This is a genomic window from Methylobacterium sp. SyP6R, assembly GCF_019216885.1.
In the GTDB taxonomy this organism is placed as follows: domain Bacteria; phylum Pseudomonadota; class Alphaproteobacteria; order Rhizobiales; family Beijerinckiaceae; genus Methylobacterium.
On record NZ_JAAQRC020000001.1, the window covers coordinates 6,040,778 to 6,098,448 of the forward strand.

The 57,671-nt window shown below is 69.8% G+C and carries 43 protein-coding genes (2 of these 43 running past the window's edge); 19 read left to right on the plus strand and 24 right to left on the minus strand.

Annotated elements, in window-relative coordinates:
• The 6 genes from deoA to HBB12_RS27785 all read left to right on the plus strand — a co-directional run.
• A protein-coding gene (gene deoA, locus HBB12_RS27760) for a thymidine phosphorylase (RefSeq protein ID WP_236992318.1) crosses the window boundary here: on the plus strand, positions 1 to 86 show its end. The gene continues 1,228 nt to the left of window position 1, outside the view; 86 of the gene's 1,314 nt are visible here — the last part of the coding sequence; its start codon lies off the left edge, out of view; its stop codon occupies positions 84 to 86.
• A gap of 301 nt (positions 87 to 387) precedes the next feature.
• The gene (locus HBB12_RS27765; RefSeq protein ID WP_236992319.1) at positions 388 to 1,017 is read left to right on the plus strand and encodes an SGNH/GDSL hydrolase family protein; all 630 of its coding nucleotides are present in this window, start codon (positions 388 to 390) and stop codon (positions 1,015 to 1,017) included.
• Between the two features lie 86 nt (positions 1,018 to 1,103).
• On the plus strand, positions 1,104 to 3,449 hold the full coding sequence (locus HBB12_RS27770; RefSeq protein ID WP_236992320.1) for an Orn/Lys/Arg family decarboxylase: 2,346 nt from the start codon (positions 1,104 to 1,106) through the stop codon (positions 3,447 to 3,449).
• Entirely contained in the window at positions 3,449 to 4,054 is a 606-nt protein-coding gene (locus HBB12_RS27775) for a GNAT family N-acetyltransferase (RefSeq protein WP_236992321.1), read from the plus strand. Before HBB12_RS27770 ends, HBB12_RS27775 begins: the two co-directional genes overlap by 1 nt.
• A 145-nt stretch (positions 4,055 to 4,199) precedes the next feature.
• The gene (locus HBB12_RS27780) at positions 4,200 to 5,792 is read left to right on the plus strand and encodes an acyl-CoA synthetase (protein ID WP_236992922.1); all 1,593 of its coding nucleotides are present in this window, start codon (positions 4,200 to 4,202) and stop codon (positions 5,790 to 5,792) included.
• A gap of 3 nt (positions 5,793 to 5,795) precedes the next feature.
• Positions 5,796 to 6,650, plus strand: coding sequence for a PCC domain-containing protein (locus tag HBB12_RS27785; RefSeq protein WP_236992322.1), 855 nt, complete (start codon positions 5,796 to 5,798; stop codon positions 6,648 to 6,650).
• On the opposite strand, the gene HBB12_RS27790 is transcribed toward HBB12_RS27785, so the two are convergent.
• Positions 6,637 to 7,188, minus strand: coding sequence for a GNAT family N-acetyltransferase (locus HBB12_RS27790; protein ID WP_236992323.1), 552 nt, complete (start codon positions 7,186 to 7,188; stop codon positions 6,637 to 6,639). The genes HBB12_RS27785 and HBB12_RS27790 overlap by 14 nt on opposite strands.
• Before the next feature lie 156 nt (positions 7,189 to 7,344).
• A complete protein-coding gene (locus HBB12_RS27795) occupies positions 7,345 to 8,457 on the minus strand; it encodes a PA0069 family radical SAM protein (RefSeq protein WP_236992324.1) in 1,113 nt (370 codons plus the stop codon).
• A gap of 118 nt (positions 8,458 to 8,575) precedes the next feature.
• On the opposite strand from HBB12_RS27795, the gene HBB12_RS27800 reads away from it, so the two are divergent.
• Positions 8,576 to 9,091 carry a hypothetical protein gene (locus tag HBB12_RS27800; protein WP_236992325.1) on the plus strand — a complete coding sequence of 172 codons (516 nt, stop codon included), beginning with the start codon at positions 8,576 to 8,578 and terminating at the stop codon, positions 9,089 to 9,091.
• Positions 9,092 to 9,152: 61 nt separating this feature from the next.
• Here the strand turns inward: HBB12_RS27800 and moaB are convergent, their stop codons facing one another.
• The 3 genes from moaB to HBB12_RS27815 form a co-directional block, all read right to left on the minus strand.
• On the minus strand, positions 9,153 to 9,752 hold the full coding sequence (gene moaB / locus HBB12_RS27805) for a molybdenum cofactor biosynthesis protein B (RefSeq protein WP_236992326.1): 600 nt from the start codon (positions 9,750 to 9,752) through the stop codon (positions 9,153 to 9,155).
• Positions 9,752 to 10,663: a KPN_02809 family neutral zinc metallopeptidase gene (ypfJ, locus tag HBB12_RS27810; protein WP_236992327.1), complete on the minus strand. Its 912-nt coding sequence runs from the start codon at positions 10,661 to 10,663 to the stop codon at positions 9,752 to 9,754. Before ypfJ ends, moaB begins: the two co-directional genes overlap by 1 nt.
• Before the next feature lie 117 nt (positions 10,664 to 10,780).
• Complete coding sequence (locus HBB12_RS27815; protein ID WP_236992328.1) at positions 10,781 to 11,725, minus strand: uracil-DNA glycosylase; 945 nt, start codon at positions 11,723 to 11,725, stop codon at positions 10,781 to 10,783.
• 195 nt (positions 11,726 to 11,920) lie between these two features.
• Here HBB12_RS27815 and HBB12_RS27820 point away from each other — a divergent pair, with 195 nt between their 5' ends.
• Positions 11,921 to 13,585 carry an electron transfer flavoprotein-ubiquinone oxidoreductase gene (locus HBB12_RS27820; protein ID WP_236992329.1) on the plus strand — a complete coding sequence of 555 codons (1,665 nt, stop codon included), beginning with the start codon at positions 11,921 to 11,923 and terminating at the stop codon, positions 13,583 to 13,585.
• Positions 13,586 to 13,820: 235 nt separating this feature from the next.
• Here HBB12_RS27820 and HBB12_RS27825 read toward each other — a convergent pair whose 3' ends face one another.
• The gene (locus tag HBB12_RS27825; protein ID WP_236992330.1) at positions 13,821 to 15,878 is read right to left on the minus strand and encodes a methyl-accepting chemotaxis protein; all 2,058 of its coding nucleotides are present in this window, start codon (positions 15,876 to 15,878) and stop codon (positions 13,821 to 13,823) included.
• Positions 15,879 to 16,130: 252 nt separating this feature from the next.
• Here HBB12_RS27825 and HBB12_RS27830 point away from each other — a divergent pair, with 252 nt between their 5' ends.
• Entirely contained in the window at positions 16,131 to 17,996 is a 1,866-nt protein-coding gene (locus HBB12_RS27830) for a tetratricopeptide repeat protein (RefSeq protein ID WP_236992331.1), read from the plus strand.
• A gap of 88 nt (positions 17,997 to 18,084) precedes the next feature.
• Entirely contained in the window at positions 18,085 to 18,972 is an 888-nt protein-coding gene (locus HBB12_RS27835) for a 4-(cytidine 5'-diphospho)-2-C-methyl-D-erythritol kinase (protein ID WP_236992332.1), read from the plus strand.
• A 44-nt stretch (positions 18,973 to 19,016) separates the two neighbouring features.
• On the opposite strand, the gene tgt is transcribed toward HBB12_RS27835, so the two are convergent.
• A complete protein-coding gene (gene tgt / locus HBB12_RS27840) occupies positions 19,017 to 20,150 on the minus strand; it encodes a tRNA guanosine(34) transglycosylase Tgt (protein ID WP_236992333.1) in 1,134 nt (377 codons plus the stop codon).
• The gene (queA, locus tag HBB12_RS27845; protein WP_236992334.1) at positions 20,147 to 21,232 is read right to left on the minus strand and encodes a tRNA preQ1(34) S-adenosylmethionine ribosyltransferase-isomerase QueA; all 1,086 of its coding nucleotides are present in this window, start codon (positions 21,230 to 21,232) and stop codon (positions 20,147 to 20,149) included. The genes tgt and queA overlap by 4 nt, the downstream gene beginning before the upstream one ends.
• 123 nt (positions 21,233 to 21,355) lie before the next feature.
• On the opposite strand from queA, the gene HBB12_RS27850 reads away from it, so the two are divergent.
• The 3 genes from HBB12_RS27850 to HBB12_RS27860 all read left to right on the plus strand — a co-directional run bounded on the left by HBB12_RS27850 (position 21,356) and on the right by HBB12_RS27860 (position 22,958).
• Positions 21,356 to 21,562 (plus strand): hypothetical protein, encoded by a 207-nt coding sequence (locus tag HBB12_RS27850; RefSeq protein ID WP_236992335.1) that lies wholly within the window; start codon positions 21,356 to 21,358, stop codon positions 21,560 to 21,562.
• A 144-nt stretch (positions 21,563 to 21,706) separates the two neighbouring features.
• Positions 21,707 to 22,594: a cation diffusion facilitator family transporter gene (locus tag HBB12_RS27855; RefSeq protein ID WP_236992336.1), complete on the plus strand. Its 888-nt coding sequence runs from the start codon at positions 21,707 to 21,709 to the stop codon at positions 22,592 to 22,594.
• 67 nt (positions 22,595 to 22,661) lie between these two features.
• Complete coding sequence (locus tag HBB12_RS27860; RefSeq protein WP_236992337.1) at positions 22,662 to 22,958, plus strand: alkylphosphonate utilization protein; 297 nt, start codon at positions 22,662 to 22,664, stop codon at positions 22,956 to 22,958.
• Between the two features lie 235 nt (positions 22,959 to 23,193).
• Here the strand turns inward: HBB12_RS27860 and HBB12_RS27865 are convergent, their stop codons facing one another.
• From HBB12_RS27865 to HBB12_RS27900, 8 genes are all read right to left on the minus strand, one after another.
• A complete protein-coding gene (locus HBB12_RS27865) occupies positions 23,194 to 24,402 on the minus strand; it encodes a pyridoxal phosphate-dependent aminotransferase (protein WP_236992338.1) in 1,209 nt (402 codons plus the stop codon).
• 77 nt (positions 24,403 to 24,479) lie between these two features.
• On the minus strand, positions 24,480 to 25,250 hold the full coding sequence (locus tag HBB12_RS27870; protein ID WP_236992339.1) for an FkbM family methyltransferase: 771 nt from the start codon (positions 25,248 to 25,250) through the stop codon (positions 24,480 to 24,482).
• A 485-nt stretch (positions 25,251 to 25,735) separates the two neighbouring features.
• Positions 25,736 to 28,000: a 1,4-alpha-glucan branching protein GlgB gene (glgB, locus tag HBB12_RS27875; RefSeq protein WP_442919380.1), complete on the minus strand. Its 2,265-nt coding sequence runs from the start codon at positions 27,998 to 28,000 to the stop codon at positions 25,736 to 25,738.
• 267 nt (positions 28,001 to 28,267) lie between these two features.
• Positions 28,268 to 31,531, minus strand: a complete 3,264-nt coding sequence (gene treS / locus HBB12_RS27880; protein WP_236992340.1) for a maltose alpha-D-glucosyltransferase — start codon at positions 31,529 to 31,531, stop codon at positions 28,268 to 28,270.
• 150 nt (positions 31,532 to 31,681) lie between these two features.
• A complete protein-coding gene (locus HBB12_RS27885; RefSeq protein WP_236992341.1) occupies positions 31,682 to 35,089 on the minus strand; it encodes a maltotransferase domain-containing protein in 3,408 nt (1,135 codons plus the stop codon).
• 64 nt (positions 35,090 to 35,153) lie between these two features.
• A complete protein-coding gene (locus tag HBB12_RS27890; RefSeq protein WP_236992342.1) occupies positions 35,154 to 40,076 on the minus strand; it encodes a malto-oligosyltrehalose synthase in 4,923 nt (1,640 codons plus the stop codon).
• Position 40,077: 1 nt separating this feature from the next.
• Entirely contained in the window at positions 40,078 to 41,898 is a 1,821-nt protein-coding gene (gene treZ, locus HBB12_RS27895) for a malto-oligosyltrehalose trehalohydrolase (RefSeq protein ID WP_236992343.1), read from the minus strand.
• Positions 41,899 to 42,110: 212 nt separating this feature from the next.
• On the minus strand, positions 42,111 to 42,299 hold the full coding sequence (locus HBB12_RS27900) for a hypothetical protein (protein ID WP_236992344.1): 189 nt from the start codon (positions 42,297 to 42,299) through the stop codon (positions 42,111 to 42,113).
• Positions 42,300 to 42,603: 304 nt separating this feature from the next.
• On the opposite strand from HBB12_RS27900, the gene parE reads away from it, so the two are divergent.
• The gene (gene parE / locus HBB12_RS27905; RefSeq protein WP_236992345.1) at positions 42,604 to 44,688 is read left to right on the plus strand and encodes a DNA topoisomerase IV subunit B; all 2,085 of its coding nucleotides are present in this window, start codon (positions 42,604 to 42,606) and stop codon (positions 44,686 to 44,688) included.
• A 183-nt stretch (positions 44,689 to 44,871) separates the two neighbouring features.
• Here parE and HBB12_RS27910 read toward each other — a convergent pair whose 3' ends face one another.
• Positions 44,872 to 45,735, minus strand: coding sequence for an outer membrane protein (locus HBB12_RS27910; RefSeq protein WP_236992346.1), 864 nt, complete (start codon positions 45,733 to 45,735; stop codon positions 44,872 to 44,874).
• Between the two features lie 221 nt (positions 45,736 to 45,956).
• Between HBB12_RS27910 and HBB12_RS27915 the strand changes: the two genes are divergently transcribed.
• The 3 genes from HBB12_RS27915 to HBB12_RS27925 all read left to right on the plus strand — a co-directional run bounded on the left by HBB12_RS27915 (position 45,957) and on the right by HBB12_RS27925 (position 49,300).
• A complete protein-coding gene (locus HBB12_RS27915) occupies positions 45,957 to 46,223 on the plus strand; it encodes a hypothetical protein (RefSeq protein WP_236992347.1) in 267 nt (88 codons plus the stop codon).
• 296 nt (positions 46,224 to 46,519) lie between these two features.
• Positions 46,520 to 48,112: a DEAD/DEAH box helicase gene (locus tag HBB12_RS27920; RefSeq protein ID WP_236992348.1), complete on the plus strand. Its 1,593-nt coding sequence runs from the start codon at positions 46,520 to 46,522 to the stop codon at positions 48,110 to 48,112.
• Between the two features lie 123 nt (positions 48,113 to 48,235).
• Positions 48,236 to 49,300, plus strand: a complete 1,065-nt coding sequence (locus HBB12_RS27925) for a GGDEF domain-containing protein (RefSeq protein WP_236992349.1) — start codon at positions 48,236 to 48,238, stop codon at positions 49,298 to 49,300.
• A gap of 94 nt (positions 49,301 to 49,394) precedes the next feature.
• Here the strand turns inward: HBB12_RS27925 and sufA are convergent, their stop codons facing one another.
• A complete protein-coding gene (gene sufA / locus HBB12_RS27930) occupies positions 49,395 to 49,775 on the minus strand; it encodes a Fe-S cluster assembly scaffold SufA (RefSeq protein WP_236992350.1) in 381 nt (126 codons plus the stop codon).
• 123 nt (positions 49,776 to 49,898) lie between these two features.
• On the opposite strand from sufA, the gene HBB12_RS27935 reads away from it, so the two are divergent.
• Positions 49,899 to 50,504, plus strand: a complete 606-nt coding sequence (locus tag HBB12_RS27935) for a Uma2 family endonuclease (RefSeq protein ID WP_236992351.1) — start codon at positions 49,899 to 49,901, stop codon at positions 50,502 to 50,504.
• 6 nt (positions 50,505 to 50,510) lie between these two features.
• On the opposite strand, the gene HBB12_RS27940 is transcribed toward HBB12_RS27935, so the two are convergent.
• From HBB12_RS27940 to HBB12_RS27965, 6 genes are all read right to left on the minus strand, one after another.
• A complete protein-coding gene (locus tag HBB12_RS27940; RefSeq protein WP_442919329.1) occupies positions 50,511 to 50,900 on the minus strand; it encodes an SUF system Fe-S cluster assembly protein in 390 nt (129 codons plus the stop codon).
• A gap of 7 nt (positions 50,901 to 50,907) precedes the next feature.
• Complete coding sequence (locus tag HBB12_RS27945) at positions 50,908 to 52,152, minus strand: cysteine desulfurase (RefSeq protein ID WP_236992352.1); 1,245 nt, start codon at positions 52,150 to 52,152, stop codon at positions 50,908 to 50,910.
• Positions 52,153 to 52,211: 59 nt separating this feature from the next.
• On the minus strand, positions 52,212 to 53,531 hold the full coding sequence (locus HBB12_RS27950; protein ID WP_236992353.1) for a SufB/SufD family protein: 1,320 nt from the start codon (positions 53,529 to 53,531) through the stop codon (positions 52,212 to 52,214).
• Between the two features lie 2 nt (positions 53,532 to 53,533).
• On the minus strand, positions 53,534 to 54,286 hold the full coding sequence (gene sufC, locus HBB12_RS27955; RefSeq protein WP_236992354.1) for a Fe-S cluster assembly ATPase SufC: 753 nt from the start codon (positions 54,284 to 54,286) through the stop codon (positions 53,534 to 53,536).
• Between the two features lie 106 nt (positions 54,287 to 54,392).
• Entirely contained in the window at positions 54,393 to 55,862 is a 1,470-nt protein-coding gene (gene sufB / locus HBB12_RS27960; RefSeq protein ID WP_203154856.1) for a Fe-S cluster assembly protein SufB, read from the minus strand.
• Between the two features lie 69 nt (positions 55,863 to 55,931).
• Complete coding sequence (locus HBB12_RS27965; protein ID WP_236992355.1) at positions 55,932 to 57,107, minus strand: cysteine desulfurase family protein; 1,176 nt, start codon at positions 57,105 to 57,107, stop codon at positions 55,932 to 55,934.
• Between the two features lie 255 nt (positions 57,108 to 57,362).
• Between HBB12_RS27965 and HBB12_RS27970 the strand changes: the two genes are divergently transcribed.
• Positions 57,363 to 57,671: the 5' end (the start) of an alpha/beta hydrolase gene (locus HBB12_RS27970; protein ID WP_236992356.1), read on the plus strand. The gene runs 348 nt beyond the window's last position; only the first 309 of its 657 coding nucleotides appear in the window; the start codon lies at positions 57,363 to 57,365; its stop codon lies off the right edge, out of view.

The following is a 57,671-nucleotide window of genomic DNA, read 5'->3' on the forward strand; positions in this document are numbered from 1 at the left end:
GGGCCGCGGCCGACATCGTGGCGGCGTACCGGATCGGCCCGGAGGCGGTGGCGGAGCGAGATGTCGTCTTGGAGCGGATCGGGTGATGGGGCACTCAGGCGCACGAGTCGTGGGGCGGTGCGGGCAAAGGAGGAGCGCGGGAATTTCTCCTCTCCCCGCGGGCGGGGAGAGGGCCGTGTTCCTGTCCAGGGAACACGGCAAGCGAAGGCGCAGCCGAAGCGGGGGTGAGGGGGTGGTTCCGGAGGAGTCTCATCCGGAACCACCCCCTCACCCCCGCCCTTCGGGCTCGCTGCATCCCCTGAACGGGGACGCAGCCCTCTCCCCGCCCGCGGGGAGAGGAAGACGCCCGCGCGTCTCGGTTTCCCCGGCCAGCCCTGAACACATCGGGTGAGCGACGCCCGCCCCCCTGCCCCGCCGGCCAAGGCCTCCGGCCTGCGCCGCCACCGCGCCCTGATGGCGCGCCTCGCCGCCGGACCGGCGCCGGAGGCGGTGATCCTCGGCGACTCGCTCGCCGCCGGCTGGCCCGGGCGGGATCTCGATTGGGCCACCGGCCACCCCACGCTCAATCTCGGCCTGCCCGGCGACCGGGTGCAGACCACACGCTGGCGCCTCGCCGCGATGGCGGCCTTCGCGATCAGACCCCGCCTCGCGGTGGTGATGGTCGGCACCAACAGCTTCGCGGATGGCGTTTCCCCTGAGGCCATCGTTGCCGGGCTCGGTGCCCTGGTGGTGCTCCTGAGGGCCGCCTGGGCCCCGCCGTTGATCGTGCTCGCCACCGTGCCGTGGCGCGAGCCCTCCTTCGGGCGGAGCGAGGCCGGCCGTCTCGCGCTCAACGCCGCGATCGGCGAGTTGGCCCGAATCGACGCCCTGGCCCTCCTCGCCTGCGACGCGGCGCTTGGTCCCGATCCGGCCACTAGCCTGGAGGCCGACCGGCTCCATCTCAATCCCCGCGGATACGCCGCGCTCGGCGCCGCCCTCGCGTCCCTTGTGCGTCCTTGCCTGCCGCGTCCCGGCTAATTCGGTCGCCGGCCCCGCGACTGTCATCGGAACGTCACGAGCGCGGCCGACACGCACGCCATTCCCAAAGGACAGGACCAAGCCCGATGGATTTCCACCGCCGCTTCACCGTGCTGATGTGCACGCCGGCCTTCGATCCGGACGACCTGGAGGGCGTGCGCGTCAACCAGATCGTGGCGGCGGTCGAGCATCGCGGCTTCGAGGTGGTGCGGGCCCGGCGCGTCGAGGACGCGGCGATCGCGGTACAGACCGATGCGGCGGTCGGCTGCCTGGTGGTGGATTGGGGCAAGCGCGGCCTCGACGGCAAGGCGGCGGCGCTCATCGACATGATGCGCAAGCGCGGCCTCGAGATGCCGATCGTCATCATGGTCCGGCGCAAGCGCCTGGAGGACATCCCCGTCGAGCTGCTCGACTTCATCGACGGCTACATCTTCCTCGCCGAGGAAACCCCCGAATTCATCGCCCGCGGCCTCGTCAGCCGGGTGACGCAATATGCCGAGACCCTGAAGACCCCGTTCTTCGGGGCGCTGGTCGATTACGCCGAGAAGGGCAACCAGCTCTGGACCTGCCCCGGCCACAACGGCGGCATCTTCTACAACCGCTCGCCGATCGGCCGCATCTTCGTCGAGCATCTGGGCGAGGCGATCTTTCGCGACGACCTCGACAACTCGGTCCTCGATCTCGGCGACCTCCTGACCCACGAGGGCCCGGCGCTCAAGGCGCAGAAGGAGGCGGCCCAGATCTTCGGGGCCGAAAAGACCTACTTCGTGCTCAACGGCACCTCGGCCTCGAACAAGATCGTGCTGTCCTCGCTGGTGGCCGAGGACGATCTGGTTCTGTTCGACCGCAACAACCACAAGGCGGCGCATCACGGCGCGCTGTTCCTCGGCGGCGGCATCCCGATCTTCCTGGAGACCGACCGCAACGCCTACGGGCTGATCGGCCCGATCTTCCACGAGGCGCTGGACGAGGACAAGATCCGCCGGAAGATCCGCGACAACCCGCTGGTCAAGGACAAGGAGGCCTGGCGGCGCGAGCGGCCGTTCCGCGTCGCGGTCATCGAGCAATGCACCTATGACGGCACGATCTACGACGCCCGCGAGATCGTCGCCAGGATCGGGCACCTCTGCGACTACATCCTGTTCGACGAGGCCTGGGCCGGCTTCATGAAGTTCCATCCGCTGTTCCAGGGCCGCTACGCCATGGGGCTGACGGGGCTGGACGAGACCTCGCCCGGCATCATCGCCACGCAATCGACCCACAAGCAGCTCGCGAGCTTCTCCCAGGCCTCGCAGATCCACACCAAGGACGGCCACATCCGCGGCCAGACGAGGCGGGTGGAGCATCGGCGGCTGAACGAAAGCTTCCTCGTCCACGCCTCGACCTCGCCGTTCTACCCCCTCTTCGCCTCCCTCGACGTCGGCGCCCAGATGATGAAGGGGCGATCCGGCATGATCCTGTGGGACGATACGATCCGGCTGGGCATCGAGTGGCGCAAGAAGGTGCGGGCGATCCGCAAGGAATTCGAGGAGAACGAGCGCGACCCCAAGCGCCGCTGGTTCTTCGATCCCTTCGTGCCCGACCTGGCGACGGGCGCGGGCGGCGCCGAGGTGCCGTGGGAGAGCCTGCCGACCGACGAGCTCGCCTCCGACGCGCGCCACTGGGAGCTGAAGCCCGGGGCCGGCTGGCACGGCTTCACCCATGTCGCGCCGGGCTATGCCATCACCGATCCGAACAAGCTGACGGTGCTCACCCCCGGCTTCGACCGTCGGACGGGTGAATATACCGAGCACGGCGTGCCGGCCCCGATCGTCGCCCAGTACCTGCGCGAGAACCGCATCGTCCCGGAGAAGAACGACCTCAACTCGCTGCTCTTCCTGCTGACACCGGGCGTCGAATCGTCGAAGGCCGGCACGCTGATCTCGGGCCTGGTGGCGTTCAAGCGCCTGCACGACGACAACGTGCTGCTCGAAGAGGCGATGCCGGAATTCGTCCGGCGCCGGCCGCAACGCTATGGCGGCGTGCGCCTGCGCGACCTCTGCGCCGATTACCACGCCTTCCATCGCCAGGCCGGCACCTCGGGGCTCCAGCGCAAGCAGTTCATGCCCGAGCACCTGCCCGAGATGGTGATGCCGCCGAAATCCGCGGCGCAGATGCTGACCCGCAACAACGTCGACTTCGTACCGATCGCCGAGGCCGAAGGACGTGTCGCCACCACCCTGATGCTGGTCTACCCGCCGGGCATCGGCACGGTGCTGCCGGGCGAGCGGCTGGACGAGCGGGCGAAACCCATGCTCGACTACTTCAAGATGTTCGAGGCCGCCGCCAACCTGTTCCCGGGCTTCGAGGCCGAGATCCAGGGCGTCTACCGCCAGGTCGAGCCGGATGGGCGCATCCGCTTCTATACCTACGTGCTGCGCGAGGGCCGCTGATGGACTCGGTGCCTTCGCAGCCCGGGATCGTGATCCGCCCGTCGACCGATGCCGACGTCGCGGCGATGATCGAGATCTACGAGCACCACATCCGCCACGGCGTCGGCGATACCGGCGACTTCGAGGAAGACCGGCTCCGGCCGGACGACCTCAAGCGCCGGCGCAAGAACATGCGGTCGAAGCGCCTGCCCCACCTCGTGGCCGAGCGCCACGGGATGGTGGCGGGCTACGCCTACGCGGTGCCGTTCCGCAAGCGGCCGGCCTACCGCTACACCCTCAAGCACTCGATCTACGTCCATGCCGGCCATCTCCATGCCGGCATCGGCCGGCGCCTGCTGCCGGCCCTGATCGAGGCCTGCGCGGCGGGCGGCTACCGCCAGATGATCGGCTACATCGACGCCGAGAACGAAGCGTCCTTGCGCCTGCACGAGGCTTGCGGCTTCACGCGTGTCGGTCATCTGCCGGCCGTGGCCTACCGCCACGGCCGCTGGGCCGACAGCGTGATGGTGCAATGCCCGCTCGGCACCGGGGCGTCGGACCAGCCCTCGACCTGGCGGCAGGAGGCGGTGGCGGAAGGTGCGCGGACCCCGTTGCCGGAGGCGTGAAAGCGAGGCGCAGGGCCGAGCCCTGCGCCTCCCGCGCTTCCGCTTCCCGCCCCGAGCGTCGTAAGCTCCTCCCCACGTGCAGGCCGAACGGCCGCCGCCAGGGAGGAACCGACGTGAGCACCCAGAGCCGGAGCGTTGCCCGATGATGACCCCGATGTCGCGCCGGGTGATGAATCTCGCCCATTCCCTCACCCAGGCCGCCGCGCGCCACGCGGATCGGCCGGCCATCATCTGGGGCGGGCGGAGCTGGAACTGGGCTGAGTTCGACGCCCGGGTGTCGGCGCTGGCCGCTTCACTCAGGCAGCGCGGGATCGCCAAGGGCGACCGCCTGTTGGTCCATGCCCGCAACGGCAACGCCATTCTCGAAACGATGTATGCCGCGTTCCGGCTCGGCGCGGTGTTCGTGCCGACGAATTTCCGGTTGATGCCGAGCGATGTCGCCTACATGGCGCAGCAATCGGGCGCGGCCGCCTTCCTGTGCCACGCCGATTACCCCGACCACGTCGCCGCCGTGCGGGAGGCCCGACCGGACCTGGCCCGCATCGTCGTGATCGGCGAGGGCCCGGCCGAGGGCGAGGCCTACGAGACCCTGCTGGACGAGGGCGCGGGCCAGACGGTGGCCAATGTCGCGGTCGAGCACGACGACCCGTGCTGGTTCTTCTACACGTCCGGCACCACCGGCAAGCCGAAGGCCGCGGTGCTGACCCACGGCCAGATGGCCTTCGTGATCACCAACCACCTCTGCGACCTGATGCCGGGCACGAGCGCGGAGACGGATGCCTCCCTGGTGGTGGCGCCGCTCTCGCACGGGGCCGGGGTGCATGCGGTGACGCAGATCGCCCGCGCGGTGACCTCGGTGCTGCCGGGCTCCGACCGCTTCGACGCCGCGGAGGTCTGGGGCCTGGTGGCGCGCCACCGGGTCACCAACATGTTCACCGTGCCGACGATCCTGAAGATGATGGTCGAGCACCCGGCGGTCGAGTCCAACGACCATTCCTCGCTGCGATACATCATCTATGCCGGCGCGCCGATGTACCGCGAGGACCAGAAGCGGGCGTTGCGCACGCTCGGCAAGGTCATCGTGCAGTATTTCGGCCTCGGCGAGGTCACCGGCAACATCACGGTGCTGCCGCCGGCCCTGCACGAGGCCGAGGACGGCCCAGGCGTGAAGATCGGCACCTGCGGCTTCGAGCGCACCGGCATGCAGGTGCAGATCCAGGACCCGGAAGGACGCGAGGTCGCGCCGGGCGAGACCGGCGAGATCTGCGTCTGCGGCCCGGCGGTCTTCGCCGGCTACTGGGAGAATCCCAAGGCCAATGCCGAGGCGTTTCGCGACGGCTGGTTCCGCACCGGCGATCTCGGCACCCTCGACGCGGATCGCTTCCTCTACATCACGGGTCGCGCCTCCGACATGTACATCTCGGGCGGCTCGAACATCTATCCCCGCGAGATCGAGGAGAAGATCCTGGCCCATCCGGCGGTGGCCGAGACGGCGGTGCTCGGCGTGCCGGACCCGACCTGGGGCGAGATCGGCATCGCGGTCTGCGTGCCGCGGGAGGGCATGGCGCTCTCCGAGGACGACGTGATGGCGTTCCTGTTCGACAAGGTCGCGCGCTACAAGCTGCCCCGGCGGGTCATCCTGCGCGAGTCGCTGCCGAAATCCGGCTACGGCAAGATCACCAAGAAGATGGTGCGGGAAGAGCTGGAGGCGGCGGGCCTCATCGGCGAGAGGGCTTGAAGGGTGAGCGCGACGCCGGCCTTCACCACCCTCGTCCAGCCCGGACCGGAGCGACCGGAGCGCTGGCTTGCCGCCACGGGTCCCCTCCTCCACCGGGCCTTCGATCTCACGCCGGGACGCACGCTGCTCGACGCCGTCGCCGGGCCGCTCGCCGGCATGCGGGGCGGCGTGGTGCATCTCACGGGCGGGAGCTTCTCGCCCTTCGCCTACGTGATGCCGGCCCTCTCCGCCGATCCGCGTTTCGCCGCCTATTACAGCGAGACCTACCGGCCGGCGGGCGAGACGCGGCTGGAGCGGGCGAGCGCCACCTTCGGCGAGCGCGACGGTGCGTCCTTCCTGCACGTCCACGGCACCTGGATCGAGCCCGACGGACGCCGCCGGGCCGGCCACCTGCTGCCGGCGGAGGTGGTGGTGGCGCGACCCGTCCGGGCCGAGGCCTGGGGTACGGCGGGCGCAGCCTGGCGGGTCGAGCCGGATGCCGAGACCAACTTCTCGCTGTTCACCCCGGCGCCCCTGGCTTCCGGCGGGACGGGCTGCCTGCTGCTCAAGATCCAGCCGAACGAGGAGATTCACGCGGCGATCGAGGCGGCGGCCCGGGCGCATCGCCTGACGGCGGCACGGGTCCGCGGCATCGGCAGCATCGTGCGGCCGGCCTTCGCCGACGGGCGGGTGATCCCGACGATCGCCAGCGAGGTGCTGATCCGCGACGGCGCCGTGCGGCCGGGGCCGGAGGGCGGCCTGGTCGCGCATCTCGACATCGCGGTGGTGGATGTGGCGGGGGACATCCACGAGGGTGTCTTGAAGCGAGGCACCAACCCCGCCTGCATCACCGTCGAGCTCACCCTCACGCCGGAGTGAGGCTCTCACGCTCGACGCCGTAGACGTGCACGAGTTCGTCGCGGCCCCGCGCCGGCGCGTGGATCACCTCCTCGCGCCGGAAGACCAGGCCGCAGGCCCGCATCACCGCGAACGAACCCGCATTCTCCGGCTGGGCACTGGCCTCGATCCGGTCGACGTCGAGCCACGCGGCGGCGACCGGGAGCAGGGCCGTCGCCGCCTCGCGCAGGTAGCCCCGGCGCTGATGCGCCTCGCCGAGCCAGTACCCGAAGGTGGCGGTTTTCGGATCCTCGCGGGTCCGGTGCAACATGATCCAGCCGAGGAATTCGCCGGTGTCGCGGGCGGTCACCGCGAGGGAGAGCCCCTGTCCGGCCTCGGCGAGGTCGCGCGCCAGGGCGATCCGCTCCCGCGCCATCGCGACGGTGAAGGGGAGCGGCCAGAAGGCGAGCCACCGGCTCACCGCCGGGGTCATCAGGGCGCTGGTCGCCTCCGCGTCCTCGAGGGCGACGAGCCGCAGATGGAGGCGGGGGGTGTCGAGGGTGGGAGGAGCGCCGGTCATCGCGGCAGCGTAGCAGGGATTTCCCTTTGGGAAATGGGTGGCGCTGCACTTGCGTGGCGGATGAGCGGCCCGGGGGCAGGAAGGGGGCGGGAACCCTCCTCTCCCCGCGGGCGGGGAGAGGAGAAACCCACGTCCTGTCCGCGACGGTCTCGCCGCTCAGAACAAGCTGTACTGCCCACCCTTCTGCAGCGGCACCCTGAACAGATCCGTCCGCAACCGCACCCGCTCCGCCGGATACCCGAGCCGGGTCATCGTCACCCGCATGCGCTGGTCGAGCAGGTCCGCGTAAGGCCCGGTCCCGGTAAACCGCCGGCCATACGTCGCATCGTAGACCTTGCCGCCGCGGCTCTGCGCGAGGAGCGAGAAGGTCCGCCCGGCCCGATCGGGAAAATGCTCGGCAAACCAGTCGCGCATCAGGTCGGCGAGTTCGTGCGGCAGGCGGAGCAGCACGCCGCCGGCTTCGCTCGCACCCGCCTCGCGGGCGCGGGTCAGAACGGCCTCGATCTCGTGGTCGTTGAGGCCGGGGATCAGCGGCGCCACCAGCACCATCACGGGCACGCCTGCCGCGGCGAGCGCCCGGATCGCCGCCAGGCGCTTCTCGGGTCGCGGGGCACGCGGCTCCATCCGGCGGGCGAGGTCGGGATCGAGGGTCGTGACCGAGAGGGCCACCTTCACCAGCCCTTGCGCCGCCATCGGCGCCAGGATGTCGAGGTCGCGCAGCACGAGGTCGGACTTGGTGACGAGGCCGACCGGATGGCGGAAGCGGGCCAGCACCTCGAGCACGCCGCGGGTCAGGCGGTAGCGCCGCTCGATCGGCTGGTAGGGATCGGTGGCGGTGCCGAGCGCGATGGTGCGGGGCGCGTAGCCCCGGGCCGAGAGTTCCCGTTCGAGCAGGGCCGCCGCGTCGGGCTTGGCGAACAGCTTGGTCTCGAAGTCGAGCCCCGGCGAGAGCCCTGCATAGGCGTGGTTCGGCCGGGCGAAGCAGTAGACGCAGCCATGCTCGCAGCCGCGATACGGATTGATCGAGCGGTCGAAGCCGATATCGGGCGACGTGTTGCGGGTGATGATGCTGCGTGCCCGTTCCAGCGTCACCTCGGTACGCAGAGGCGGCAGCTCGTCCTCGATCTCCCAGCCGTCGGCGAAGGCCTCGCGGGCGGCGGGCTCGAACCGGCCGGTCGGGTTGGCGGTGGCGCCGCGCCCGCGGCGGCTCTCCGCCGCCGGGGTCGACCCGGCGAGGCGGCGCGCCGCCCGCCCGCATCCCGATTCCATTCCGACCTCCCGCACACGCACGGCCGTGGTTAGAACAAAACAGGAACGATCACAAGGGAGAATAAATTGCCAACGATCGAGGCAGGACGCGCCGCCTCCTATCCGCTATGGCGCCATCATGTTCACGGCTGCCATCCATCTCCCCGGCGCGATCGATCCGGAGCGCATCGACGCCCTCGCCGACACCCTGGCGGCCCTCGTGGCCGGCGTCGCGGCGGGCGTGGTGGGCGATGCGGTGATCGCAGCCGAGCATCCGGACGATCCGGAGGTCGCCACCATGGCCGAGAGCACCGGCGCGGCCCTGGTGGCGCGGGGGCCGAGCCCCTGGGTGGCGGCGGCCGGATTGGCGCGCCGTCCCTGGATGCTGTGCCTGGAGGCCGGCGACGTGCCGGCGGAGGGCTGGATTCGGGTGCTCGACCGGTTCGGCGCCACGGTACAAGCGGAGGCGGTCGGCCGCCTGCGCCGCCCGCACGCCGCCCTGTTCGAGCGGATCGCCGGACGGCGCGAGTCGCTGACGGGCACCCGGCAGGTGCGGGCCGGCGACCTCGTGCGGGTGCAGGCCCTGCGGGCGGGTCTGCCGCTCAAGGCCCGCCTGCCGGTCAGGCCCCTGCGGGGGTCGCTGCTGCGGAGCTAGAGTATCGCCCGATTGCGTTGCGATCGGACGCTGCTCTAGATCTTTGATTGTGACGCATTGTCTAAGACGAACCGGTACCCACTTCGTCGGAAAATGCTTTCGCGGCGCCCCGCTTCAGGTGCTCGTCGAGGCGCGGCATGATCTCGACGAAGTTGCACGGCCGGTGCCGGTAATCGAGCTGGGCCGCCAGGATGCCGTCCCAGGCGTCCTTGCAAGCGCCGGGCGAGCCCGGCAGCACGAACACGTAGGTGGCGTTCACGACTCCGGCCGTGGCCCGCGACTGCAGCGTCGAGGTGCCGATCTTGTCGTAGGAGATGCGGTGGAAGACGGCGGAGAACCCGTCCATCCGCTTCTCGAACAGGGGCTCCAGCGCCTCCGGCGTCACGTCGCGGCCGGTGAAGCCGGTGCCGCCGGTGGTGATGACCACGTCCACGCCCGGATCGGCGGCCCAGGCCTTCACCTGGGTGCGGATCGCTTCGACCTCGTCCGGCACGATCGCCCGGGCGGCGAGGCGGTGCCCCGCCGCCGTCATGCGCTCGGCAAGCGTGTCGCCCGAGCGGTCGTCGGCCGGCGTGCGGGTATCCGAGACGGTGAGCACCGCGATCGACAACGGCACGAAGTCCCGGGCTTGGTCGAGGCGGCCTTGGTCAAGATCTGGCATCAGAGCTGCGAGGCCCGGAAGGTGTCGCAGGACTGGGTCTGGCCGCTGCGGTAGCCGGTCTGGAACCAGCGCATGCGCTGGGCCGAGGAGCCGTGGGTGAAGGAATCCGGCACCACGTAGCCCTGGCTCTGCTTCTGGAGCTTGTCGTCGCCGATGGCGCTCGCCGCCTGCATCGCCTCCTCGATGTCGCCGGGCTCGAGCGAGTTGAAGCGGTCGTTCGAGTTCTTGGCCCAGACGCCGGCGAGGCAATCGGCCATCAGCTCGACGCGGACCGAGAGGGCGTTCGACTCGCGCTCGCCGACCTGCTGCTGCTTCTGCTGCACCTTGGGCAGGATGCCGAGCACGTCCTGGACGTGGTGGCCGACCTCGTGGGCGATCACATAGGCATAGGCGAAATCGCCCTTCACGTGGAACTTCTGCTCCATCTCCTTGAAGAAGGTGGTGTCGAGATAGACCTTCTTGTCGAGCGGGCAGTAGAACGGGCCCATGGCCGCCCGGGCCTGGCCGCAGCCGCTGCGGGTGCCGCCGGTATAGAGCACCATCGTGGTCGGGGTGTATTGGCGCCCGGTCTGGTTCGGCAGAACCGTCTTCCACACGTCCTCGGTGTTGCCGAGGATCGCGGCGGCGAACTTGCCGGACTGGTCGGTGGGGGCGCCGGTGCGCCGGTCGGGCTGCTGGCCCTGCTGCTGACCTTGTTCCTGGGGCGCGCGTGGGCGCGTCATCTGCTCGGCGCCGCCGATCAGGATCGCCGGGTTGATGCCGGTGACCCAGCCGATGATGCACAGGATGACGATGGTGCCGATGCCGAGCCCCCCGGCGCCGCCGCCCGGGAAACCGAATCCGCCGCCACCGCCGCCCTCGCCGCGGCGGTCTTCGACGTTGTCGGAGGAGCGAAAATCTTCCCAGCGCATGGTCTGCTACCCGTCGGCCCGTGAACCTTGGCCGCGACGGCTACGCGGCGCAGGCGAAAGGCTCAAGAGTAATCGACGGGAGCCGGCACGGTTCCGCTTCGCCGCACATGGCGTCGATCACGGCGCGCCCTCGTCGAGGGCCGCCCGCAGAGCCCGGAAGTCGCGCCAGGCAAGACGCTTCTGCAGCGGCTGGCGCAGCAGGTAGGCCGGGTGCAGGGTGGCGAGCAGCCGGATCTCGCGCTTGTCGGTCCGGTAGGGGAACCACCGCCCTCGCGACTTCAGGATGCCGTCCTTGGTCCCGGCGAGCGCCTGGGTGGCGACGCCGCCGAGGCAGACCAGGATGTCGGGATCGGCCAGCGCGATCTGCCGCTCGATGAACGGCTTGCAGGTCGCGAGTTCCTGCGGGGTCGGGTTGCGGTTGCCCGGCGGGCGCCAGGGCACGACGTTGCCCACATAGGCGTTGGTCCGGTCGAGCCCGATCGCCGCCATCATCCGGTCGAGGAGCTGGCCCGAGCGACCCATGAACGGCTTGCCGATCCGGTCCTCGTCCGCCCCCGGCGCCTCGCCGACGAACATCACCCGCGCCTGCGGGTTGCCGTCGGCGAAGACGAGGTTCTTGGCGGTGAAGCGGAGCGCGCAGCTCTCGAACCGGCCAAGCAGGCCTTCCAGCTCTTCCAGGCTCGCGGCGGTGGCGGCGAGTTCGCGGGCGTCGCCTGCCGCCTCGCCGGGAGCGGCCGCGGCGGAACGGCCGTAGGTGCTGGCGGCCTCCGCCCGCGGCGCCTCGCGCACCGCCTCCCTACGGGGAAGCTCCCGGCGAGGAACCTCTTGTCCGGGAGCTTCTTGCCTATCAGGCGCCGCCCAGCTGGGCTCGTCATTCGCGGACGGAAGCGGCCGAGACGGCGCCTCGGACGCTGTAGCCTCCGCCCGGACGGCGCGACGCGGCGCTTCCGGCTCGGCGAAGCGGTCGTGCGGCGTCTCGTCCAGCGCGGCATCGACGCCCGCCGCGACGTGGAAGTCGAGGAAGGAGAGCAGGTCGCGGCTGTCGGGAGCGTCGGGCGTCATCAGTGTGATGTGGCGTGCTGCACGGCTGTGGACAACAGGTGCGACAGGGCGCGCACAGGCATTCTCGCGGGCGCGGCCCAGGCGCAGGCGCTTGCACCCAGGGACACGCCGTCGCACGGTCCGGCCATTGGGACCGCTTGAGGCGGCCCGAGATCGTTTATATGTGAACTATCCAGAGACCAGGGGAGGACCAGGATGGAGCTGCCGGAACGCGAGGCGATGGACTTCGACGTGGTGATCGTCGGAGCGGGCCCGGCCGGGCTGGCTGCTGCCATCCAGCTGAAGCAGCTCGCCAGTGAGGCCGGCACCGAGGTGTCGGTGGTGGTGGTCGAGAAGGGCAGCGAGGTCGGCGCCCATATCCTGTCCGGTGCGGTCATCGACCCGAGCGGGCTCGACTCCCTGGTCCCCGGCTGGCGCGAGGACCCGGACCGCCCCCTCAAGACCGAGGTGGTGAAGGACGAGTTCATGTTCCTCGGGCCGGCGGGCGGCGTCTCGCTGCCGAACATCGCCTTCCCGAAGCTGATGAGCAACCACGGCAACTTCGTCGGCTCGCTCTCGAACGTGACCAAGTATCTCGGCCGCAAGGCGGAGGAACTCGGTGTCGAGATCTATCCGGGCTTCCCGGCCGCCGAGATCCTGTACGACGACGCGGGAGCCGTCGTCGGCATCGCCACCGGCGACCTCGGCATCGCCCGCTCGGGCGAGGCGCGGGACGACTTCACCCGCGGCATGGAGCTGCGCGCCAAGTACACGGTGTTCGGCGAGGGCGCCCGCGGCTCGCTGACCAAGAAGCTGATCGACCGCTATCGCCTCAACCAGCATTCCGACCACCAGAAATATGGTCTCGGCGTCAAGGAACTGTGGCAGGTCAAGCCGGAGAAGTTCCGGCCCGGGCTGGTGCAGCACTCGATGGGCTGGCCGCTGCCGAACAAGGCCGGCGGCGGCTCCTGGCTCTACCATTTCGACGACCACCTGGTGTCGGTAGGATTCGTCACGCACCTGAACTACGAGAACCCGACCCTGTCGCCGTTCGAGGAGTTCCAGCGCTTCAAGACCCACCCGATGATCCGGGACGTGTTCGAGGGCGCCAAGCGCATCGGCTACGGCGCGCGCGCGATCATGGAGGGCGGCTGGCAATCGGTGCCGAAGCTCGTCTTCCCGGGCGGCTGCCTCGTCGGCGACTCGGCCGGCTTCGTCAACGTGCCGCGCATCAAGGGTTCGCACAACGCGGTGCTGTCGGGCATGCAGGCCGCGGGCGCGATCCACGAGGCGCTCGCCGCCGGCCGGGCCCAGGACGAGCTGACCTCCTACGAGGAAGGCTGGCGGTCGAGCCCGATCGGCCACGACCTGAAGCGGGTGCGCAACGTCAAGCCGCTGTGGTCGAAGTACGGCACGGTCGTCGGCGTCGGCCTGGGGGGCCTCGACATGTGGCTCAACGAGCTCGCCGGCCTGTCGCTGTTCGGCACGCTCAGCCACGGCAAGCCGGACTACGCCTGTACCAAGCCGCTCAAGGACGTGAAGCCGATCAAGTACCCGAGGCCCGACGGGGTGCTGACCTTCGACCGTCTCTCGTCGGTCTACCTGTCGAACACCAACCACGAGGAGGACCAGCCGGTCCACCTCCAGGTCAAGGACATGGGCCTGCAGAAATCCTCCGAGCACGACGTGTTCGGTGGGCCGTCGGGCCGCTACTGCCCGGCCGGCGTCTACGAGTGGATCGAGGAGGGCGGAGCGCCGCGCTACCAGATCAACGCGCAGAACTGCGTCCACTGCAAGACCTGCGACATCAAGGACCCGAACCAGAACATCAACTGGGTGACCCCGGAAGGTCCGGGCGGTCCGAACTACGTGAATATGTGAGAAAAAGGGTGGGTTATCTTCGCGAGCCCACCCCGTTTTTACCTCACAGGGTCATTCCGGGGCCGCGCAGCGGAGCCCGGAATCCAGAACCGCGGATGGCTCAGAATGAAGCGGCGATCGGCCCGCCGTTTTCGGAAAGACCTGCGGTTCTGGATCCCGGGCTCCGCTTTCGCGGCCCCGGGATGACGCGGAGGGTGTGACAAACCGGGTCGCGAACGACGTCCGCGACCCTTCCTCACGCCGCCCGGACCGTCGCGAGGAACCGCCCCACCTCCCCGCGCAGGTGCTCGGACTGGCGCGACAATTCACTCGCCGCCGACAGGACCTGGCTCGCCGCGGCACCCGTCTCGTCGGCCGCCCCTGCGACCTGGGCGACGCTGCCCGTGACTTCGCCGGTGCCCTTGGCGGCCTCCGAGACGTTGCGGACGATCTCCTGGGTCGCCGCACCCTGTTCCTCCACCGCCGCCGCGATGGCAGTGCTGGCTGAGCTGATGTCACCGATCTGCCCGGCGATGCCGCCGATCGCCGCGACCGCCTGCTCGGTCGAGCCCTGGATACGGGCGATCTGGTCGGCGATCTCCGCCGTGGCGCGGGCGGTCTGGCCGGCGAGTTCCTTGACCTCCGCCGCCACCACCGCGAAGCCCCGTCCCGCCGCGCCGGCCCGCGCCGCCTCGATCGTGGCGTTGAGCGCCAGCAGGTTGGTCTGATCGGCGATGGTCGAGATCAGCCCGAGCACGTCGCCGATCCGCGCCGCGCCCTGGCGCAGCTCGTGGACGAGGTCGGCGGTCGCAGCAGCAGCAGCCGCGGCGCTCCGGGCCATCTCGGCCGAGGCGCCGATCCGGCAGCCGATCTCGCTCACCGATGTGCCGAGTTGCCCGGCCGCCGCCGCGACCGTCGCGACGTTCGAGGAGGCCTCCTCGGCAGCGGCGGCGACCTGGGTGCTCTGGTCGGCCGTGCGCCCGGCGATCTCGCTCATGCCGCGGGCGGTGGCCTCCATCTCGGCGGCCGCGGCGGTCACCGCCGCGAGGACGCCGCCGACCGAGCCCTCGAACCGGTCGGCGAGGTCGCGCAGGGCCGCGCGGCGCTGTGCCTCGGCACCGAGGCGGGCGATTGCCGCCTCCTCTTCCACGGCGGCGGCGCTGGCGAGGCCGTCGCGCAGGCGCACCATCGCGGTTGCCATCGCGCCGATCTCGCTGCGGGGCGAGGCTGCCGGCACCGTGACCGCGAGGTCGCCGGCGGTGAGGCGGCGCATGGCTTCGATCATCCGGGCGAGCGGCCCGGTCACGCCGCGCACCAGCAGGAGCGCACCGCCGCCGACCGCCGCGCAGGCCCCGGCGAGGATCGCGAGCGACGCCAGGAACCAGGTCTCGCCGGCCCGGCTCTCCGCCGCCACGATCGCGCCGAGGGAGGCGGTCGCCGCTTCCCGCGCCCGGGCGATGCCGGCGACGACGTCGCTGGCTCGGGCGAACCACTCCTCGGCCGTCATCGGATAGGGCTCGCGCGCGGCGCCGGCCCGCAGCACCGCCGCCCGGGTCGCCTCGAATGCCTCGACCCGGCGGGAGGCCGCCGCCAGCGCGTCCCGGAACTCCGGCGAGAGGGCGGGCGCGGAGGCGCGGGCCTGGGCCAGCGCCGCGTCGACGCGCCCGGCGAGGGCCGCCAGGGCACGGACCTGGTCCACCGCCAGCACCTGGCGCCCGGCGATCGCCGCGTTGAGCCGCCCGCGCTCGCGCCCGGCGAACTCGCTCGCATCCCAGAGCGCCCGCTTGATGTCGAGGCCGTGATGCAACGCCCCCGGCAGCGAGCCGGCGATGCCGGCCCGCACCGCGTCGAACAGGGCCTGCTCGCGGGCGATCACGCCGGTCGCGGCCGGGAACCAGGACGCCGCGAGGTCGGAATCGGGCGAGCCGGCCAGCACGCGGTCGACCCGCCGGCGCAGGGAGGCGAGGTCGCGGCGCGCCTCGTCGAGGGCGGCCACGGCCTTCGACACCGCATCGTCCTGGCGGAGATCATGCAGGGCGGCCGAGAGCCTGCGGTCCCCCTCCTCGCGCAAGCTTGATAGCGCCGGACGTTCCGCCTCCGCCGGCGGCTTGGCGAGCCAGCCATTGGTCAGCCCGCGCTCGGCCGCCAGCGAAGCCGAGGCGGCGGCGAGCCCGTCAGTCACCCGGTTGGCCTCCGCCGCACGTCGCATGATGTCGGCCCGGTTCCACGCCTCGATCACCTGCAAGGCAGTCAGCCCAAGAAAGAGGCAGCCGATCAGGCCCAGGATGAGGAAAATTTGTCTACGCAGCGACATATCCGGAAACTCGGCCGAATGACTTGACCCATCCCCTCTTCCTATCGCGATGATTGCTTAACATTGGTCTTACAACCGGCGCTCCGAACGGCATTACGGGCAGTTGCAGCCATCCCGCCGCCGCCGCGCGCGCCGGCCCCCGACACATCGCCGCCGCCGTTTGGTCTTGCCGCTGCCCCGCGCAGGGTCCAATGTCGCGCCGATTTCGCGTGCCGGCTCCGCGGCCGGCGCGATCACGGAGCCACGAGTTTGGTGCTCAAGACCCGAATCCCTGCCCCCCGCCGCGGATCGGCGCGCGCCGCGCTGGCCCTGTTCCTCGCCGCCTCGACGGCGCCGGCCCTCGCGGCGCGGCTGCCGGCGCGGGAGATCGCTGCCCCGCAGGCCTACGAGCCGGCGGATTCGCTGGAAGGCAACTTCCTCGCCGCCTACATCGCCGGCGCCTCCCGCGACACGGCGGCCGCCGCCACCTATTACCGCGAGGCGGTGAAGGGGGATCCCCGCAACGCGGAACTCCTCGAACGCTCCTTCGTGGCCCTGCTCGCCGACGGTTCCCTGCCGGAGGCTTTCCGCGCCGCCGAGCGGCTGACGGCGCGGGACGGGGCCAACGGCCTCGCCCAGCTCGCGCTCGGCGTGCAGAAGATCAAGGCCAAGCAATTCGCCGCGGCGCGCCAGAACCTCCAGCGCGGCGGCAAGGGCGCGGCGGCCGACCTGACCTCGACGCTTCTGACCGCATGGTCCTATGCCGGGGCCGGCGAAGGCAAGAAGGCGCAGGAGACCATCAACAAGCTCAAAGGCGAGCGCTACTACAACGTCTTTCGCGACTACCACGCGGGCCTGATCGCCGCGCTCGTCGGCGACAAGGTCGAGGCGGAGCGCCGCCTGAAATCGGCCTACGACGCCGACCGCAACACGCTTCGCATCGTCGACGCCTATGGCCGCTTCGAGGCGGATTCCGGCCGGCCCGACCTCGCGGTGGCGGCCTACCAGGAATTCGACAACGTCCTGCCGCGCCACCCGATCGTGCGCGACGCCCTCGACAAGCTGAAGGCCGGCAAGCCGCTCACCCCGCTCATCACCTCGGCCCAGGAAGGCGCCGCGGAGGTGCTCTACGGCCTCGGCTCGGCCGGGACCTCGCAGGGCGACGAATTGCCGGCGGTGGTGTACCTGCGCCTCGCGCTCTACCTCGCCCCCGAGCATTCGCTCGCGCTGCTGACGCTGGCCGACACGCTGGAGCGGATGAAGGCGCCCGACCGGGCGAACGAGGTCTTCGCCCGCATGCCGGCGAGTTCGCCGCTCAAGCTCAACGCCGACATCCAGATCGGCCTCAACCTCGAGCAGATGGGCAAGGGAGAGGAAGCCCTCACCCATCTCGACCAGGTCGCCAAGACCTATCCCAACGACATCGACGTGATCTCGGCGCTCGGCAACGTCCAGCGCTCGCGCAAGAAATACGCCGAGTCGGCCCAGACCTACACCAAGGCGATCGACCTGATCGGCGACCAGCCGGCGCGCAACTACTGGACCCTGTACTACTTCCGCGGCACGTCCTACGAGCGCGCCAAGGAATGGCCGAAGGCCGAGGCCGACCTGAAGAAGGCGCTGGAGCTGGTGCCGGCGACGCAGCCCAACGGCCGCGCCCAGGTGCTGAACTACCTGGCCTATTCCTGGGTCGACCAGAACATGAACATCGACGAGGCCTTCCGCATGCTGAAGCAGGCGGTCGACCTCCAGCCGCGCGACGGCATGATCATCGACAGCCTCGGCTGGGCCTATTACCGCCTCGGCCGCTGGGACGATGCGGTGCGCGAGCTGGAGAAGGCGATCGAGCTGAAGCCCGGCGACCCGACCATCAACGACCACCTCGGCGACGCCTATTGGCGCTCCGGCCGGCGGCTCGAGGGCAAGTTCCAGTGGCAGCACGCCAAGGACCTGAACCCCGAGCCTGAGGACCTGGCGAAGATCGAGGCCAAGCTGAAGGACGGGCTGCCGGAGCTGGAAAAGCCCGCCGCCACCGCCGAGACCCAGCCCGCCCCGGCGCCGCAGCCCGAGATGCCGAAGGGCGCTCCGGCCCCGACCGAGCCGCCGGCGATGGGCACGGAGACGAAGAGCGGGGGCTGACGCCCCCTCCCCTTCGACCATCGAGATGAGAGTGTGGGCGCGGTGCCGAAGGGCGCCGCGCCCTCTGCCCGTTCAGAGAGACGTCCCCGTGCCTTCCCTCGCCACCCGCGCGCCCGCCAAGATCAACCTGACCCTACACGTGCTCGGCCGGCGCCCCGGCGACGGCTACCATGCCCTGGAGAGCCTGGTGGTCTTCGCCGGCTCGTCTGCGGGCGACCTCCTCACCCTGGAGCCGGGACCGGCGCTCGATCTCACTGTCACCGGCCCGACCGCCGGTCCCGCCGGCCCGACCGACGACAACCTGGTGATGCGGGCGGCCCGCCACCTCGCCGCCGGGATCCCGGACTTGAAGGTCGGACGGTTTCACCTGCTGAAGCGCCTGCCGGTGGCGGCGGGGATCGGCGGCGGCTCGTCGGATGCAGCCGCCGCCCTGCGCCTCCTCGGGCGCCTCAACGGCTTGGGGCCCGATCACCCGGCCCTGATGGCTGCGGCGCGGCGCACCGGTGCCGACGTACCGGTCTGCCTCGATCCGCGGGCCCGGATGATGCGCGGTGCCGGCGAGGCGGTCGGCCCGGCGCTGGCCCTGGCGGCCCTGCCGGCGGTGCTGATCAATCCCGGCGTGCCGGTCGAGACGGCGCCGGTCTTCCGCGCGCTCGGGCTCAAGGTCGGCGAGGCGCATCCGCTCGCCGGGGAGCCCCATCCGGCGATCGACGGTGCGCACGGTCTCGACGCGCTGCTCGCCCGCATCCTGCCGGCCCGCAACGACCTGGAGGCTCCCGCCCTCACGGTCGCGCCGGTGATCGGCGACACGCTCGCGGCCCTGCGCGACCAGCCGGATTGCCGGCTCGCCCGGATGTCGGGCTCCGGCGCCACGGTGTTCGGGCTGTTCGGCCACCGCTCGGCGGCGATGGCGGCCGCTCGGGCGATCGCGGCGGCGCAACCGGGCTGGTGGGTGCGGGCGACGCTGCTGCGCTAGAGCCGCGCCGCCCTCCCCATCTCGGGTTCGACCGGCCCGGGCGCTCACCCCGCCCGGTCGCGCTCCGCCTTCTGCCAGCCCTCGCGGGTCTCGCCGATGAAGTCCTGGAGCCGCCCCTCGGCGATGGCCCGGCGCAGGCCCGCCATCAGATCCTGGTAGTAGGACAGGTTGTTCCAGGTCAGTAGCATCATGCCCAGGATCTCGCCGGCACGGACGAGGTGGTGCAGGTAGGCCTTGCTGTACTGGTTCGCCGCCGGGCAGGTCGATTCCGGATCGAGGGGGGAATTGTCCTCGGCAAAGCGCGCGTTGCGCAGGTTGAGGCGGCCGTGGCGGGTATAGACCATGCCGTGGCGGCCGGCCCGGGTCGGCATCACGCAATCGAACATGTCGATGCCGCGGCTCACCGCCTGGACGATGTCGTCCGGCGTGCCGACCCCCATCAGGTAGCGGGGCTTCGCTGTGGGCAGGTGCGGCTCGACGGTCTCGATCATGGCGAGCATCGTCGCCTGCGGCTCGCCGACCGCCAGCCCGCCGACGGCATAGCCCTTGAGGTCGAGATCGACCAGGGCCTTGGCGCTCTCGATGCGCAGGGCCGGGATGTCGCCGCCCTGGACGATGCCGAACATCGCCTTGCCGGGCTGGTCGCCGAAGGCGATGCGGCAGCGCTCGGCCCAGCGCAGCGAGAGGCGCATCGCGCTCTCGATCGCCGATTCGGGCGCCGGCAGGCGCACGCATTCGTCGAGCTGCATCTGGATGTCGGAGCCGAGCAGGCCCTGGATCTCGATCGAGCGCTCGGGGCTGAGCAGGTGCGTCGAGCCGTCGAGATGCGACTGGAACCGCACCCCGGTCTCGTCGAGCTTGCGCAGGCCCGCCAGCGACATGACCTGGAAGCCGCCGGAATCGGTCAGGATCGGGTAGGGCCACTGCATCATGGCGTGGAGGCCGCCCAACCGCGCCACCCGCTCCGCGCCGGGGCGCAGCATCAGATGGTAGGTGTTGCCCAGCACCACGTCGGCGCCGAGCGCCTTCACCTGCTCGGGGTACATCGCCTTGACGGTGCCGGCGGTGCCGACCGGCATGAAGGCCGGGGTGCGGATGACGCCCCGCGGCATCCGGATCTCGCCGGTGCGGGCCGGTCCGTCGGTCGCCGCGACGGTGAAGGTGAACTGGTCGGTCATCGCGTCTCCGCCCGGAAGAGCAGGCTGCTATCGCCGTAGGAATAGAAGCGGTAGCCGCGTTCGATCGCGGCGGCGTAGGCCGCCCGCATCGGTTCGAGCCCGGCAAAGGCCGAGACCAGCATGAACAGCGTCGAGCGCGGCAGGTGGAAGTTGGTCATCAAGACGTCCACCGCGCGGAAGCGGTAGCCGGGCGTGATGAAGATGTCGGTGGCGCCGGTCCAGGGCCGGATCGTCCCGTCCGGCTCGGCGGCGCTCTCCAGGAGCCGCAGCGCCGTGGTGCCCACCGCCACGATGCGCCCGCCCGCCGCCCGCGCCCGGTTCAGGGCCTCGGCCGCCTCGGGCGTGATCTCGCCGATCTCGGCATGCATCCGGTGCGCGTCGGTGTCGTCGGCCTTGACCGGCAGGAAGGTGCCGGCGCCGACATGGAGCGTCACCCGCACCTGCGCGAGGCCGGCCGCATCGCAGGCCGCCAGCAGGTCGGGCGTGAAGTGCAGGCCGGCGGTCGGCGCCGCCACCGCCCCGGGCTCGCGAGCATAGACGGTCTGGTAATCGGCGGCGTCCTGCGCGTCGGTCGGGCGCTTGGCGGCGATGTAGGGGGGCAGCGGCAACTCGCCGAGAGCGGCCACCGCCTCGTCGAGGGCAGGTCCCGCGAGGTCGAAGGCGAAGGTGGTCTCGCCCCCCTCCCCGCGCGCGACGATGGTGGCGTCGAGGCGGGTCATGGCGCAGGTCTCGCCCTCCCCGGCCCCGCCGAAGCTGACCCGGTCGCCGACCTTCAGGCGCTTGGCCGGCCGCACGAAGGCGCGCCAGCGATCCGGCGCCTCCCGCAGGTGGAGCATCGCCTCGAGGCGCACCGTGGTGCCGTCCCGGTGGCGCAGGCCGCGCAGGCGCGCCGGGATCACCCTGGTGTCGTTGAACACCAGCACGTCGCCGGGCCGCAGCAGGCCGGGGAGATCGCGCACGATGCGGTCCTCCGGCCTTGAGCCGGGATGGAGCAGCATCAGCCGGGCGCCGTCCCGCGGCACTGCGGGCCGGAGGGCGATGCACTCCTCCGGCAGGTCGAAATCGAACAGGTCCACGCGCATCCGGCCCTTCAGCCAGGATTCCGCCGCCGGATCAATGGGGCAGACGCACATCCCGCCGGAGGGCATGGCGCACCGGCCCCCGGCGCCCCATCTGGAACGGCGTCGTCGTCAGGAGTTCCCGTCATGGCCAGCCATCCGACCCTCGATGCCGAGCTCGTCGTCTGGTGGGACGCCGAGGCGGCGCGGCTGGACAGCCTCGCGGCCTCCGCACGCTTCGGCTTCATGCGCCAGCACTATGCACGCAAGGCGGCGACGGCACGGGCGCGGGCCCAGGTGAGCCGCCTGCGCGAGCAGGCCCGGTCCGCAGGAGACCGGCCGGCCACGGCCTGACCGCACATCCCTGACCGGGCGTCATAGCCCGAGCTATGACCTGTGCCGTGGCCTTCCCGGGGGGCGCCGCCTTAAGGGAGCGGCGCCGCGCCGCAGCGGGCGCCATTCCTCTGCGGCACCGACCAAGCTTCTCGGAACATCGTCATGGAACGTGCGCAAGCCGCCGCCCTCGCCAGCGCCGGGGTCGGGCTCCTGGTGCTCGCCCTCAAGTTCTTCGCCTGGTGGATCACCGGGAGCCTCGCGCTCTATTCGGACGCGCTCGAGAGCATCATCAACGTCGTGGCGGCGATGACCGCCTTCGTGGCGTTGCGCGTCGCCGCCCAGCCCGCCGACCAGAACCATCCCTACGGCCACCACAAGGCCGAGTATTTCTCGGCGGTGATCGAGGGCGCGCTCATCATCGTCGCCGCGGTGGTGATCCTGCGCGACGCCTACGACGCGATCCTGGCACCCAAGACCCTCGACGCGCCGCTGATCGGCGTCGCGGTGAACGGTCTGGCCACGGTGATCAACCTGGTCTGGGGCATGATGCTGGTCCGGCGCGGGCGCGACTGGCGCTCGCCCGCCCTGGTGGCGGACGGCAAGCACGTGCTGGCCGACGTCTTCACCTCCGCCGGTGTGCTGATCGGGCTCGGGCTCGCCACCGCGACCGGCTGGGCGATCCTCGATCCGGTCATCGCCGCAGTGGTGGCCGTCAACATCCTGTGGTCGGGTGGCGCGATGGTGCGCGACTCGGTCAACGGCCTGATGGACGAGGCGGCGCCGCCCGAGATGGTGGGGCAGATCCGCCGGCTGATCTCCGAGCACGGCGAGGGCGCGCTGGAAGCCCACGACGTGCGCACCCGCCACGCCGGCCAGGTCACCTTCATCGACTTCCACCTCGTGGTCCCGGGCGAGATGACGGTGGCGGAATCGCACACGATCTGCGACCGGCTGGAAGCCGCGATCGAGGGCGCGGTGGAGGGCGCCGTGGTGACGATCCACGTCGAGCCGGCGGAAGAGGCCAAGCAGCGCGGGCTACCGGTTATCTGAGGCGCGCGCCCTTGCGGCGGACCGCTCCGCCCGGCGACAAGGCCGATGCAACGGAGGACGGACGAGCGTGACGGGTGCCGACGACGATTACGTGTACGACGAGGCGACGGGCGAGTGGCGCCCAGGCAGCGAGATGAAAGCCGCCGCGACCCGCGAGGTGCGCGACGCTTCCGGCACCATGCTGGCCGACGGCGATTCCGTCACCCTGATCAAGGACCTGAAGGTCAAGGGCGCGAACCAGACCCTCAAGCAGGGCACGGTGATCCGCTCGATCCGGCTCACCGACAACGACGACGAGATCGATTGCCGGCACGAGACCATCAAGGGTCTGGTGCTGCGCACGGAGTTCGTGCGCAAGCGGTGAGTGTTTCCCGAGCCTGTTCGACAGGCTCGCGGCATAGTAGATGCTTTTTAATCTCACCCGCGACCTCATCCTGAGGTGTTGGTCGATTGAAAATCGACCAACCTCGAAGGAGAGCTCCAAAAGTCTCAGCGCTCCCTGGAGCTCTCCTTCGATGTCAGTCCATCTCCGATGGACTGACACTTCAGGATGAGGTCGTGAATGGGATGAAATCTCTCATCACCAACCGGACGGGCTCTCACCGTTCGCTCAGCACCGGCACCATCCGGCGCATCGCCTCGGTGAGGTCGGCGGCGGAGCGGGCGAAGCACAGTCGCAAGAAGCCCTCGCCGCCAGGCCCGAAGGCCGAGCCCGGCGCAAGCCCGACATTCGCCTGATCGACGATGCGCTTGGCGAGGCGGACATCGTCCGGCTCGGACGGCACCCGCGGGAAGGCGTAGAAGGCGCCGGGGGGCGAGGGCAGTTCGACGCCCAGCAATGCGCTCAAGGCGTCGCAGACGATGGCCCGCCCGGCCCGTGCCTGCGCGATCTGCTCGGCGACGAGCGATTCGCCCTCCCGGATCGCCGTAATCGCGGCATGCTGCAGGAAGGTGGCGACGCCCGACGTGCCGTAGAGGACGAGCCCGTCGACGATCCGGCCGATCGAGGCCGGGCCCTCCAGCCAGCCGACCCGCCAGCCGGTCATCGCCCAGTTCTTCGAGAAGGTCTGGACGAACAGCACCCGGTCGCGATCCTCGTTCTGCCAGACGTCGCGGATCGAGGGCGCCCGGCCCGACGCTTCGTGAGCGGGATCGAAGCAGAACCGGCCGTAGATCTCGTCGGCGACGATCCACAGGTCGTGGCGGCGGGCGATGTCCAGGACTGCCGCGAGGTCGGCCTTCGTCGCGACCCACCCGGTCGGGTTCGCCGGGGTGTTGAGGACGATGGCCCGGGTGCGCGGGGTGATCGCGGCGGCGATCCGGGCGATGTCGAGGCTCCAGCCGTTGCGGGCATCGAACTGCATCGGCACCGCGACGGGCCTAGCTCCCTGCATGGCGACCGCGCCGAAGAAGTTCGACCAGGTCGGGGTCGGCAGCACCACCTCGTCGCCGGGCTCGGCCGCGATGCGGATCGCGGTGTGGAAGGCATGCATGCCGCCCACCGTCACGAAGAATCGTTCCGGCCCGACGGGATCGCCGTAGAGTCCCGAAACGTACTCGGCCAGGGCTTCGCGCAGCGGCGCGATGCCGAGCATCCGGGTGTAGAAGGTGGCGCCGTCGCGCAGGGCCCGCTGCGCCGCCTCGGCGATGAAGGCCGGCGTCGGCCGGTCGCCCTCCCCGACCCAGAGCGGGATCAGGCCGGGCCGCTCGACGCCGTAGGCCACGAGCTCGCCGATGCCGCTCGGCCACACCCCAGCCGCCTCGCGGCTCACCGGCGGCATTGTGTCGGGCAGGGGCGTGACGGTCATGCTGGGACTCACCGATGGAACGGGAGACCCAGGGATCGCAAGCGGCACGCTCCGGCGCAAGCCGGAGCGTGTGGGAGTCAGATCCGCGTGGCGATGAAGAACCAGCGCGTCCCTTCGAGCGAGCCGGTCTCGCTCAAGGGAACGAACGGCCCCTCGTCCGAGCGGCAGAAATGGCGCTTGAACCGGTCGGCGGGAAAGTAGCCGAGCAGCCTGTCGACCGACCCGCCGAACTTTTCGAGGCCCGCCCCGCCATGGACCTCGATGAACCAGTTCGGGATCCGGTCGCGCGACGCGCCGGCCCCGTCCAGCACCGCGCATTCGAAGCCCTCGACATCGACGTAGACGATGTCCGGCGTGCCGAATTCCTGCACCAGGCTGTCGATCGAGCGGCTCTTGACCTGAACCTTGCCGTGGGTGCCGGCACCGCCGTCTACCTGGCCGTTCAGGCTCTCGTTGAATTCCAGCACCCCGTCCTCGCTCGCCGCGGCGGCGTGCAGGATCGTCAGGTTGCGGACGCCGTTGAGGGCGACGTTCTCGTTGGCGACGCGGGCATTATGCGGGTTGGCCTCGAGCGCCACGACCCGGCCGGTGGGGCCGACATGGCTGGCGAGCTGCAACGCCACCACGGCCTGGTGCGCGCCGAGGTCGAACACCACCGCACCGTCCTTGAGTGCCCCGCTCTCCTTGAAGAACGCGATCTCGGCGAGCATTCCCGAATCGTGGTCGTACCATTCGGCCCCGACCGGATCGCACAGGCTGACCTTCAGATCGATCCCGCCGAAGCGATGCGACACGACTCGCTGCTCGAAGGACTTGAGCGAGCGCTCCAACTTGGCTCGCCGGGCCATGGATTGCATCCATGGCGGCATCAACTGCTTGGACAACGCCGTCAACATGGGATGACTGACCCTCTCACCGATCGCCGGAAGTTCATAGCAGATTGGGGGCGGGGGGCCGAAGCGGGTTCGGGTTTCTCGGTTAAGCAGTTCTGGCACGGGAGAGTGAAGGTCGTACGTCTATCGTCAAGATTTCGGTGAGAGACGTGTTACCCCATGCTAATACATCAATTGATAAACTAGGAAAGCGCGGGTTTCCCCTCTCCCCGCGGGCGGGGAGAGGCCTGAGCTCCGAAGGGGCTCAAGGAGCGGCGAACCGTAGGTTCGCCGCGAGGGTGAGGGGGTGTTTCCGGAGGAGCCTCAGCCGCCACCACCCCCTCACCCTCGCTCCGGCTACGCCTCCGCTTGCCGAGCCCCCTGAACGGAGGCTCGGCCCTCTCCCCGCCCGCGGGGAGAGGGGAAACCTGTGCCTCTTCTTGTGGCCGTCGTCTATATCCTCAGCCCTGCCGCACCAGGATCAGCGTCGCCAGCGGCGGCAGCGACAGGGTCAGCGAGTGATCCTGCCCATGCGAGGGCTCCGCCGCCGCATCGACCCCGCCGTAATTGCCGACATTGCTGCCGCCATACCCTTCGGCATCCGAGTTGAACGCCTCACGGTAATGACCGGCCATCGGCACGCCGATGCGATAGCCGTGCCGCACGACCGGGGTGAAGTTCGAGACCACGACCGCGATCTCTCCCGGCGCGCGTCCCTTGCGGGCCCAGGCGATGACGTTGTTCTCGGCATCGTCCGAGACCAGCCACTGGAAGCCGGCGGCCTCGGTGTCGCGCTCATGCAGCGCCGGGGTCGCGATGTAGAGGTGGTTGAGGTCGCGGACCAGGGCCTTGAGGCCGGCGTGGAACGGATCGTCCAGCAGATGCCAGTCGAGGCTCTGGTTGTGGTTCCACTCCTTCTCCTGGCCGAACTCGCCGCCCATGAACAGGAGCTTCTTGCCGGGATGGCCCCACATGAAGCCGAAATAGGCGCGCAGGTTCGCGAATTTCTGCCAGCGGTCGCCCGGCATCTTGCCGAGCAGCGAGCCCTTCCCGTGCACCACTTCGTCGTGGGAGAGCGGGAGAATGAAGTTCTCCGAGAAGGCGTAGAGCAGGCCGAAGGTCAGGTCGTGGTGGTGGTAGCGGCGATGCACCGTCTCCTTCGAGATGAAGCGCAGGGTGTCGTGCATCCACCCCATGTTCCACTTGAAGCCGAAGCCGAGGCCGCCGGTATAGGTCGGGTGCGAGACGCCGGGCCAGGAGGTCGATTCCTCCGCCACCGTCATCGTGCCGGGGGCGTGGCTGTAGGTCGCCTCGTTGGTCTTGCGCAGGAAGTCGATGGCTTCGAGGTTCTCGTTGCCGCCATACTGGTTCGGGATCCACTCGCCCGCCCGGCGCGAATAGTCGAGGTACAGCATCGACGCCACCGCATCGACCCGCAACCCGTCGAGGTGGTAGTGTTCGAGCCAGAACCGGGCGTTCGAGGCGAGGAAGGCCGAGACCTCCGTGCGCCCGAAATTGTAGATGTAGGTGCCCCAATCCTGGTGGAAGCCCTGGCGCGGGTCGGCATGCTCGTAGAGATGCGTGCCGTCGAACTGGCCGAGGCCGTGGGCGTCGAGGGGGAAGTGGCCCGGCACCCAATCGAGCAGGATGCCGATGCCGGCCTCGTGCGCCGCGTTGACGAACTCGGAGAAATCCTCCGGCGAGCCGAAGCGGCTGGTCGGCGCGTAGAGCGAGACCGGCTGGTAGCCCCAGGACCCGTCGAACGGATGCTCGGTGATCGGCAAGAGCTCGATATGGGTGAAGCCCATTTCCTTGGCATAAGGAATCAGGCGGTCGGCCAGTTCGCGATAGGTGAGGTAGCGGTTGCCCTCGCCGGGCACCCGCGCCCAGGAGCCGAGATGGACCTCGTAGATCGAGATCGGGCCGTGGCGATGGTCGAGCGCGTTGCGGCTCTGCATCCAGGCCTGGTCGCGCCAGACCGGTGACGGCAGGCCTTCGAGTCGCGACGCGGTCTCGGGCGGTTGCTGGGCCGCGAAGGCGACCGGGTCGGCCTTGAGCGGCAGCAGCGCGCCGTCGGGCCCGCGGATCTCGAACTTGTAGTGGCCGCCCTTCTTCAGTTCGGGGATGAACAACTCCCAGACGCCGCCATCCGGCCACAGCCGCATCGGGTGGCGCCGTCCGTCCCAGTCGTTGAAGTCGCCGACCACCGAGACGCGGCGGGCATTCGGCGCCCAGACCGCGAAGCGGAAGCCCGGCGTGCCGCCGATCTCGACCGCCTGCGCTCCGAGCACCCGGTGCACGGCGTCGTTGCCGACATCGCGCAGGAGGCCGATCTCCTGCTGGTTCAGGGTCGCGCCGTACTCGTAGGGGTCGCGCCGGGTGCGCTCGGTATTGTCCCAGCCCTCGACGGCGAGGCGGTAATCCGGCCGCTGCGGATGGGAAAAGCTCGCGACGAAGAAGCCGGCCGGGTGGCGTCGCTCCATCGGAACGCGGGTGTCGCCGATCACCACGGTGGCGGCACGGGCCTCCGGCAGCACCGCGCGGACCTCCCACTGCCCCTCCCCGACCTCGTGCGGCCCCAGCACCGCGAAGGGGTCGCCGTGCTCGGCCCGCATCATCGCCTCGACGGCGTCGGGATGGACCGCGTAGGCGCGGCCCGGCACCGGCGGCCGGGCGGGACGGCTCGGGGCCGGCCCGGACACCTTCGGTGAGGCCGCCGCCTGCATGGCGGCGACGCGCAGGGAGACGTGCTTCTTCGGCTTGGACGACACGGATCCCTTGCCCTTCTTGCCCGACTTCTTGTCCATGCCCTTGGCACCGGCCGTGACCGGCGTGACCAGCACGGCCGCGACCTTGGACTTGTCCGCCTTCGCTGGCTTGCCGGTCTTCTTGCCGGTATCTCTGGAACTGTCGGTCACGGGCATCCCAAGGTTGCGGTCGGTCTGGTGCCGGCGAGCGGCCGGCTTCCGGGCGCGGGTCTCGTCGTCCATGGGTTACGCACCTTTCTGGTCGGCCAGGATGGCCAGCACGCCGCGGGCCGGAATCTCGATCCAGTCCGGACGATTGTTGGCCTCGTAATCGATCTCGTAGAGCGCCTTCTGCAACAGGCAGAGGCGCAGCAGGCGCTCCCGCGTCGCCTCGTCGGTGACGGCGGCGCGGCTGCCGTCGACGGTGGCGGCATAGGCCTCCAGGAAGGCCCCGCTCACCATCCCGCGCCAGGCCGCGACGGCGGACTTCGCCCGCTCGCTCGCATCGGCGAAGCGCGAGGCGACCTCCCGGGTCACGGTCTCGCCGCCATAGGCGAAGGAGCGCAGGATGCCGGCGACGTCGCGCAACGGCGTCGACTTCGCCCGGCGCTCGTCCACCGGCCGCGACGGCTCGCCCTCGAAATCGACGATGATGAGGTCGTCCTGCGAGGCGAGCACCTGGCCGAGATGATAGTCGCCGTGGATCCGGGTGCGGTGGGCCCCCTGCGGCGCCTCGCGGCTGAGCGACGCGACCAAAGCCTCGATCTCCGCCTTGGCGGCTAGGATCGCGCCGGCGGCCTCGCGGGCTCCCTCCGACGCCGCGGCGCCGAGCGCGTTGCAGGCCCGCAGGGCCTTCTCGGCCTGGCGCCGGGTATCGGCGGCGAGCGCCGCGAGGTCGTCGGCCGTGAACGGCTCGGCGGCGAAGGCCGGGTCGGCGGTCTCGCTGGCGAGCGCCCGGTGCATCTCGGCGGTGCGCTGGCCCAGCAGCCCGGCCCAGCGCAGATGGGTGGCGAAGGTCTCCTCCGGGGAATGCGCCTCGCTCTCGGGCACCAGCACGATCGCGTCGAGGTCGCGGCGCAGGTATTCGAGCATCAGGGTCCAGGCATCGCCCTGGTTGCGCACGAAGGCCTGGAGCAGGCCGAGCGCCGTGGCCGTGCCGTCGGGCCCGACATGCTCGATCACGCCGAGCAGGGCCGGGGTGTTCTTGAACCCGGCCTCCTCGGTGAGGAAGCGGCCGACCTCGACCTCCGGATGCGAGCCGGGCTGGAGGCGGCGCAGGAGCTTCAGCATCGCCCGCGAGCCGAAGGCGATCGAGGTGTTGCTCTGCTCCGCCGACAGGCGGCGGATATCGGCCGGATCGAGTTCGAGCTCGGGGTCGAAGGCCGAGGTCGCGGTGAAGCGGATGCTGCCCTTCTCCGACGCGATCTCGCGGTTGTGGCGGATTGCGTCGACCATCGCGAGGGCGAAGTCGGGCGAGGACGCCGCGCCGTAGAGAAGGCCCATCCGCGGGCCGCGGCGCACCCGGGCGACCGCGTGGTCCATCAGCGATTCGTCCTCGCGGCCCTCGTCGACGGCGAGCGGCACGAAGTATTCCTGCGTCTCGCCATTGGCGAGCGAGACGGCGATGCGCGGCAGGAGGAAGCCGTTCGAGCCTTCGAGCCGCGGCAGGATCGCGCTGTCGACCACCTCGACCCCGCGGATGCGCGAGCCCTTGGCGCCGAACCAGCGCCGCGAGCCGATGAAGCGCGGCGCCACGGTGCGCTCGAAGGCCTGGCGCTCGCGGCCCTTCATCAGGGTCTCGACGCCGCCGGTGAGCACCAGGGTGAACAGCTCCGGCGCCTCGGGGCTCGGGCCCATCGTGCCGGCATTCGCCGTCGAGAGAGAGAACCAGTAGAAGCCGTAGGCCGGCATGGTCAGCAGGTAGGGCAGGTCGCCGATCGGCGGGAACGAGGTGCCGCCGGTCAGTTCCACCGGCACCGCGGTGCGGAGATCCGAGAGGTCGAGCTGCACCGCCTGCGGCGCCCGCGACAGGTTGGCGACGCAGAGCACGCGCTCGTTGTCGTGCTCGCGGATCCAGGCCAGCACCTTGCGGTTATCGGGATACAGGAAGCGCAGGGCGCCGCGCCCGAGCGAGACGTGGTTGTTGCGGATCGCGATCATCCGCCGGGTCCAGTTGAGCAGGCTGGTCTGGGCGCGGGTCTGCGCCTCGACGTTGACCGCGTCGAACCCGTAGATCGGGTCTTGGATCGTCGGCAGGAACAGGCGGGCCGGGTCGGAGCGGGAGAAGCCGCCGTTGCGATCCGGCGACCATTGCATCGGCGTGCGCACGCCGTCGCGGTCGCCGAGATAGATGTTGTCGCCCATGCCGATCTCGTCGCCGTAATACAGCACCGGGGTGCCGGGCATCGAGAGGACCAGGAACTTCATCAACTCGATCTTGCGCCGGTCGTTCTCGAGCAGGGGCGCGAGGCGGCGGCGGATGCCGAGATTGATGCGGGCGCGCCGGTCGGCGGCGTAGAAGCTCCAGAGGTAGTCGCGCTCCTTGTCGGTCACCATCTCGAGCGTCAGCTCGTCATGGTTGCGCAGGAAGATCGCCCATTGGCAGCCGTCGGGGATCTCCGGCGTCTGCCGCATGATGTCGGTGATCGGGTGCCGGTCCTCCTGCGCGATCGCCATGTACATCCGCGGCATCAGCGGGAAGTGGAACGCCATGTGGCATTCGTCGCCGTCGCCAAAGTACTGCGCGGTCTCCTCCGGCCACTGGTTGGCTTCCGCCAGCAGCATCCGGTCGGGATAGGATTCGTCGAGGGCGGCGCGGATCTTCTTGATGACCGTGTGGGTCTCGGGCAGGTTCTCGCAGTTGGTGCCGTCGCGCTCGATCAGGTAGGGGATCGCGTCGAGGCGCAACCCATCCACACCCATGTCGAGCCAGTAGCGCATCACCTCGATCACCGCGTCCAGAACCTTCGGGTTGTCGAAGTTCAGGTCGGGCTGGTGCGAGTAGAAGCGGTGCCAGTAATACGCCTTGGCGACCGGGTCCCAGGTCCAGTTCGAGGCCTCGGTGTCGAGGAAGATGATGCGGGTGTCGGTGTACTTCTCGTCGGTGTCCGACCAGACGTAGAAGTCGCGCCACTCCGAACCCTTCGGGGCGTTGCGGGCCTGCTGGAACCACGGATGCTGGTCCGAGGTGTGGTTGATCACGAGCTCGGTGATGACCCGGAGATTCCGGGCATGGGCCTCGTCCACGAAGGTCCGGAACTGGTCCATCGTCCCGTAGGACTGGTTGATGTCGCGGTAATCCGCGATGTCGTAGCCGTCGTCGCGCAGGGGCGACGGATAGAACGGCATCACCCAGATCGCCGTGACGCCGAGGTCGCGGATGTAGTCCAGCTTCGCGGTCAGGCCGTCGAAATCGCCGATGCCGTCGTTGTTCGCGTCGAAGAAGGACTTGACGTGCACCTGGTAGATGATGGCGTCACGGTACCATTGCGGATCGGTACGATCGATCATCGCGTCAGAGCCTCATTCGATCGGGTCGTGGCGCCGGGCTGATGGCTGTCGTGGCATTCGCCATGCTTCAAGCTCAACGCGGGGCGCCGGGGAGAGTTCGGGCTGCCTGCCGGCACGGACGGTCACCCGTCCGCGCCGATACGCACTCGGCTAGGCAGAGCCGTGCTGCCACGCGCCGCCGGGCGCCGCAAGCCGGTCGGGGCGGCGAAGGCGCCAGATCACCACCGAACGCTCGGCCGGATCGAGGGCGATGCGGTGGGTCTTGCCGCGCAATTCGAACTTGTAGCCCTGGAGCAGGTCCTCGACCTCGACCGCGCCGTCATCGGGCAGGCCGAGCTGCCAAAGCGGCACCTCGTAGGTGCATTCCTGGCGGTTCCGCGGGTCGAGGTTGACCATGCAGAACACCGCGTTGTCGCCGGACGGCGTCATCCGCAGGTAGGCCAGGATCTGCTCGTTCCAGGCCGGGGTGAAGACGACATTGCGAAAATCCCAGAGCGCCGGGTTCTCGCGCCGGATGCGGTTCAACGCGATGATGTGGTCGCGGATGTTGCCGGGGCGGTAATAATCCCAGGCCTTCAGCTCATATTTTTCCGAGTCCAGATACTCTTCCTTGCCGGGCACCGGCGCGGCGTCGCACAGTTCGAAGCCGTTATAGATGCCGTAGACGCTCGACAATGTCGCGGCCAGCGTTCCCCGGATGATAAACCCCGGCCGTCCGCTGGTCTGGAGGAGGACCGGGTTGATGTCCGGCGTGTTGGCGAAGAAGTTCGGTCGGTAATACTCGCCCATCTCGCCGGCGAGTTCGGTCGCGTAGGCCGCCAGCTCGTCCTTGGTGTTGCGCCAGGTGAAGTAGGTGTAGCTTTGCTGGAAGCCGGCCTTGGCGAGCTTCTTCATCATCTTCGGCCGGGTGAAGGCCTCGGCGAGAAACAGCACGTCCGGGTAGCGGTCGTTGATGTCGCGGATCATCCAGTCCCAGAACGGGATCGGCTTGGTGTGCGGGTTGTCGACCCGGAAGATCTTCACGCCCAATTCGACCCAACCGGCGATGATGTCGCGCAGCTCGATCCACAGCGACGGGAACGCGCCCTCACGATAGAAATCGACGTTGACGATGTCCTCGTACTTCTTCGGCGGGTTCTCGGCGAACTTGATCGTGCCGTCGGGCCGCCAGTCGAACCATTCCGGATGCTGCTTGATCCAGGGATGGTCCGGCGAGCACTGGATGGCGAAATCGAGCGCCACTTCCATGCCGTGGGCGTGGCTGGCGGCGACCAGGCGGCGGAAATCGTCCAGGGTGCCGAGGTCGGGATGCACCGCCTCGTGGCCGCCCTCCTCGGCGCCGACGGCGTAGACCGAGCCGACATCGCCGTCACGCGCCTTCAGCGAGTTGTTCTTGCCCTTGCGGTTGGTGCGGCCGATCGGGTGGATCGGCGTGAAGTAGAGCACGTCGAAGCCGAGTTCGCGGATCTCGGGCAGGCGCGCGATGACGTCGTCGAAGGTGCCGTGGCGGTTCGGATCACCCGATTGCGAGCGCGGGAAGATCTCGTACCAGGCCGAGAACCGGGCGGCGAGCCGGTCGGCGAAGACCTCCAGCACCACGGGATAGCGCGAGAGGTTCACCCGCTCGGAATTGCGATGGATCAGCGCCGTCTGCTCCAGCAAGCGGCGCAGCTGCGCCGCCGAGCCCGGCTCGTCGGCCTCGAGCGCCGCCACGAGGCCGTTCAGCGCCGTAGCATCGCTGCCCTCGGCGAGCGCGGCCGCCCGCTTGACGAGGCCGACGCCCTCCTGGGTCTCGAGATGCACGGCGATGCCGGCCTTGCGCTTCTTCTCCAGGCCACGCAGCCAGGACGAGAAATCGTCGCGCCACGCCTCGACGGTGTATTCGTAGCGGGCATTGCGGGTGAGCGGGAAATGGCCGTGCCAGCGGTCGTTGTCGACGAACAGCATCGGGTCGCGGCGCCATTCGGTCTCGCCGGCGAGCCGCGACAGGACCGCGGCGTTGATGACGTCGTGCCCGTCGGTGAAGATGTCGGCCTCGACATGGACCTGGTCGCCGACGACCCGCTTGATCGCCGAGCGGCCGCCATCGATCTCCGGGCTCACCGCCTCGATGACGACGCGGCCCTCCCCGTCCGGAGTGGCGCGGCGGGGACGGCGCATGGCGCCGATGCGGCGGGCGGCGAGGATGCGCACCGCGCGCGGCTCCAGGCCGATCGACTGGTCGGCGCGGAAGACCAGGGGCGAGACTTCCGGCGTCAGGTCCTGGAACGGCCCGAACTCGCCGCCGGTGCCGGCGATCAGCGGCGCCGGATCGACCGCGACCGGCTTGTCGGTCGGGTTGTGCAGCACGATCACGGCGTTCTCGGCCGAGCCGGTATGGCCGGTATCGATGCGGATCAGCGCGACATACGACGCGTCAGGCGCTGAGAGGCGCCACTGCGCGCCCTCGACATTGGCCGCCGGCAGGTCGGCGCGCAGGCGGTTGATCGCCGCGATGAAGCCCGAGATGTCGATGCCGGTCTGGTGCTCGCGGCTCTCCGGTGTGGTGTCCACCACATGGAGGGGCTTGGCGTAGCCCCATTCGTAGCCGATCGGCATCAGCACGCCGGCCGAGAAGAAGGCGGCGAGCGCGTAGCGGCTCTTCAGTTCCGCCGCCACTGCCTCGCGCCCGCCATTCAGCGAGGCGGCGAGGCGCTGCATGTCGTGGTTCTCCGGGAAGGCGATCGACGGCGCCAGGATGCGCAGTCGCTCGTACTGCTCCAGGGCCCAGGGCGCCTTCAGGTCCCACCAGGCGAAGGAGTTGAACAGGTAGTCGAACCCGGCCTCGGCCGTGGCGCGGGCCTCCTCGAAGGTGCAGCCGAGCGTCTCGGCGGCGAAGAGCGCCGCGTGGTCGCGCTCCTTGGCGGCACCGATCAGGCTGCGCCACACGTCCGGCGGCACCTTGTAGGCGGCATCGCACCGGAAGCCGGCGACGCCGAGAGCCTGGAGCCTCGCGATGTAGCCGTTCCACAGCTCGGTGAGCGCCGTGCGCGGACCCGACGCCACGTAGTCGAATTCGGCGAGGTCGCCCCAGACGGTGATCTTGGTCGGATCGTCGGGATCGACCGCGTGCGGGCTCACCGGCGCGCCGGATTCGTCGCGCACGAAGAGATCCGGGCGCTCATGCGCCAGCCTGCCGTCATTGGCGGCGTGGTTCACCACCAGGTCGGTCATGATCTTGAGGCCGTGCCCGGCGGCCGCCGCGCAGAAGCGGCGGATCTGCTCGTCGTCGGGCGTGCCGTCGAGATCGCGCAGGCGCTCGTCGAGGCGATCCACATCGGCCACCGCGTAGAGCGAGCGCGAGCCGCCGGCCTGGTGGAACGGGTTGAGATAGACCCAATCGAAGCCGAGTTCGGCGATCCGGGGCAGTTCCGCGGTCCAGGCCGAGACCCGGCCGACCAGGAGGGGAAACAGGTTGTAGATCCGCGGTCCGGCCGCCAGCGGCGCCAGGGTGGCCGGCAGCGGCGTCACCTCGCGGGTGCGCTTCGCCGGCTTGGTGCTGGTGCGGGGTACGTTCATCGGCCCGATCCTGCCTGCTCTTTCTCGTCGTACAGGCGCGGGACCGGAGCCCCGCGCCGGGGTCTCAACTGGCGGAGTGACGCAGAACGGCCAGGGGGAGACGTGCGAAGAGTCGAGCCATCGACAGCCGCCCGCCCTCGGACCGGATCTCCTCGCCCGTCACCAGGTCGCGCCAGACGCTGCCCTCCGGCACCGGCAGCGACGTGCCGGCAAAGGCACCCGCGAGGCTCGGAAGCTCCGCGGCGGCGACGCGGCGCGGCACCGCCACCAGCAGGTCGCCGGCCTCCGCGCCCGCACTCGCGTCCTGGCGCAGGAAGGCGACGACGCGCTCCGCCCCCTCCCCTTCGGCCACGACCGGCGCGTAATCGGCCTCGGCGTAGAAGCTCGGGAATGCCGCGCGGTCGGCGAGCAGCCGGGCCAGGACCCGTTGCTTGATCCGCCCGTCCGGCCAGGACGCCAGCAGGTCGTCGAGCGCGACGTCCTGCCCGAGGGCCGCCTCGCGCCCGGCATAGTCGACCGGGCGGCGGTTGTCGGGATCGACGAAGGAGAAGTCCCAGAACTCCGTGCCCTGGTAGATGTCGGGCAGGCCCGGCAGGGTGCATTTCAGCGCCGACCGGGCGAGGCCCGTCACCATGCCGACCCGGGCCAGCCGCTCGGCGAAGGGCTTGAAGTCCCGCAGGAACTCCGAGCCCGGCGCCACCAGGGCGTCGAACAGCTTGGCGACGGCGCCCTCATAGGCCTCGTCGACGTTGACCCAGCTCGACCGGCGCTTGCCCTCGCGCATCGCCTTCTCGGCATAGGCGCCGAGCCGCTGGCGGAACTCCTCGACGGCCTTCGGGTCGGGGGAGTCGGTCAGCAGCTCCAGCGGCCAGGCGCCGAGGATGGCCTGCAGGAACATCCACTGGTCGTTGGCATCGGGCGCCGCCTCGCCCTCGACCTGCGAGAGGTGGGGCTTCGCCAGCTCGCCCCACAAAGCCCAGGCATCGGCCCATTCGTCCGGGACTTCTGACAAGGCCAGCAGCCGGGTCCGGGCATCCTCGCCGCGCTTGGTGTCGTGGGTGGCCGTGGTGATCATCGCGTTCGGCCAGTCGCGGGCACGGGCGGCCTGGAGCGCGTGGAAATGCTCCGCCGTGACCCCGTACTCCCCCGGATCGCCCCCGACTTCGTTGAGCGCCAGCAGCTCGACGAAGCGGTAGAACAGGGTGTCCTCCAGGCTTTTCGCCATGACCGGGCCGGTGAGCTGCTGGAAGCGGCGGCGGAAACGGCGCACCACCTCCGGGTCGGGCCGGCCCGCCCCTTCGGTGTCGAGCCGCCCGAGCAGCACGGCTTGCGCGAAGTCGTGCACCGAGCGATCGGGCAGGCTGGACCGGCGCTTGGCCTTGCGCACCGTGTCGCCGATGAGCTTCAGGTCCTCCGGCTCGATCTCGTTCTCGTCGAGGTCCGAGCCCAGATAGCTGCGATAGACCGGGAAGCGGGCGATGATCTCGGACAAGGCCTGGCGCAGGGCATTGACCGAGAAGTCGCGGGTGCGCCGGTCGGCATCGGCCACCTGCTTCAAGTCCGAGGTCAGGACTTCCAGCTCGCTGGCGAAGCTGGTCTCCAGGATCTCGCCCTTCACGTTGCGCAGGAGCCAGGGATAGGGCTCGTCCATGCCGGTCGCCCCGGCATAGAGCCTGGCGACCGCCTCGCGCTTCCCCTGGTCGACGAACAGCCCGTCGATCTGGTTGAGCACGTCGTAGCCGGTGGTGCCGGCGATCGGCCAGGGCCGTAAGCGCTCGCCGGGCTCCAGGATCTTCTCCACCACGATGTAGAAGCCGGGCCCGAGCGCCGCCTGGAGCGCGCGGGTATATCCCGCCGGATCGGCCAGCCCGTCGATGTGGTCGATGCGCAACCCGTCGATCCGCCCCTCGCGGATCTGGCGGAACAGCATCGCGTGGGCGCCCTCGAAGACCCGTCTGTCCTCGACCTTGAGCCCGGCGAGCGAGTTCACGTCGAAGAAGCGGCGGTAGTTGATGTCGCTCGCCGCGACCCGCCAATGGGCGAGCCGGTAGGCCTGCGCCTCGAGGATGCGGTGGAGCGCCCCGAAGCTGTCGGGATGGCCCTTGAAGCCGTTGACCAGCGTCACCGCCCGGTCGATCGCCGCCTTCAGCCCGGGCGAGGCCGAGACCGCGTGGGCGAGGCGCCGCTTCAAGCCTTCCGCCTCCTCCGGGAAGGCGGCCATGCGCTCGGAATTGGTCTCGTCGCCCATCCGGCGCAGGCGCTCGGAGATCGACAGCACCTCCGCCGAGCCCTCGTCGCCGACTTCCGGCAGGGCCGCGAGCGCCCGGTCGAGGATGATCGGGTAGTTGAGCGGGTTGACCGGGAAGCGGTGCTCGAAGTGCCAGACGCTGAAGCCGCCCTCCTCCGGATCGAAGGCGAGCTTCAGGTCGCCCTTCTCCAGCGCCTCGCCGTAACGATCACCCAGGAACGGCACGACCAGCTTGTTGCGGGCCCCCAGCCGGCCCCAATCGATGTCGAAGGCGTCGGCCGCCGGCGACAGGGCGCCCCATTCGAGCACCGAGAGCCACCACGGATTGTCGGCGCCGCCGACGCCCATGTGGTTGGGCACGATGTCGAGCAGGAACTTCAGCCCGTGACCTTTCAGCGTGTCGCTGAAGCGGATGAAGGCCTCTTCCCCACCCAGTTCCGGGTTGATCTCGCGATGGTCGACGATGTCGTAGCCGTGCATCGAGCCGGGCCGCGCCTTGTGGATCGGCGAGGCGTAGACGTGGCTGATGCCGAGCTTGGCGAGATACGGGACGATCTTGGCCGCGTGGTCGAAGGTGAAGTCCTTGTGGAATTGCAGCCGGTAGGTCGCCCGCGGCGGCGGCGAGGCCAGCCGCGCGGCGCCCGAGCGCGGGCCCCGCTCCTCGGACGAGAGCGAGGCGGCGAGCTTGGCGAGCGGCCCGCCCGGCGCCGCGATCGCGTCGAGGTCGCGGTCGAGCTTGCGGCGCCAGTTCGGATAGCCCTCGGTGACGCCCGGCATGTTGGCCTGGCTCACCTCGCCCAGGATGTCCTCGTACTGCACCGCCGTCAGCACCGAGGGAGCGCGGGCGAGGAAGCGCACGGCCGCCTCGAAGGGCGGCTGGTCGGGGACATCCGCCGTCGGGACCAGGCCTTCCTGGTTCAGGGCTTCCGCGAGGCGCCGGCGCTCGTGCACCCGCTCCTCGCGCTCGGCGCCCGCCCGCTCGGCGTCGTAGAGGCCGAGCGACTGGCGCAGCTCGGTATCGACGCCGCGCCACCAGCCGACGAAGGTCGGCAGGTCGTGGGTGGTGATGGCGCAGAGCGCGTCGCGCGGATACTCGGCGGGTCGCTTGAACCGGCCGCCCTCGCCCCGCTCGAAGGACAGGATGCGGTAGCTCAGGATGCCGGCCTGCATCAGCGCGTCGGAGAATCCGGCGGGCGCCGTGCCGAGGTCCTCGGCGATGACGAGGCACTTCGCCCGGTGGCTCTCCAGGCGCAGGACCGCCAGCATCGCCTCGAACGGCATCGCCACGTAGGCACCGGCCTTCGCCCCCTGCCCGACCGGGATCAGGAACAGGCGGGTGAGCTGGAAGGCGTGGTCGATGCGGATCGCGCCGGCATGGCGCATGTTGGCCTGAACCAGCGCCCGGAAGGCCGCGAGGCCGTCGCGTTCCAGTTCCAGCGGGTCGAAGGGCGGCAGGCCCCAATCCTGGCCCTGCGGCGCCAGGATGTCCGGCGGCGCGCCGATCGACAGGCCGGCGGCGAAGCGCTCCGGATGCGACCAGATCTCCGAGCCGCCGCGATCGGCGCCGACTGCGAGGTCGCGGTAGAGGCCGAGGCGCATGCCCGAGGCGAGCGCCTGCGCGGAAGCCGCGGCGAGCTGCCGGTCGGCGAGGAATTGCAGCCAGGCGTGGTACGACACCCGCTCCTGGTGCTCGGCGGCGAAGGCGGAGACGTCCGGCGTGCCGTTGCGGCGATAGGCCTCCGGCCAGTCGCCGAGCCAGTTCGCGCCCATCTTCGAAAAATGCTCGGCCAGAGCCTCGAAGGTGGCATGGGCCTCCAGATTCTCAGCCCCTGCGGCGCGGAAGGCGAGGAACTCGGTGTCACGCCCGGCCCGGGCCGGCGAATCCTGCCACAGGGCCTCCAGCACCGGGCTCAAGACCTGCCAGATCCCGGCATGATCGACGAGGGAGGCGTCGCGCAGGCGGGCGATCTCCGAGGCGGACTCCGTCATCAGCCGCTCGGCCCGGCTGCCGGCGAGACCCGGCAGCGACCTCGGATCGATGAACAGGGTTTCCAGGAACAGCCGCGAGGACGGCGAGTAGGGCGAGACCTTCTGCCGGTCGGTCGAGAACAGGGCATGGACCGGGCTCAACCCTAAGAAGGCCGCGCCCCGGGCGCCGGCATCCGCCGCGGCCCTTCCGGCATCGGCGTAAGTGCCGATGCCGAGATTGGTGTCGGAGCGCAGGCCGTAGAGCTGGGCGGCGAGGCCCCAGTCGCGGGCACCCTCGTCGCCGAGCGCCCGCGGACGCCAGCAGCGCTGGGGTGCTGCGATCACCGTCGCCTCGGCGCGCCGGTCGCCCAGGCTCACGGTGAGGCGGTGATAGCCGGGGGTGAGCGGCGGCAGCTCGATCGCGGCGGTCTCAGGGTTCAAGGCCACGCGCCCGTCGCGGGCGGTGCCGCGCTCGTCGACGATGCGCCAGCTCAGCGTGCCGGAGCTCGCCTCCGCCCGCACCTTTACCCGCACGGCGCGGCGGGCCTCGACCGGGACCAGCGGCGGCACCAAGCCCTGGCGCAACGAGCGGATCCGCGCGAGGCTTGCCCGCGCCTCGTCCTCGGAGCCGGCCGGCAGGCCGAGGGCGGCGAGCAGCCCCTGGCGCACGGAAAGCGGGGTCTCGACGCGCTGGCCGAAGGCGTCGGTGTAGTCGGCAGCGATGCCCGCCTCATCGGCGAGCCGCGCGACGACATCCTCGGTCACGGCCATCTCAACGCACCTCTTTCACGAACACGCCCGACCAGGCGGGCAGGACCAGGGCGCCGTCCTCATTCTGCGAGACGGCAGGGGAGCGCCAGATGATGCGGCCGGGCAGCGGCCCCGGCTCGTACGCGTCGCCGCCGAACACCCCGACGAAGCGCAAGGAGCCCCCGGCGAAGGCCCAGGTGACGTCGATCACGTCGGGCCGCGGCAGGGTGTAACGGCCGCCCTGCCAGGGGGTCTTCAACAGCGGCACCACCTCGCGCTGGCGCAGGTGAAGCAGCGCGGTGGTGTCGGCCAGGACCTCGCGATGCGGCGAAGCCTCGCGCTCGGCCCAGTCGAGCGTCGAGCGCCGGAACGTCTCGGCGGCGGTGGGGTCGGGAATCGTCTTCGCCTTCTCCTCGTCGGCGAAGGCGGCGAAGCTCTTGAACTCGCGCCGCCTTCCGTCGCGCACCGCCTTGTTCAGCTCCTCGTCGGGGGCGAAATCGACGAAGAACAGGAACGGCGTCGAGGCCGACCATTCCTCGCCCATCCACAGCATCGGGATCTGCGGGCTGAGCAGCAGCCCGGCGCGGGCGAGCGCCAGCTTGCCCGGATCGGCGAGGTGGCTCAGCCGCTCGCCGAGCGCCCGGTTGCCGACCTGATCGTGATTCTGCAGGAAGGTGACGAAAGCCGACGGCGGCAGGTGGCCGGAGCGCTCGCCGCGGGGATGGTTGTCGAGGGTCTTGAACGGCTCGCCCTGGTAGGCGAAGCCCTCCGCCAGGCTGCGGGCGAGATGCGCCGCCGGCTTGTCGGAAAAGCTCTCGTAATAGCCGGATTCCTCGCCCGTCAGCAGGATGTGCCAGCCGTGATGGGTGTCGTCGGCCCATTGCGCGCTGTGCAGGACCGGCTGGCCCGCGTGATCGCGCTCCAGCCAGCGGGCCTGGTTGGCCTCGTTCTCCAGCATCAGGTGGATCGGGCGATCGGGATATGCCGCGCGGATCCGCTCGGCCAGTTCGGCGAGGAAGTGCTTGTCGGAATCGTCCTGGATGGCGTGGACGGCGTCGAAGCGCAGGCCGTCGAAGTGGAATTCCTCCAGCCAGTACAGCGAATTGTGGACGAAGTAGTCCCGCACCACCTGGCCGGACGTCTTGCCGTCGAAGTTGATGCCGGCGCCCCACGGGGTCGGGTGGCGCTCGGTGAAGAACGTCTCGGCATAGGCGTGGAGGTAATTCCCGGCCGGGCCGAAATGGTTGTAGACGACGTCGAGGAAGACCATCAGGCCGAGGGAATGCGCCCGGTCGACGAGGCGGCGCAGGTCGTCCGGGGTGCCGTAGGCCGAATCCGGCGCGTAGGGCAGCACGCCGTCATAGCCCCAGTTGCGGGTGCCCTTGAAATCGGCGAGCGGCAGCAGCTCGATCGCCGTGACGCCGAGGTCGCGCAGGGATTCCAGCTTCTCAGCGAGCGCCGCATAGGTGCCCGCCGGCGTCGCGGTGCCGACATGGCACTCGTAGATCACCGTCTCCTCGAACGGACGCCCGGCCCAATCCCGATCGGTCCACGGGAAGGCGGCGGGGTCGATGACCTCGGATAACCCCGACACGTCCTCCGGCTGGAAGCGCGAGGCGGGATCGGGCACCACGAGGTCGCCGTCGATCCGGTAGCCGTAGCGGGCCCCGGCCCGCAGTCCCGGCACCGTCAGACGGCGCCAGCCTTCGCCCTGATCGTCCAGCGGATGCTCCTGCCCGTCGAGCACCAGGGCGACGCTCTTGGCGGTCGGCGCCCAGAGGGCGAAGCGCACCCCCTCCGGTCCGATCTCCGCACCGAATGGCATGCTGTGGGTGCGCCGCATCGGGCCACCATCCTTCGAAAGCAAGAGTGTGCGAACGGCGTGGGGCGCCGCTCAGGAAATTCGGTGGTTGGGAGCAGGTTCCGCAGGATCGTCCCGCATTGCGGCGACCGCGCTGCAATGCGGGAGCTAAGGCGGCCCGCGCCGTCGGCAATGTCCGGAACGACACCAGCCGGGAACGGCCGCGCGGGATCGCCTCGTAGCGTTAAGACGCCTCAGAACGCCCAGGCGAGGGTCGCCGCGAAGGCCACCGCGACGGCTGCGCCGGTCGCCGTCATCGCCATACGCCCGATCCCGGCCGCCGCCGCGGCGACGCCCTCCTCGGCGAAGCCGAAGGCCTGGCCGGCGGCCTGCTCGGCGCGGGCGAGGGAGAGATGACGGGCGTGGCGGTTGACGGCTTTCATCGTCGGAACGCTCCTGCGGCGCGCGATCCCGTCCGGCGTCGGGGGCGGCCGTCCGGTCAACGGGCGGTGACGGCCGAGGTTCCGCGGGGTATCGCGCGCGTCACCGAGCTTTAAGGGAATTTGTTTACGTCTCGGTGACTCTGGTACGGGTTCTGCTGCGCGGCGATTCCGCGCCGCCCGACCATGCCCGTTCGTCACACCCCGACGCTGCTCAAAGGCCCTTTTTGTTCCGCGTTTGTTCCGGTATAGGGAAAGGATGACCTCGAATGCTGCCAGAGCCCTTCCCCCACCGCGAGGCCGTCGCGTGAGCGAGGCCGCACGAGACCTGTTCGGCGCGGGCGGCAAGCCGCCCGGGACGCCGCCAGAGCCGAAGCCGCCGGCGGATCCGCTGAAGGCGGAGGCGGTGAAGCGCCCGAAGCCCGTCGCCGTGTCCGCGCCCGTGGACGCGGCGGAGGCCGGCTACGACGCCTCGGCGATCGAGGTGCTGGAGGGGCTGGAGCCGGTGCGGCGCCGGCCCGGCATGTATATCGGCGGCACCGACGAGAAGGCGCTCCACCACCTCTTCGCCGAGGTGATCGACAACTCGATGGACGAGGCGGTGGCGGGCCATGCCAGCTTCATCGAGGTCGAACTGGAGGAGAGCGGCTGCCTCGTCGTGACCGATAACGGCCGCGGCATCCCGATCGACCCGCATCCGAAATTCCCCGGCAAGTCGGCGCTCGAGGTCATTATGACCACGCTGCATGCCGGGGGTAAGTTCGATTCGAAGGTCTACGAGACCTCCGGCGGCCTGCACGGCGTCGGCATCTCGGTGGTGAACGCCCTCTCGGACGTGCTCGAGGTCGAGGTCGCCCGCAACCAGACCCTCTACCGCCAGACCTTCTCCCGCGGCCACGCGCAGGGGCCGATCGAGACGATCGGGCGGGTGCAGAACCGGCGCGGCACGAAGGTGCGCTTCCATCCCGATGCCGAGATCTTCGGCGAGCACAGGTTCGATCCGCGCCGCCTGTTCAAGATGGCGCGCTCGAAGGCCTACCTGTTCGGCGGCGTCGAGATCCGCTGGCGCTGCGCGCCCGCCCTGCTGGAGGGCGTCGAGAACGTCCCGGCGGAGGCCGTGCACCGCTTCCCGGCCGGTCTCAAGGACTATCTCGCCCGCGAGATCGACGGCAAGGAGCTGGTCGCCGACGGGGTCTTTGCCGGCAAGATCACCAAGCCGGGCAGCCACGGCTCGCTCGAATGGGCGATGGCGTGGCTGTCGAACGACGACGGCTTCTCGTCCTCCTACTGCAACACCATCCCGACGCCGGAGGGCGGCACCCACGAGAGCGGGATGCGGGTGGCCCTGCTGCGGGGCTTGCGCGACCACGCCGAGCGGGTCGGCCAGGTCAAGCGGATGGCCTCGGTCACCGCCGACGACGTGATGCTGACCTGCGCGGCGATGCTGTCGGTCTTCATCCGCGAGCCGGAGTTCCAGGGCCAGACCAAGGACAAGCTCGCGACGCTGGAGGCCTCCCGCATCGTCGAGGCGGCGATCCGCGACGCCTTCGACCACTGGCTCGCCGCTTCCCCGGCCCAGGCCAACAAGCTCCTCGACTGGGTGATCGACCGGGCCGAGGAGCGCCTGCGCCGGCGCCAGGAGAAGGAGGTCGCCCGCAAGACCGCGACCCGCAAGCTTCGCCTGCCCGGCAAGCTCGCCGATTGCTCGAAGGCCGGGGCCGCGGGCTCCGAGATCTTCATCGTCGAGGGCGATTCGGCCGGCGGCTCGGCCAAGCAGGCGCGCGACCGCGCCACCCAGGCGATCCTGCCCTTGCGCGGCAAGATCCTCAACGTCGCCTCGGCGAGCCGGGACAAGCTCGGGGCGAACCAGCTCCTCTCCGACCTGATCCTGGCGCTGGGCTGCGGCATCGGCAAGCAGTACCGGCACGACGACCTTCGCTACGAGAAGGTCATCATCATGACCGATGCCGACGTCGACGGCGCCCACATCGCCTCGCTGCTCATCACCTTCTTCTACCGGCAGATGCCGGAGCTGATCGAGCAGGGGCACCTCTACCTCGCCGTCCCGCCCCTCTACCGGCTGACGCAAGGGGCCAAGAGCGCCTATGCCCGGGACGACCGGCACAAAGAGCAGCTGCTCAAGACCACCTTCAAGTCGGGCAAGGTCGAGATCGGGCGCTTCAAGGGCCTCGGCGAGATGATGCCCGGCCAGCTCAAGGAGACCACGATGGATCCGAAGAAGCGCACGCTCCTGCGGGTCGAGGTGGTGGAAGAGGCGAAGGTCGCGACCGGCGACACGGTCGAGCGGCTGATGGGCAACAAGCCCGAGGCCCGCTTCGCCTTCATCTCCGAGCGGGCTGTCTTCGCCGACGAGATCGAGCTCGACATCTGAAACGGGCCCCCGGGGGACGGCACCGCCCTCCCCCGGACCACGCCGCGAAAACGGCCCGGCCGCTCACGCGACCGGGCCGTTTTTGCCTGGGACAGCCGGCACTGCCGATGCGACGCCGCCAGAACGCGAAAAGCCCGGCCATGAGGCCGGGCTCCGCTCCGTCGACCTGACGGAAAGCGACGACTAGAAGCCGTTGAACTTGTAGTTCAGGCCGGCGCGGACGACCGCGAACTCGGTCTCGCGACGGACCGGGCCGGCGTTCACGACGACCACGCCCGGCGAGCCGAGGCCGACCACGTTGCCGGCGTTGTTCACGGCGAAGGCGCCGTTGTTGCGGTTGCCCTGATCCAGGTTCACGTACAGGCCTTCGACCTTGAGGGTCACGGCCGACGAACGGAAGAAGTTCAGGAACGAGTCGGTCGGGATGGCGTACTCGACGCCGCCGCCGACGACCCAGCCGGTCTGGAACTCGTCACGCGAGCTGTTCGGCAGACCGAAGTCGCGGCCGCCGCCCGAACCGTAGGCGAAACCGCCGGTGGCGTACACGAGGGTGCGGTCCCAGGCGTAGCCGAGGCGGCCACGGACGGTGCCGAAGTAGTCGAGGCCGGCGACGCCGTTCGGGTTGAACACCTGCTGGGCGGCGATCGGGCCGGTGGCGGCGAAGCGGTTCCGGTCACGGCCGAAATCGACGTACTGGGCGTCGGCCTCGACGCCGACCACGATGCCCGAGCCCGGGGTGAACTGGTAGTTGTAGCCGACCTGGCCGCCGCCGACGAAGCCGTCGGTCGAGCGCTGGCCCGGGAAGGCGATCACGGTCGGGGTGGCTACGAGGCCGGTGGCCGGGCCGACGCCGACGACGGTGGAGCCGCGGTTGTCATTGGTGCCGAAGCCGTAACCGGCGTTGAAACCGGCGTAGAAGCCCGTCCAGGTGAACACCGGCACCGGCGTGAAGACCGGCGGCGGGGCCGCGCGGCGCGGCAGGTCGGCGGCCGAAGCAGCCGCGGACAGGCCGACGAGGGCCACGGAGGCGAGGAGGATCTTCTTCATTGTCTTACTGGTCCTGATTGGCGAGAGCCGGCGCGCTTCTATCCCCGGTCGGTCACCCGGTCTGTCGCATTCCTGCAACGAGGACAGGGTTTACCCGCCCACCCGTCAACGAACCGTGAATCGGGAGCGAGCGCCGATCCAAAAAATCGAGCGAGTACGGTCACTTAGCATTAACCATGATGCTCCAGGGTTTCCCCGTGGACTTCCCCTGAGGAATCGCAATGGACGCGTTCGGGCGCGAGACCGCGCCGCCTTCCCTGCTCCGCCGCACCTGGCGGATCGCCCTGTTCGCCGTGGCGGGCTCGCTGGCGGCGACTCACTTCCTCGCATCGCGCAGCGGCACGCCGTCCGGCTCCGGCGGGCAGGCGGTCGCGTCGTTGCGCGGCCTCGTCGAGCCCGAGACCACCGGGTCGATCGCCGGCCAATCGATCGCCGGCCAAGCGGAGCGGACACGGCTCGACCCGTGCAGCGTGCCCGCGCGCCCGTGACGCTTGCGCTCTCGTCGGGTCCCGGCGCCCGTGGGATGCCCGAACGGCGTCGGGACACGGCATCGGCAGCGGCCCGGCCCACCGAACAAATCCCGGTCAGCCCTTGACAAACGTCCTCGCATCGGGCGTGTCCTGCGGGCGGTCGCGTGCAGGCGCGACAGAGCAATGGCGTGAACGTCCCGCCTCGGCGTCTCCGGCGCGGGACTGGCTGCGAAACGACTTTGCATCCCGGCCGTTGCCGCGACGGTGTCTTCCGCGCCGGCCCGATCCGCCCGCGCGCAACGGTTCTCTTCAGGATGTCATTCGCCGAACTGGGTTTAAGCGAGAAGGTCCAGCAGGCCGTCGAGGCTGCGGGCTACACCACGCCGACCCCGATCCAAGCCCAAGCCATTCCGCACGTCCTCGCGCGGCGCGACGTCCTGGGCGTCGCCCAGACCGGCACCGGCAAGACGGCGGCGTTCACGCTGCCGATGCTCACCATGCTCGAGCAGGGCCGGGCCCGGGCGCGGATGCCGCGCACGCTGGTCCTCGAGCCGACGCGCGAGCTCGCCGCGCAGGTGGTCGAGAATTTCGAGCGCTACGGCACCAACCACAAGCTCAACGTCGCGCTCCTGATCGGCGGCGTCTCGTTCGCCGACCAGGACCTCAAGATCACCCGCGGCGTCGACGTGCTGATCGCGACCCCCGGACGGCTCCTCGATCATTTCGAGCGCGGCAAGCTGCTGCTCACCGGCGTCGAGCTCCTGGTGATCGACGAGGCCGACCGGATGCTCGACATGGGGTTCATCCCCGACATCGAGCGCATCGTGAAGATGGTGCCGTTCACGCGCCAGACCTTGTTCTTCTCCGCGACGATGCCGCCGGAGATCCAGCGCCTCGCCGACGACTTCCTGCACAATCCCGTCCGCATCGAAGTGGCGCGCCCGGCCTCGACCGCCACCACCATCACCCAGCGGCTGGTCGCGACGGGAGCGGAAGGGCACCTGAAGCGCAAGACCTTGCGCAAGCTGATCCGCGCGGCGGACGAGCTCAATAACGGCATCATCTTCTGCAACCGCAAGCGCGACGTTGCGCAACTGCAGAAGTCGCTGTCGAACCACGGCTTCAACGTCGCGGCCCTGCACGGCGACATGGACCAGCGCGCCCGCATGGCGGCGCTCGACGCGTTCCGCTCGGGCGAGGTGCCGCTGCTCGTCGCCAGCGACGTGGCCGCCCGCGGCCTCGACATCCCGGCGGTGAGCCACGTCTTCAACTTCGACGTGCCGCACCACGCCGAGGATTACGTGCACCGGATCGGCCGCACCGGCCGGGCCGGCCGCTCCGGCGCCGCCTTCACCCTGGTGGGCCGCGGCGACGAGAAGTCGGTCGCGGCGATCGAGACGCTGATCGGCCAGCCGATCCCCTGGGCGGAGGGCGACCTCGCCAGCCTGCCCGACGACGAGGCCGCCGAGCCGGAGCGCCGCGGCCGGGGCGGTCGCGGCCGCCGCGACGAGGGACGGGCCGAGGGCCGGCGCGACGGATCCGGCCGGCCGGAATCCCGCAGCGACGAGGGCGGGCGCCGGGACGAGACACGCCGGCGCCGTTCCCGCGGCAACCGCCAAGAGGGCACCCAGCAAGAGGGCACCCAGCAAGAGGGTCGCCGGCACGAGGAGGCCGGGGCACCCGCGGCTCCGCGCCGCAACGGCCAGGCACCGCGGCCGACGACGCCGGAGCGCCGCGTGCCGGACGAGCGCCGTCACGCGGACGAGCGTCCCGCCGGCCGGCGCAACGACCGTGGCCGCCACCGCGACGACGACGCGATGCCGGAGGCTGAGATCGGCATGGGCGCTCACGTCCCTGCCTTCCTGCTACGGCCGGTTGTACTGAAGAAGCGGACAGAGGGCGAGTAGACCCCGGTTTTCTCGCTTGTAAGGCCATAATTTCTCCGCGCCTTAACTGCTTCTCCACCGACAGCCCGTAGAGGTCATGGAGAGGCGCCGGCACGAAGCCGTCGTCCAGCGCGGAGACGTTCGATGTCTGACCTGAGCAGCGCCGACCTCGATCGGAGCTTCTTGTTCGGTCAGCGGGCCATGGAGCTGATGAAGGCGTACCGCTCATCGGCGACACCGCGCAGCTATGCGGTCTGGTACACCTACGTCGCCGGCCTGAACTCCCAGCTCATCGAGGCGGTGAAGCGGCTCACCGCCGAGCACGGCACCCTGGCCGACGCCCATATCGACCAGCTCTTCGAGACCTATCTCGACGGCCGCAAGCTCTCGATCGAGACCGAGCGGGCGAGCACCGGGGTGCTGGCCGAGATCGAGCAGATCATGGAGATGCTCGACGCCGCCCTGGGCTCCACCGCGCGCTACGGCGCATCGCTGCAGGCCTTCACCCAGGATCTCGCCGCACCGGCGGTGAACCGTGCCCGGGTACGGGAGATCGTGTCCTCCCTCGTCGTCACCACCCGGGACGTGGCCGCCAACAACCGCACCCTCGAGGCGCGGATGCGAGAGAGCCGCAACGAGATCGAGACCCTGCGCGAGACCCTGGAGGCGGTGCGCGTCGAGTCGCTGACCGACCCGCTCACCGGCATCGGCAACCGCAAGCATTTCGAGGAGATGCTGCACAAGGCCGTCGACCACGCCGCGGTGCAGGGCCAGCCGGTCTGCCTCGTCGTGCTCGACATCGACCACTTCAAGCGCTTCAACGACCTCTACGGCCACCTCACCGGCGACCAGGTGCTGCGGCTGGTGGCGATGACCATGCGCGAGAGCGTCGAGCCGCGCACCACCATCGCGCGGTTCGGGGGCGAGGAATTCGGCATCATCCTGCCGGGCAGCGACCGGGAGGAGGCACGGGCGGTGGCCGAGAAGGTCCGCACCAGCGTGATGGGCCGCGAACTGGTCAAGCGCTCAACCGGCGAGAGCCTGGGGCGGATCACCATCTCGGTCGGCCTCGCCTCCTACCGCCGCGGCGACACCGCGGTGTCGCTCCTGGAGCGCGCCGACCACTGCATGTTCACCGCCAAGCGGGCGGGCCGCAACCAGGTGATCGACGACAGCGTGTCGCCCGAGACGATGGACGACGTCGCCTGACCCCCAGCCCGAAGCCTTCGGAGCGATTTCTCGGCCTGCCCCCTCCCCCTTGAGCGGCACTGGGTGCGCCGCCCCGGGGGGGGCGGGCGTGCTCTCAGGCGTGGGCGGCCGTCAGGGCGTTCGGATCGGCGGGCGTGATCGCGACGGATTCACCGCAGCCGCAGGCCGAGGTCTGGTTCGGATTGTTGAACACGAACTGCGACGACAGCTTCGTGGTCTGGAAATCCATCTGAGTCCCGAGCAGGAACAGCACCGCCTTCGGATCGATGAAGACGCGGACGCCCTTGTCCTCGATCATGTCCTCGCCGGGTTTCCGCTCCTCGGCGTATTCCATCGTGTAGCTCATCCCGGCGCAGCCGCCGTTCTTGACGCCGACGCGCAGGCCCGCGATCGGGCGCTCAGCGTCGGCCATGATGCCCTTGATCCGCTCGGCGGCGGCCTCGGTCAGCGACATCACCTTGAAGCTCGGTGCCATGTTCAAAACTCTCTCCGACGGCCGGGTTCAAGGCCCGGGCGGTTGAGGCGCGAGGTTACGTCTCGGAAGATAAGCATCCCGTTGCCGATGGTCCACCGGAGGGATGTGCTAGGATGAGCCGTCATGGAGGCGGCGATGGCGGATGCGGCGCGGCGGCGGATGACGCCGGAGGAATTCTTTCGCTGGCAGGAGGACCAGGACGAGCCGTTTGAACTCGTCGATGGCGTTCCGGTCCCGAAGCACCGGATGATGACCGGGGCGAGCGTCCAGCATGACCGGGTGACGGTGAACGTCATCATCGCCTTGGGCAATAAGCTGCGTGGCTCCCGCTGCCGCCCGACGACCGACGATGTCTCGCTGCGAACCAGTATCACCACGATCCGGCGGCCCGACGTCACGGTCGAGTGTGGCGAACTGGTCTACGACACCCACGAATCCCGCGAGCCACGCCTCGTCGTCGAGGTCGCCTCTCCGTCCACGACCACTGTCGACCGGACGGTGAAACTGGAGGAGTACAAGCGCCATCCGACGCTCCGGTCCATCCTGCTCCTCGAGACCGTGGCGCCGGTCGCCCTGCTCTACCGCCGCGAGGGGGAGGGCTGGCAACCGGTGCTGTTCGAAGGCCTCGATGCCGTCATCGCCCTGCCGGAGATCGGCGCGAGCCTGGCGCTGGCCGAGGTCTATGACGGCCTCGCCTTCCCGCCCCGCATCACCGACGCGATGCGCTGAACCCGCTCACCACATGTCGAGCGCGATGCGGGCCTCGTCGGACATCCGGCTCTGGTCCCACGGCGGGTCGAACACCATCGTCACGTTGCACCCGGCGACGCCCGGCACCGCCGAGACGGCGTTCTCGACCCAGCCCGGCATCTCGCCGGCGACGGGACAGCCCGGCGCCGTCAGCGTCATGTCGATGGCGACATTGCGGTCGTCGGCGATGTCGACCCGGTAGATCAAGCCGAGCTCGTAGATGTCGGCCGGAATCTCCGGATCGTAGACGGATTTGAGCGCCGCCACGATGCCGTCGGTCAGACGGTCCATCTCCTCCGGCGGGATCGCGGAGGCGTTCACCTGGGCGTTCAGCGACGGGGTATTCGCGCCGCTCGCGGCGGGGGTATCGGTCATGGGGTCCTCACGCGAACATCCGTTCGGCCCGGGTCAGGGCCGAGACGAGGGCGTCGATCTCCGCCGTCGTATTATACAGGCCGAACGAGGCGCGACAGGTGGAAGTGGTGCCGAAGCGCTTGAGCAGCGGCATGGCGCAGTGGGTGCCGGCCCGCACCGCAACGCCCTGGCGGTCGATCACCGTGGCGACGTCGTGGGCGTGCGCACCCTTCATCTCAAAGGAGATCACCGCGCCCTTGTGCTTCGCCGTGCCGATGATCCGCAGGCTGTTCATCCCGCGCAGGGCGTCCTGCGCGTAGGCCAGCAGATGCGCCTCGTGGGCGGCGATGCGCTCGCGGCCGAGCGACATCATGAATTCGAGCGCCGCGCCGAGCCCGATCGCCTCGATGATCGCCGGGGTGCCCGCCTCGAAGCGGTGCGGGGGCGCGTTGTAGGTGATGCGCTCCTCCTCGACGATCTCGATCATCTCGCCGCCGCCCTGGTAGGGGGGCAGACGCTCCAGCCACTCCTTCTTGCCGTAGAGCACGCCGATGCCGGTCGGCCCGTAGACCTTGTGGCCGGTGAAGACGAAGAAGTCGCAATCGAGGGCCTGGACGTCGATCGCCTGGTGGACGGCGCTCTGCGCCCCGTCGAGCAGCACCGGCACGCCGTGGGCATGCGCGATGCGGACGATCTCTTCCGCCGGCGTCACCGTGCCGAGGACGTTCGACATCTGGGTGATCGCCACCATCTTGGTGCGGGGCGAGAAGAGCTTCTCGAACTCCTCGACCAGGAAGTTGCCCTCGTCGTCGACGGGGGCGAATTTCAGCACGGCGCCGCGGCGCTCGCGCAGGAAGTGCCAGGGCACGATGTTGGAATGGTGCTCCATGATCGACAGGATGATCTCGTCACCCTCGCCGATCAGCCCGGCCCAGCCCATGCAGGTCGCGACGAGATTGTAGGCCTCGGTGGCGTTGCGGGTGAAGATGATCTCGTCGGTGGAGCGGGCGTTGAGGAACTGGCGCGTCGTCTCGCGCGCGCCCTCGAAGCCGTCCGTCGCCGCATTCGCCATGAAGTGCAGGCCGCGATGCACGTTGGCATAGGCCGTCTCCATCGCGCCCGACATGGCGTCGATCACCGCCCGCGGCTTCTGCGCCGAGGCGGCGTTGTCGAGATAGACCAGCGGCTTGCCGTAGACCTGCTGCGACAGGATCGGGAATTGCGCCCGGATCGCCTCGACGTCGTAGGGGGTCTGGAGGACGGGTGCGTTCATCTCGGGCTCTCGTGCAGGGGCGTGAGAGGGGCCGGCCCTTGGGCCGGCCCGATCGTTTCTTAGCCGCGGCGGGCGAGCCAGGCTTCGGTCTCGGCGATCATTGCGTCGCGGGCCCCCTCGTGGGTCACCGCCTCGATCGCCTCGCCGAGGAAGGCCTGGACCAGCAGGCTCTCGGCCTGGGGCCGCGGCAGGCCGCGGGCCATCAGGTAGAACAGCAGGTCCTCGTCCGGCGCGCCGCAGGTGGCGCCGTGGCCGCAGGCCACGTCGTCGGCGAAGATCTCCAGCTCCGGCTTGTTCATCATCTGCCCCTCGTCGGTGAGGAGGAGGCAGTCCGACTTCATCTTGCCGTCGGTCTTCTGGGCGATCTGCCGGACGATGATCTTGCCCTGGAACACGCCGGTGGCGTCGCCGTCGATGACTGTCTTGAACTGCTCGCGGCTGATGCCGCCGACCGCCGCGTGATCGGCGAGCAGCGTCGAGTCGGCGAGCTGGCCGTCGCGGATCATCGCGGCGCCGTTGACCGTGGCGGTCGCGTCGTCGCCGGCGAAGTGCAGGTAGAGCTGGTGGCGCGACAGCACCGCGCCGGTCACCACGTTGACGGTCTCGATGTGCGAGCCGGCGCCGAGGCGGGCCGAGACGGTCGAGAGCGCGATGGCGGCATCACCCTCGATGTTGAGCCGGCTGTGCAGCACGCGGGCGCGGTCGCCGACCACGACGTCGAGGACGTCGTTGGGCTGGTAGGCGATCCCGTCCGGGCCCTCGTGGCTCTCGAGCAGCGTCACCTCGGACTCATCCCCGGCCACGACCAGCACGCGGGTCGCGGTCGAGAACGGAGCCTCGCCGGTGCCGATGAAGCGCAGGTGCAGGGCGCGCTCGATCCTGGCGCCGGCCTCGACCTTGATCACCGCCCCGTCCGCCATGAAGGCGGCGTTGAGCTGGTAGATCGGGTTCTCGCGGGTCTGCTCGACCGGGGCGAGGTGGTCGAGGAGCGGATGACCCTCGGCCATGGCCTTCGCGAAGGTGACCACCTCCAGGCCCTCGGGCAGGCCGGACAGGTCGGAGAGCGCCGCGATCAGGTGGCCGTTGACGAAGGTCAGGCGTGCGGCCTCGATCCCGGCAAAGCCCCGGGCCGCCTTGACCGCATTGCGGGCAGTCTCGGGCTCGGGCGCCTCGGCCGGCGGGGCGGCCTCGCGCACAGCAGCGCGCAGGTCGGTGTACTTGAAGGCCTCGACGCGGCGATGCGGCAGGCCCGCCGCCTCGAAATAGCGGAACGCTTCCTCGCGGGCGATGGCCGCCCCGGGGAGCTTGAGCCGCTGGACCTCGAAGAGCTTCGACAGCCCGGTCTCGGCGGCGGTGCGGAGGGTCGTGACGTCGGCCATGGTCACGCGGCCTCGCTCGCCCGGTACTCGGCATAGCCCGAGGCCTCGAGCTCGAGGGCGAGCTCCTTAGCCCCGGACTTCACCACCCGGCCCTGCGCCATCACGTGCACGGTGTCGGGCACGATGTGGTTGAGGAGCCGCTGGTAGTGGGTGATCACCAGGAAGCTGCGGTTCTGGGCGCGCAGCGCATTCACGCCCTCCGAGACGATGCGGAGCGCATCGATGTCGAGGCCGGAATCGGTCTCGTCGAGGACGCAGAAGCGCGGCGACAGGAGCGCCATCTGGAGGATCTCCATGCGCTTCTTCTCGCCGCCGGAGAACCCGACATTGAGGGCGCGCTTGAGCATCTCGCGGTTGATCTCGAGCTTGTCGGCAGCCGCGAAGACCTGGCGCATGAAGTCGGGGGTGGTCAGCTCCTCCTCGCCGCGGGTCTTGCGCTGGGCGTTCATCGCCGCCTTGAGGAAGGTCATCGTGCCGACGCCCGGGATCTCCAGCGGGTACTGGAAGGCCAGGAAGATGCCGGCCGCCGCGCGGGCATCCGCTTCCATCTCCAGGATGTTCTCGCCGTCGAGCAGGATCTCGCCGTCGAGGACCTCGTAATCCTCCTTGCCGGCGATGACGTAGGACAGGGTCGACTTGCCGGAGCCGTTCGGCCCCATGATGGCGGCGACCTCGCCGTCGTTGACGGTCAGGCTCAGGCCGTTGAGGATGCGCTTGTCCTCGATGTTGACGACCAGGTTCTTGATTTCCAGCATGATAAGGTAGTCCTGACGGGAGCGGCCGACCGCGCGGCACCGCATCCGTTGCAATGAATTCGGGGCGTAAGAGGCTTCCGGCTCGTCGCCGGAAGCCTGGGAGCGATCAGCCCACCGAGCCTTCCAGGCTGATCGAGATCAGCTTCTGGGCCTCGACGGCGAATTCCATCGGCAGCTGCTGCAGCACGTCGCGGACGAAACCGTTGACGATGAGCGCGGTCGCCTCCTCCTCGGAGAGGCCGCGCTGCAGGCAGTAGAACTTCTGGTCCTCGGAGATCTTCGAGGTGGTGGCCTCGTGCTCGAACACGGCGGACGCGTTCTTCGACTCGATGTACGGCACGGTGTGCGCGCCGCACTGGTCGCCGATCAGCAGCGAGTCGCAATTGGTGAAGTTGCGCGCGCCCTTCGCCTTCTTGTGCGCCGAGACGAGGCCCCGGTAGGTGTTCTGCGACCGGCCGGCCGAGATGCCCTTCGAGATGATCCGGCTCGTCGTGTTCTTGCCGAGATGGATCATCTTGGTGCCGGAATCGACCTGCTGCATGCCGTTCGACACCGCGATCGAGTAGAACTCGCCGCGGGAATTGTCGCCGCGCAGGATGCAGGACGGGTACTTCCAGGTGATCGCCGAGCCGGTCTCGACCTGCGTCCACGAGATCTTCGAGTTCACGCCGCGGCAATCGCCGCGCTTGGTCACGAAGTTGTAGATGCCGCCGCGGCCTTCCGCATCGCCCGGGTACCAGTTCTGGACCGTCGAGTACTTGATCTCGGCGTCGTCCAGCGCCACGAGCTCGACCACCGCGGCGTGGAGCTGGTTGTCGTCGCGCTTCGGGGCGGTGCAGCCCTCGAGATACGAGACGTACGAGCCCTTGTCGGCGATGATCAGCGTGCGCTCGAACTGGCCGGTGTCACGCTCGTTGATGCGGAAGTAGGTCGACAGCTCCATCGGGCAGCGCACGCCCGGCGGGATGTAGACGAACGAGCCGTCGGAGAAGACCGCCGAGTTGAGCGTCGCGAAGTAGTTGTCGGTGACCGGCACAACCGAGCCGAGGTACTTCTTCACCAGCTCGGGGTGCTCGCGCACGGCCTCCGAGATCGGCATGAAGATGACGCCGGCCTTGGCGAGCTCGGCCTTGAAGGTGGTGGCGACCGAGACCGAATCGAACACCGCATCGACCGCGACGCGGCGCTCGGGGGCGATGCCCTCCAGCACCTCGACCTCGCGCAGCGGGATGCCGAGCTTCTCGTAGGTCTTCAGGATCTCGGGATCGATCTCGTCGAGCGACTGCGCCGCCTTGCGCTTCGGCGCGGCGTAATAGTACAGCTCGTCGTAGTTGATCTTGTCGTACTCGACCCGCGCCCAGTTCGGCTCCTTCATGGTGAGCCAGCGGCGATAGGCGTCGAGGCGCCATTCGAGCATCCACTCCGGCTCGTCCTTCTTGGCCGAGATGAAGCGGATCACGTCCTCGGAGAGGCCCTTCTCGGACTTCTCCATCTCGATCGTGGTCTCGAACCCGTATTTGTACTGATCGACATCGATGGCGCGGACGCGATCGACCGTCTCCTGCACTGCAGGCATACCCGTCTCCTACCGCTTACGGCTTCAAGGGCCGCGAGGTGATGACACGGCCGGATGCGAGGCACGCGCTCACGCGGCCCGCTCCCGGCGCTTATATAGGGACGAAACCAGCCGATCGAAGGCCGCGAGGAAGCTTTCCCCGTCCTCTTGCCGGCTGTTCCACCCCAAACTCACGCGCAGCGCCCCAGCGGACAGGGCGGAATCGACCCCCATCGCCGCGAGCACGCCGGAGCGCGACACCTTGCCCGAGGCGCAGGCCGCCCCGGACGAGACCGCCACCCCATCGAGGTCGAGGGCGATCAGGGCCGTCTCGGCCTTGAGCCCCGGCAGGGCGAAGCAAAGCGTGTTGGGCAGGCGCTCGGCCCCCGCCCCGAACACCACGGCATCGGGCGCGCGTGCCCGCACGCCCGCCTCGATCGCGTCGCGCAGGGAGGCGAGGCGGATCGCCTCGGCCGACATGGCTGCCAGCGCCAGTTCCGCGGCGATCCCGAACCCGACGATGCCCGGCACGTTCTCGGTCCCGGCCCGCAGGCGCCCCTCCTGCCCGCCGCCGCGGTGGAAGGCGGGCTCCAGGATCGCGCCCTCCCCGAGCACGATCGCACCAACGCCCTTCGGCGCACCGAGCTTGTGCCCCGACAGGGTCAGGGCGTCGGCAGCGAATATATTGCGCGCGATCGATATCCGTCCAGCGGTCTGGACCGCATCGCTGTGGAACAGGGCGCCGTGCTGGCATGCGAGTGCCGCAACCCTCGCCAGGGGCTGGACCACGCCGGTTTCGTTGTTGGCGGCCTGGACCGAGACCAGAGCGGTGACGCCCTCCGCGGCACACGCCGCCAATCGCGCCTCCAGGACGTCGAGGCGGATGACCCCGTCGGCATCGACCGGCAGGATCGCGGTCTCGTGCGCCGGGAAGCGGTGGCCTTGCAGGCAGCACGGATGTTCGGTCGCGCCGATCAGCAGCCGGGTCGGCGCCGGCACGCCGCGCCGGCATAAAGAGCCCGACAGGACCGCGTTCGCGGATTCGGTGCCGCCGCTGGTGAACACCACCTGCGACGGCTTCACCCCGGCGAGGGAAGCGACCTTGGCCCGCGCCGCCTCGATCGCCGAACGAGCCGCCCGCCCTTCGCGATGGACCGAGGACGGGTTGCCGGGCAGGTCGTGGAGCGCGCGCACGACCGCCTCCGCCACCTCGGGCCGCAGGGGCGAGGTGGCGTTGTGGTCGAGATAGGCGCGCGGGCGCTCCATGCGCTGAATTCCTTTGCCTTTCCCCCCGGGGGCCGTGCTAAGGCCCGCCCCGGATACACGTAATCAGATGGTGCGTGCTTGCCGGCGCGAGGCCGGGGACGACGGCACCCGGTTCTTTAGAATGATTCTAGTTCGCTAGAACCATTCTAAGGGTGCTTTTATGGGAGACCGACCCCGAGTCAAGCATCGGACTCGGGGTGCCCAGCCGTTCCCGCGCCGCATTCACGCAGCGTTGAAGCTCGAAAGAGGTCGTTCATGCCCGAGGTCATCTTCGCCGGTCCCGCCGGTCGGCTGGAGGGGCGCTACCAGGCGCCGAAGCAGAAGGGCGCCCCGATCGCCATCGTGCTGCATCCGCACCCGCAATTCGGCGGCACGATGAACAACCAGATCGTCTACAACCTGTTCTATACGTTCGCGAATCGCGGTTTCGCGGCCCTGCGCTTCAATTTCCGCGGCGTCGGCCGCAGCCAGGGCGCGTTCGACCACGGCGTCGGCGAGTTGTCGGATGCCGCCGCCGCCCTCGACTGGGTCCAGGCGATGAACCCCGAGGCCCGGGCCTGCTGG

What these genes read in the sequence shown, in the direction of transcription:
- HBB12_RS27770 (WP_236992320.1), top strand. Translation starts at nt 1,104, where the DNA reads ATGGATTTCCACCGCCGCTTCACCGTGCTGATGTGCACGCCGGCCTTC.
- HBB12_RS27775 (WP_236992321.1), top strand. Translation starts at nt 3,449, where the DNA reads ATGGACTCGGTGCCTTCGCAGCCCGGGATCGTGATCCGCCCGTCGACC.
- HBB12_RS27780 (WP_236992922.1), top strand. Translation starts at nt 4,200, where the DNA reads ATGACCCCGATGTCGCGCCGGGTGATGAATCTCGCCCATTCCCTCACC.
- HBB12_RS27790 (WP_236992323.1), bottom strand. Translation starts at nt 7,188, where the DNA reads ATGACCGGCGCTCCTCCCACCCTCGACACCCCCCGCCTCCATCTGCGG.
- HBB12_RS27795 (WP_236992324.1), bottom strand. Translation starts at nt 8,457, where the DNA reads ATGGAATCGGGATGCGGGCGGGCGGCGCGCCGCCTCGCCGGGTCGACC.
- HBB12_RS27800 (WP_236992325.1), top strand. Translation starts at nt 8,576, where the DNA reads ATGTTCACGGCTGCCATCCATCTCCCCGGCGCGATCGATCCGGAGCGC.
- moaB (WP_236992326.1), bottom strand. Translation starts at nt 9,752, where the DNA reads ATGCCAGATCTTGACCAAGGCCGCCTCGACCAAGCCCGGGACTTCGTG.
- ypfJ (WP_236992327.1), bottom strand. Translation starts at nt 10,663, where the DNA reads ATGCGCTGGGAAGATTTTCGCTCCTCCGACAACGTCGAAGACCGCCGC.
- HBB12_RS27815 (WP_236992328.1), bottom strand. Translation starts at nt 11,725, where the DNA reads ATGACGCCCGACGCTCCCGACAGCCGCGACCTGCTCTCCTTCCTCGAC.
- HBB12_RS27820 (WP_236992329.1), top strand. Translation starts at nt 11,921, where the DNA reads ATGGAGCTGCCGGAACGCGAGGCGATGGACTTCGACGTGGTGATCGTC.
- HBB12_RS27825 (WP_236992330.1), bottom strand. Translation starts at nt 15,878, where the DNA reads ATGTCGCTGCGTAGACAAATTTTCCTCATCCTGGGCCTGATCGGCTGC.
- tgt (WP_236992333.1), bottom strand. Translation starts at nt 20,150, where the DNA reads ATGACCGACCAGTTCACCTTCACCGTCGCGGCGACCGACGGACCGGCC.
- queA (WP_236992334.1), bottom strand. Translation starts at nt 21,232, where the DNA reads ATGCGCGTGGACCTGTTCGATTTCGACCTGCCGGAGGAGTGCATCGCC.
- HBB12_RS27850 (WP_236992335.1), top strand. Translation starts at nt 21,356, where the DNA reads ATGGCCAGCCATCCGACCCTCGATGCCGAGCTCGTCGTCTGGTGGGAC.
- HBB12_RS27855 (WP_236992336.1), top strand. Translation starts at nt 21,707, where the DNA reads ATGGAACGTGCGCAAGCCGCCGCCCTCGCCAGCGCCGGGGTCGGGCTC.
- HBB12_RS27865 (WP_236992338.1), bottom strand. Translation starts at nt 24,402, where the DNA reads ATGACCGTCACGCCCCTGCCCGACACAATGCCGCCGGTGAGCCGCGAG.
- HBB12_RS27870 (WP_236992339.1), bottom strand. Translation starts at nt 25,250, where the DNA reads ATGGCCCGGCGAGCCAAGTTGGAGCGCTCGCTCAAGTCCTTCGAGCAG.
- glgB (WP_442919380.1), bottom strand. Translation starts at nt 28,000, where the DNA reads ATGCAGGCGGCGGCCTCACCGAAGGTGTCCGGGCCGGCCCCGAGCCGT.
- treS (WP_236992340.1), bottom strand. Translation starts at nt 31,531, where the DNA reads ATGATCGATCGTACCGATCCGCAATGGTACCGTGACGCCATCATCTAC.
- HBB12_RS27885 (WP_236992341.1), bottom strand. Translation starts at nt 35,089, where the DNA reads ATGAACGTACCCCGCACCAGCACCAAGCCGGCGAAGCGCACCCGCGAG.
- HBB12_RS27890 (WP_236992342.1), bottom strand. Translation starts at nt 40,076, where the DNA reads ATGGCCGTGACCGAGGATGTCGTCGCGCGGCTCGCCGATGAGGCGGGC.
- treZ (WP_236992343.1), bottom strand. Translation starts at nt 41,898, where the DNA reads ATGCGGCGCACCCACAGCATGCCATTCGGTGCGGAGATCGGACCGGAG.
- HBB12_RS27900 (WP_236992344.1), bottom strand. Translation starts at nt 42,299, where the DNA reads ATGAAAGCCGTCAACCGCCACGCCCGTCATCTCTCCCTCGCCCGCGCC.
- HBB12_RS27910 (WP_236992346.1), bottom strand. Translation starts at nt 45,735, where the DNA reads ATGAAGAAGATCCTCCTCGCCTCCGTGGCCCTCGTCGGCCTGTCCGCG.
- HBB12_RS27915 (WP_236992347.1), top strand. Translation starts at nt 45,957, where the DNA reads ATGGACGCGTTCGGGCGCGAGACCGCGCCGCCTTCCCTGCTCCGCCGC.
- HBB12_RS27920 (WP_236992348.1), top strand. Translation starts at nt 46,520, where the DNA reads ATGTCATTCGCCGAACTGGGTTTAAGCGAGAAGGTCCAGCAGGCCGTC.
- HBB12_RS27925 (WP_236992349.1), top strand. Translation starts at nt 48,236, where the DNA reads ATGTCTGACCTGAGCAGCGCCGACCTCGATCGGAGCTTCTTGTTCGGT.
- sufA (WP_236992350.1), bottom strand. Translation starts at nt 49,775, where the DNA reads ATGGCACCGAGCTTCAAGGTGATGTCGCTGACCGAGGCCGCCGCCGAG.
- HBB12_RS27935 (WP_236992351.1), top strand. Translation starts at nt 49,899, where the DNA reads ATGGAGGCGGCGATGGCGGATGCGGCGCGGCGGCGGATGACGCCGGAG.
- HBB12_RS27940 (WP_442919329.1), bottom strand. Translation starts at nt 50,900, where the DNA reads ATGACCGATACCCCCGCCGCGAGCGGCGCGAATACCCCGTCGCTGAAC.
- HBB12_RS27945 (WP_236992352.1), bottom strand. Translation starts at nt 52,152, where the DNA reads ATGAACGCACCCGTCCTCCAGACCCCCTACGACGTCGAGGCGATCCGG.
- HBB12_RS27950 (WP_236992353.1), bottom strand. Translation starts at nt 53,531, where the DNA reads ATGGCCGACGTCACGACCCTCCGCACCGCCGCCGAGACCGGGCTGTCG.
- sufC (WP_236992354.1), bottom strand. Translation starts at nt 54,286, where the DNA reads ATGCTGGAAATCAAGAACCTGGTCGTCAACATCGAGGACAAGCGCATC.
- sufB (WP_203154856.1), bottom strand. Translation starts at nt 55,862, where the DNA reads ATGCCTGCAGTGCAGGAGACGGTCGATCGCGTCCGCGCCATCGATGTC.
- HBB12_RS27965 (WP_236992355.1), bottom strand. Translation starts at nt 57,107, where the DNA reads ATGGAGCGCCCGCGCGCCTATCTCGACCACAACGCCACCTCGCCCCTG.